The organism is Mesorhizobium sp. M2E.F.Ca.ET.209.01.1.1 (assembly GCF_004010375.2).
Taxonomy (GTDB): Bacteria; Pseudomonadota; Alphaproteobacteria; order Rhizobiales; family Rhizobiaceae; genus Mesorhizobium.
The window spans coordinates 286,901-332,028 of record NZ_SADP02000006.1 but is presented as its reverse complement, the minus strand read 5'-3'; the positions used below and the strand labels follow the sequence as shown (position 1 = coordinate 332,028).

43 protein-coding genes and 1 pseudogene (1 of these 44 cut by a window edge) are annotated in these 45,128 nt (G+C 60.8%); 24 read left to right on the top strand and 20 right to left on the bottom strand.

The annotated features are described in order from the left end of the window. Both ligD and EN852_RS14765 read left to right on the top strand, forming a co-directional pair. The coding region (gene ligD / locus EN852_RS14770; RefSeq protein ID WP_189545948.1) for a non-homologous end-joining DNA ligase at positions 1–1,037 on the top strand (1,037 nt) is incomplete at its 5' end. 90 nt (positions 1,038–1,127) lie between these two features. Continuing rightward, positions 1,128–2,834, top strand: coding sequence for a PHP domain-containing protein (locus EN852_RS14765; protein ID WP_127875666.1), 1,707 nt, complete (start codon positions 1,128–1,130; stop codon positions 2,832–2,834). 139 nt (positions 2,835–2,973) lie between these two features. On the opposite strand, the gene EN852_RS14760 is transcribed toward EN852_RS14765, so the two are convergent. After that, positions 2,974–3,165, bottom strand: coding sequence for a CsbD family protein (locus EN852_RS14760; protein ID WP_127848073.1), 192 nt, complete (start codon positions 3,163–3,165; stop codon positions 2,974–2,976). 421 nt (positions 3,166–3,586) lie between these two features. Between EN852_RS14760 and EN852_RS14755 the strand changes: the two genes are divergently transcribed. Further along, positions 3,587–4,051 carry a hypothetical protein gene (locus EN852_RS14755; protein ID WP_127868252.1) on the top strand — a complete coding sequence of 155 codons (465 nt, stop codon included), beginning with the start codon at positions 3,587–3,589 and terminating at the stop codon, positions 4,049–4,051. Between the two features lie 181 nt (positions 4,052–4,232). Continuing rightward, a complete protein-coding gene (locus EN852_RS14750; protein ID WP_127875667.1) occupies positions 4,233–4,538 on the top strand; it encodes a hypothetical protein in 306 nt (101 codons plus the stop codon). A 258-nt stretch (positions 4,539–4,796) separates the two neighbouring features. Here the strand turns inward: EN852_RS14750 and EN852_RS14745 are convergent, their stop codons facing one another. The 6 genes and pseudogenes from EN852_RS14745 to EN852_RS14715 form a co-directional block, all read right to left on the bottom strand. Further along, a complete protein-coding gene (locus tag EN852_RS14745; RefSeq protein ID WP_127875668.1) occupies positions 4,797–6,008 on the bottom strand; it encodes a hypothetical protein in 1,212 nt (403 codons plus the stop codon). Positions 6,009–6,061: 53 nt separating this feature from the next. Then, positions 6,062–8,113: an ATP-binding protein gene (locus tag EN852_RS14740; protein ID WP_127875669.1), complete on the bottom strand. Its 2,052-nt coding sequence runs from the start codon at positions 8,111–8,113 to the stop codon at positions 6,062–6,064. Then, positions 8,110–9,552, bottom strand: coding sequence for an SIR2 family protein (locus EN852_RS14735; RefSeq protein WP_246694290.1), 1,443 nt, complete (start codon positions 9,550–9,552; stop codon positions 8,110–8,112). Before EN852_RS14735 ends, EN852_RS14740 begins: the two co-directional genes overlap by 4 nt. Before the next feature lie 266 nt (positions 9,553–9,818). Next, a pseudogene (locus EN852_RS14725) lies at positions 9,819–10,031 on the bottom strand (hypothetical protein); the annotation flags it as partial. A 152-nt stretch (positions 10,032–10,183) separates the two neighbouring features. Next, entirely contained in the window at positions 10,184–11,341 is a 1,158-nt protein-coding gene (locus EN852_RS14720; protein ID WP_127875670.1) for an ImmA/IrrE family metallo-endopeptidase, read from the bottom strand. Then, entirely contained in the window at positions 11,338–11,634 is a 297-nt protein-coding gene (locus EN852_RS14715) for a hypothetical protein (protein WP_127875671.1), read from the bottom strand. The genes EN852_RS14720 and EN852_RS14715 overlap by 4 nt, the downstream gene beginning before the upstream one ends. Positions 11,635–11,808: 174 nt before the next feature. On the opposite strand from EN852_RS14715, the gene EN852_RS14710 reads away from it, so the two are divergent. Genes EN852_RS14710 through EN852_RS14700 form a run of 3 tightly spaced genes read left to right on the top strand, consistent with a single transcriptional unit; the run spans position 11,809 to position 13,629 of the window. Next, a complete protein-coding gene (locus EN852_RS14710; RefSeq protein ID WP_023723761.1) occupies positions 11,809–12,060 on the top strand; it encodes a multiubiquitin domain-containing protein in 252 nt (83 codons plus the stop codon). Beyond that, positions 12,020–13,225: a ThiF family adenylyltransferase gene (locus tag EN852_RS14705; RefSeq protein ID WP_127875672.1), complete on the top strand. Its 1,206-nt coding sequence runs from the start codon at positions 12,020–12,022 to the stop codon at positions 13,223–13,225. The genes EN852_RS14710 and EN852_RS14705 overlap by 41 nt, the downstream gene beginning before the upstream one ends. Further along, complete coding sequence (locus EN852_RS14700; protein ID WP_127875673.1) at positions 13,222–13,629, top strand: DUF6527 family protein; 408 nt, start codon at positions 13,222–13,224, stop codon at positions 13,627–13,629. The genes EN852_RS14705 and EN852_RS14700 overlap by 4 nt, the downstream gene beginning before the upstream one ends. A gap of 380 nt (positions 13,630–14,009) precedes the next feature. Here EN852_RS14700 and hxsA read toward each other — a convergent pair whose 3' ends face one another. Genes hxsA through EN852_RS14680 form a run of 4 tightly spaced genes read right to left on the bottom strand, consistent with a single transcriptional unit; the run spans position 14,010 to position 17,348 of the window. Next, complete coding sequence (gene hxsA, locus EN852_RS14695) at positions 14,010–14,564, bottom strand: His-Xaa-Ser repeat protein HxsA (RefSeq protein ID WP_127875674.1); 555 nt, start codon at positions 14,562–14,564, stop codon at positions 14,010–14,012. After that, positions 14,561–15,670, bottom strand: a complete 1,110-nt coding sequence (hxsC, locus tag EN852_RS14690) for a His-Xaa-Ser system radical SAM maturase HxsC (RefSeq protein ID WP_127875675.1) — start codon at positions 15,668–15,670, stop codon at positions 14,561–14,563. Before hxsC ends, hxsA begins: the two co-directional genes overlap by 4 nt. Beyond that, a complete protein-coding gene (gene hxsB, locus EN852_RS14685; protein WP_127875676.1) occupies positions 15,667–17,076 on the bottom strand; it encodes a His-Xaa-Ser system radical SAM maturase HxsB in 1,410 nt (469 codons plus the stop codon). The genes hxsC and hxsB overlap by 4 nt, the downstream gene beginning before the upstream one ends. Continuing rightward, positions 17,073–17,348 (bottom strand): hypothetical protein, encoded by a 276-nt coding sequence (locus EN852_RS14680; RefSeq protein WP_127875677.1) that lies wholly within the window; start codon positions 17,346–17,348, stop codon positions 17,073–17,075. Before EN852_RS14680 ends, hxsB begins: the two co-directional genes overlap by 4 nt. 200 nt (positions 17,349–17,548) lie before the next feature. Here EN852_RS14680 and EN852_RS14675 point away from each other — a divergent pair, with 200 nt between their 5' ends. Both EN852_RS14675 and EN852_RS14670 read left to right on the top strand, forming a co-directional pair. Continuing rightward, on the top strand, positions 17,549–20,200 hold the full coding sequence (locus tag EN852_RS14675; RefSeq protein ID WP_127875678.1) for a PD-(D/E)XK nuclease family protein: 2,652 nt from the start codon (positions 17,549–17,551) through the stop codon (positions 20,198–20,200). Next, positions 20,197–23,481, top strand: a complete 3,285-nt coding sequence (locus EN852_RS14670) for a UvrD-helicase domain-containing protein (protein ID WP_127875679.1) — start codon at positions 20,197–20,199, stop codon at positions 23,479–23,481. The genes EN852_RS14675 and EN852_RS14670 overlap by 4 nt, the downstream gene beginning before the upstream one ends. A 10-nt stretch (positions 23,482–23,491) precedes the next feature. On the opposite strand, the gene EN852_RS14665 is transcribed toward EN852_RS14670, so the two are convergent. From EN852_RS14665 to EN852_RS14650, 4 genes are all read right to left on the bottom strand, one after another. Continuing rightward, entirely contained in the window at positions 23,492–24,190 is a 699-nt protein-coding gene (locus EN852_RS14665) for an SMC-Scp complex subunit ScpB (RefSeq protein ID WP_127875680.1), read from the bottom strand. A 2-nt stretch (positions 24,191–24,192) separates the two neighbouring features. Then, positions 24,193–25,146 (bottom strand): DUF1403 family protein, encoded by a 954-nt coding sequence (locus tag EN852_RS14660; protein ID WP_127875681.1) that lies wholly within the window; start codon positions 25,144–25,146, stop codon positions 24,193–24,195. Between the two features lie 246 nt (positions 25,147–25,392). After that, a complete protein-coding gene (locus EN852_RS14655; RefSeq protein WP_127875682.1) occupies positions 25,393–25,920 on the bottom strand; it encodes a GNAT family N-acetyltransferase in 528 nt (175 codons plus the stop codon). Then, the gene (locus tag EN852_RS14650) at positions 25,917–26,195 is read right to left on the bottom strand and encodes a DUF1778 domain-containing protein (protein WP_127875846.1); all 279 of its coding nucleotides are present in this window, start codon (positions 26,193–26,195) and stop codon (positions 25,917–25,919) included. Before EN852_RS14650 ends, EN852_RS14655 begins: the two co-directional genes overlap by 4 nt. Before the next feature lie 98 nt (positions 26,196–26,293). Here EN852_RS14650 and EN852_RS14645 point away from each other — a divergent pair, with 98 nt between their 5' ends. Beyond that, on the top strand, positions 26,294–27,406 hold the full coding sequence (locus tag EN852_RS14645) for a site-specific integrase (protein WP_127875683.1): 1,113 nt from the start codon (positions 26,294–26,296) through the stop codon (positions 27,404–27,406). An 18-nt stretch (positions 27,407–27,424) separates the two neighbouring features. Here the strand turns inward: EN852_RS14645 and EN852_RS14640 are convergent, their stop codons facing one another. The 4 genes from EN852_RS14640 to repA form a co-directional block, all read right to left on the bottom strand. Next, positions 27,425–27,832 carry a helix-turn-helix domain-containing protein gene (locus tag EN852_RS14640; RefSeq protein WP_246694289.1) on the bottom strand — a complete coding sequence of 136 codons (408 nt, stop codon included), beginning with the start codon at positions 27,830–27,832 and terminating at the stop codon, positions 27,425–27,427. A 153-nt stretch (positions 27,833–27,985) separates the two neighbouring features. Beyond that, a complete protein-coding gene (gene repC, locus EN852_RS14635; RefSeq protein ID WP_127875684.1) occupies positions 27,986–29,326 on the bottom strand; it encodes a plasmid replication protein RepC in 1,341 nt (446 codons plus the stop codon). A 160-nt stretch (positions 29,327–29,486) separates the two neighbouring features. After that, positions 29,487–30,482 carry a plasmid partitioning protein RepB gene (repB, locus tag EN852_RS14630; protein WP_127875685.1) on the bottom strand — a complete coding sequence of 332 codons (996 nt, stop codon included), beginning with the start codon at positions 30,480–30,482 and terminating at the stop codon, positions 29,487–29,489. A gap of 71 nt (positions 30,483–30,553) precedes the next feature. After that, a complete protein-coding gene (gene repA, locus EN852_RS14625; protein WP_127868239.1) occupies positions 30,554–31,741 on the bottom strand; it encodes a plasmid partitioning protein RepA in 1,188 nt (395 codons plus the stop codon). Between the two features lie 390 nt (positions 31,742–32,131). On the opposite strand from repA, the gene traI reads away from it, so the two are divergent. The 14 genes from traI to EN852_RS14555 all read left to right on the top strand — a co-directional run bounded on the left by traI (position 32,132) and on the right by EN852_RS14555 (position 44,316). After that, a complete protein-coding gene (traI, locus tag EN852_RS14620) occupies positions 32,132–32,755 on the top strand; it encodes an acyl-homoserine-lactone synthase TraI (protein ID WP_127875686.1) in 624 nt (207 codons plus the stop codon). A gap of 10 nt (positions 32,756–32,765) precedes the next feature. Then, positions 32,766–33,737 carry a P-type conjugative transfer ATPase TrbB gene (gene trbB, locus EN852_RS14615; protein ID WP_127875687.1) on the top strand — a complete coding sequence of 324 codons (972 nt, stop codon included), beginning with the start codon at positions 32,766–32,768 and terminating at the stop codon, positions 33,735–33,737. Continuing rightward, entirely contained in the window at positions 33,727–34,128 is a 402-nt protein-coding gene (locus EN852_RS14610; RefSeq protein ID WP_127875688.1) for a TrbC/VirB2 family protein, read from the top strand. Before trbB ends, EN852_RS14610 begins: the two co-directional genes overlap by 11 nt. Further along, on the top strand, positions 34,125–34,424 hold the full coding sequence (locus EN852_RS14605; protein WP_127868236.1) for a conjugal transfer protein TrbD: 300 nt from the start codon (positions 34,125–34,127) through the stop codon (positions 34,422–34,424). The genes EN852_RS14610 and EN852_RS14605 overlap by 4 nt, the downstream gene beginning before the upstream one ends. Before the next feature lie 9 nt (positions 34,425–34,433). Then, on the top strand, positions 34,434–36,902 hold the full coding sequence (locus EN852_RS14600) for a conjugal transfer protein TrbE (RefSeq protein ID WP_127875689.1): 2,469 nt from the start codon (positions 34,434–34,436) through the stop codon (positions 36,900–36,902). Further along, positions 36,874–37,683 carry a P-type conjugative transfer protein TrbJ gene (gene trbJ / locus EN852_RS14595; protein ID WP_127875690.1) on the top strand — a complete coding sequence of 270 codons (810 nt, stop codon included), beginning with the start codon at positions 36,874–36,876 and terminating at the stop codon, positions 37,681–37,683. The genes EN852_RS14600 and trbJ overlap by 29 nt, the downstream gene beginning before the upstream one ends. Beyond that, positions 37,680–37,895, top strand: a complete 216-nt coding sequence (gene trbK / locus EN852_RS14590; protein ID WP_127875691.1) for an entry exclusion protein TrbK — start codon at positions 37,680–37,682, stop codon at positions 37,893–37,895. The genes trbJ and trbK overlap by 4 nt, the downstream gene beginning before the upstream one ends. Beyond that, positions 37,889–39,085, top strand: coding sequence for a P-type conjugative transfer protein TrbL (gene trbL, locus EN852_RS14585; protein ID WP_127875692.1), 1,197 nt, complete (start codon positions 37,889–37,891; stop codon positions 39,083–39,085). Before trbK ends, trbL begins: the two co-directional genes overlap by 7 nt. Positions 39,086–39,102: 17 nt before the next feature. After that, positions 39,103–39,765, top strand: coding sequence for a conjugal transfer protein TrbF (locus EN852_RS14580; protein ID WP_127875693.1), 663 nt, complete (start codon positions 39,103–39,105; stop codon positions 39,763–39,765). A gap of 16 nt (positions 39,766–39,781) precedes the next feature. Further along, positions 39,782–40,627, top strand: a complete 846-nt coding sequence (gene trbG / locus EN852_RS14575) for a P-type conjugative transfer protein TrbG (RefSeq protein ID WP_246694288.1) — start codon at positions 39,782–39,784, stop codon at positions 40,625–40,627. Next, positions 40,627–41,079 (top strand): conjugal transfer protein TrbH, encoded by a 453-nt coding sequence (gene trbH / locus EN852_RS14570; RefSeq protein ID WP_127875694.1) that lies wholly within the window; start codon positions 40,627–40,629, stop codon positions 41,077–41,079. Before trbG ends, trbH begins: the two co-directional genes overlap by 1 nt. Positions 41,080–41,089: 10 nt before the next feature. Continuing rightward, positions 41,090–42,406 (top strand): IncP-type conjugal transfer protein TrbI, encoded by a 1,317-nt coding sequence (trbI, locus tag EN852_RS14565; RefSeq protein ID WP_127875695.1) that lies wholly within the window; start codon positions 41,090–41,092, stop codon positions 42,404–42,406. A gap of 134 nt (positions 42,407–42,540) precedes the next feature. Next, positions 42,541–43,137: a cold-shock protein gene (locus EN852_RS43180; protein WP_127875696.1), complete on the top strand. Its 597-nt coding sequence runs from the start codon at positions 42,541–42,543 to the stop codon at positions 43,135–43,137. A gap of 270 nt (positions 43,138–43,407) precedes the next feature. Continuing rightward, positions 43,408–44,316 (top strand): nucleotidyltransferase and HEPN domain-containing protein, encoded by a 909-nt coding sequence (locus EN852_RS14555; protein ID WP_127875849.1) that lies wholly within the window; start codon positions 43,408–43,410, stop codon positions 44,314–44,316. A 16-nt stretch (positions 44,317–44,332) separates the two neighbouring features. On the opposite strand, the gene EN852_RS14550 is transcribed toward EN852_RS14555, so the two are convergent. Further along, a protein-coding gene (locus tag EN852_RS14550) for a M81 family metallopeptidase (protein ID WP_189545946.1) crosses the window boundary here: on the bottom strand, positions 44,333–45,128 show its 3' portion. Its footprint extends 779 nt past the window's final position; only the last 796 of its 1,575 coding nucleotides appear in the window; the start codon falls outside the window, past its right edge; the stop codon is at positions 44,333–44,335.

The following is a 45,128-nucleotide window of genomic DNA, read 5'->3' as shown; positions in this document are numbered from 1 at the left end:
TTCGCGGCGCGCACTGGCTGCGTCCGAAGCTTGTTGCCGAGATCGCCTACACCGAGATGACGAATGAAGGTACGCTGCGCCATCCAAGCTATCTCGGCCTGCGCGAGGACAAGAAGCCGGAAGCCGTCGCGCTTGAGACAGAACATCACACAGCGACGCTGCCGGCTCCGGCAACGAGCACGATTGCCATCAGCAATCGCGGCCGCGTCATCTACCCTGAGTCCAACATCACCAAGGGCCAGCTCGCCGACCACTACGCAGCCGTCGCGGAAATCATGCTTCCTTGGGTCGGCAGCCGGCCGATAAGCCTTGTTCGGTGCCCCCAGGGCCGAGCCAAGAAGTGCTTTTTCCAGAAACATGATGCCGGGAGCTTTGGCGACAAAGTTCACCACGTCGGTATCGCGGAAAAGGATGGCCACGAGGAGCCGTACCTTTATGTCGACGATGCCGATGGGCTGATGACCTGCGTGCAGATGGGAACGATCGAGCTGCACGGGTGGGGCGCTCGGATCGAGGACGTCGAAAAGGCTGACCGCCTCGTCTTCGACCTCGACCCCGATGAGGGACTCGATTTCGAGGCCGTGCGCGCTGCCGCGTTCCAGTTCCGGGATATTCTGAAATCGCTTGGGCTAACCACCTTCCCGATGCTAACGGGCGGCAAGGGCGTGCATGTGATCGCCCCGCTCACGCCGCAGGCCGAATGGCCCGAGGTGAAGGCCTTCGCCTCCGGGCTGGCGCAGGCGGTCGCCCAGACCGATCCCTCTCACTTTACGGCCGTGTTGTCGAAGGCGAAACGGAAGGGGCGGATCTTCGTCGACTATCTGCGCAACCAGCGCGGCGCCACGGCGATCATGCCCTACAGCGCGAGGTCCCGACCGGGCGCTCCGGTCGCCGCGCCCATCACCTGGGCGGAAATGAAGACGATTGATGCGCCCTCGCATTTCCACGTCGGCGATGCTCGTGAATTGAAGAAACGCGCAGCCAGCAAATCCCTGGCGGGGTGGGGTCGAGCCGACCAATTATTGCCAAATCTGTAGCCCATTCCTCGACGGCAGAAAGACTGAATCAAGGCTTCGCCTCGTTCGCCTGATTGGAACCCGGGGATATCGGTCCCGTTTGCCTGGAGCATGGCAAAAACCGATCCGCGGACAGTCGCCAGCCTCCTAAGGGAATACGCACATCGGAGGTCGCTGCGCGGCGACAATCCCTATCGCACCAAGGCTTACTTGCGCGCGGCCGATAGTTTGGCAGCGTTGTCACAGCCGCTTGATCGGATCATCGCCACGGGCGCACTCACCAAAATCCCAGGGATCGGCGACGCGATCGCGGACATTGTGCGCAAGCTCTATGAAACAGGCACGCATCCAAGCCTTGAGAAGCTGCGCGAGGAAGTGCCGGCCGGTGTAATGGAGCTTTTTACTGTACCAGGGCTTCGGCCCGATAAGATCATTAAGCTTCACCAGGCGCTCGGCGTGAACTCGTTGGCTGACCTCGAAGCCGCGGCAAAGGCAGATCGCATCCGGCCACTCAAAGGCCTCGGTGCTTCGCTTCAGACAAAGATCCTGCAGAACCTGGCGATCGCGCGAAGCGGCGAGACACAGCTTCACCTGCACAAGGCCGCGGCGCTCCTTGAGCATGCGGTCATATCTTTGAAGCAAGAGCATCCTGAGTTTTCGCGTGTGGAAATCGCCGGTGACTTCCGGCGTGGTTGCGAACTTGTTGCCGACCTAGCGCTGGTGGCACTGGCGACGGAGCAGACCGAAACCGAGCAGTCCACCCTCAGGCTTGTCGTTACAGACAAGAAGCACTTTGGCGCCAGCCTCCTCGAAGCCACCGGTTCGGTGGCCCATCTTGAGCGGTTGAGGAGGTACGCGGCCGAGAGGGGGTTCGCCCTCAAACCCGAAGGGCTCTACCGCGGGAGAAAGCTCGTCGCGTCAGCGACAGAGGCGGAAATCTACGAAGCGTTGGACCTGCAGTTCATCGAACCTGAACTGCGCGAAGGCAGGGACGAGATTGAGCGGGCAGCGAGGCGGCAACTCCCTACCCTCGTCCGGGACGAAGATCTGCATGGCATTCTCCATTCGCACACCACCGCATCCGATGGCGCCGAGACGCTTGAGGCAATGGCGGAAGCGACCCGTGAGCGCGGGTTCGAATATTATGGCGTCGCAGACCATTCGCAGTCCGCCCACTACGCAGGTGGGCTCACGTTGCAGGAGATTGCTGAACAGCACCGCGAAGCCGATCGGCTGAACAAGAGGTATGGTGGAAAATTCCGCATCCTCAAGGGCATTGAGGCGGACATCCTGGCGGACGGCACGCTTGATTATCCGGACCACATCTTGAAGCAGTTCGATTTCGTTGTCGCGAGCGTGCACAGCCGCTTCAGGTTGCCGGAGAGAGAGCAGACGGAACGTATCATTGCGGCAATAGCGAACCCCCTCACGGCAATCATCGGGCACATGACCGGCCGCCAATTGCTGCGTCGTCCCGGCTATGATCTGGACGTCGACAAAGTCCTGCGAGCATGCGCGAAATATGGCGTCGCGGTCGAAATCAACGCGCATCCGTGGCGACTCGATCTCGATTGGCGGTGGCATCAGAAGGCACTCGACTACGGATGCATCTTCAGCATCAATCCGGACGCGCATTCGATCCGCGAACTGGACCACATGCATTGGGGTGTCGAGATGGCGCGCAAGGGAGGCGTCCCAAGAGACCGAGTCCTCAACGCGATGTGTCTGGCGGCCCTGCTTGCGCACCTTTCAAAGCGCAAGTTTACGTCAAGGACCGGCGGCAAGCGCCGCTCGCCTGCGCGGAAAGCTGCCGCATGAGGCTTGAGTTTCTGTCGGCAGAACAGCCGCCTGCCTGTTGGAGCCTCCCGACTGGGGAATACGCCGTCCCGAGGCGGATTTCTCCCTTCTAAGGAAAAGCCGCGTCGCCGCAGGCTAACTGATAGCTGGATATCGACAATCAGGCTTTGTCGACGAAGTTCTTCACCGCGTCTTTGACCTGACCCTTCGCAACCTGGGCCTTGCCCTTGGTTTCCTGGACCTTGCCCTTGGCCTGTTCCTCGTGGTTGTCCACGGCCTTGCCCACGGCCTGGCGCGCCTTTCCAGCGACCTCGTTACCCTTGCCCTTAACCTTGTCTGACGTGCTTCCCATGACGAGCTCCTTCTTGGATCAGGCACTCACTCCGCAAGAGAATCTGCTAATCGGCAATTGGTTCCAGTTTAGAAGACCGCGCTATGGGTGACAGCGGTTGTGTAAGCCGGAACGGACGAGTGCCGTTTGCTTTGAGTAGTCGCAGCCGAACAGCTTCGCCGCGTGCCCGGGGATCTGGACATCACCCCTTACAAAGATCTGAAGCATTACCCTTGCTCCAACGACTAGTCCAAGCACCGCACTAGCACGCTGCTGGGTGGCCTGAGCCGCCGGGACATTGGGGGCAATGTAGGGGCGGCGGCAAATTTTTCCGGCCACGGAACTTCCCGCCCCATTGCAGGTTCGCATGCATAGGGACGACTGAGGCCCATTCCGACCTGTGCAACATGCAGGCAGAGCGCCTCGCCAACAGGAGACGGCCATGAAACATCAGACCATCGAAGAACTGCATGAGGTCGCGGAAGTCGCGGCATCACTTCCGGCTATGACACGCAATCAGCGCCTGGAACATTGGGCAAGGCTGCTCGAGCAAAATCCCGAACAGTGCCTCGCCGCTTTCCCCGGCACGGAATACATGACCTTGGATGTGCGCGACAAAGCCCAGTCGCTGGGCTCCGCGCTCAGCATCGCTTTCGCCGATCCGATGTTGCGCGCGGAGGGGCTGAAAACCGACACATATGGCGAAGCCAAGCGCTTCTTCGAGCTAACAGATTGGCAGTTGCACGCTGTTGTTTGCCATTGCCATGTCGGCGGGACGATGAAAGCCGGATGGGCTGCTGTTCAAGTTCGGTCCGCCATCGACAAAGAAGGCAACCTTTTCACCAGGTTGCGCGAAGCGATCTCTCAGTGGGTGCTATTCCGCATCTTGACTCATGCGAGGGAGTGAAACGCGCCTAGGGAGTTGAAATAGGTAGCGGCTCGGTCCAACGGCTGAACCGTATTTTGGACCCCGACATCGCTAAGTGTGACAACAACGGGCGAGCGTCGCCCGTTTCCTTTATCGAGCCGATCCGCAGATCACACTCGTCGTAAGCAAATCCAACTGAGAGCCGCAGCACGGCGGCCATATGTATCTCGTCCAAATCCTCTTGCCCCGTTCAGACAACCAAGGCAAACCCTTCCCCGGGAGAGAATTCGACCGTCTGAAAGAAGAGCTAGCGGCTCGTTTCGAAGGCGTGACCGCCTATCTACAGGCACCTGCGCAAGGTCTTTGGAAGGACGGCGGAGAAACAGAAAGCGACGAAATTGTCGTCTTCGAGGTGATGACGCCAACAGTGGACATTTCAGATTGGCAGCGCCGGCGGGGCGACTTGGAGCGCCGCTTCCGGCAGGACAAAATTGTTGTCCGCTACTCGAAGATAATGCTCCTTTGAAAGTCACCGTGTCAGGCCAGTCCCCGAAAAATTCCAGACTGCCCTTTATACGACTTTCGAAGCACAAAAGGCGAACATAGATTAGAGCCTACGTGTTTCGACGTCAGCAACTTGGGCTCGGTTGGGTGATCGGCGGCCGCTGTAAGTGGTTGGAGGGCCGACGGTCCGGCTTCGGGTGGCGCTCAGCGTATTGCTGCCGTTCGGCTACCGAGCCATTTGCAGCCAGAACCCGACTTCGGCCCTTTGTCTCAAATTGCATCAAATATCTTGAAGTGCTGCTGCAAGGGCGACCCGACCTAACCTCATCGCCGAGCCGCGCACATTCTGGAGCAAGTTTGTCTTTTCAAGAAGGTGACGAATCTCGGCTTTGCTATCCTTGGCGGCAGCATGTTCTTCCAGCTTAGCTGCCACCATCCTGTCGTAGTACTCTGATGGAATACGGTCGCGCTCTCGGTAGAACATAACTTCAAAATCAGCGAGCTTGCCGCTATCAAGACGCTGATTAACAGCGTTAATAACTTCTTGGTAGAGCCTGCCCCGTTCCTGCATCTCTTCCAAGCGTGAAATATCGAAATAATCGAACTCAATATCTGTGTCGTCCTGACTTCGCTTTGGGTGCAAACTACGCCATTGCCCAATCACCCACATCACATCGTCATCGGTAAGGTACAGAAGGGGAGTTTCGATGCCGATCAACGCGGCCAGCTCGCGAGTTCTTTGGATCTCTTTGCAAGCCTTACTCAGTTCATTGCTGCTCAGCCCGAAGCGTTGCCGGATCGCTGTCTTGACTTCGTCAAACGCAGCATCGGTCCACCGATCCCTAGGGAGCAACGCTCTGGCAATCGCGTTGAGATCGCGTCGCGAACAGGCTGCGGTAAAGGTTCCTGTGGCGCGCTCATCGACGAAGTCCAGTGTACGGTACTTGAGATCAGAAAGAAGCGCATGGAGTTCGCGCAAGCTCTTCTGCACAAGGCTTAAGTTGACGATGGAGAATTTCTCAAGGCTGAGGTCATTGTCGCGATTGCGATGATACCGCAGCTCCTGTCCATCAGCATCTATCCGAGCTAGGCTCCGCACAAAAACCTCAAGCGCTGCCACGATATGGCGAAGTTTGATATCGCCCACGTTTGAGTCGCGGAGGTGCTGCCAATAGGCAGAAATGTTGTGATCGAGCCCATGGCCGTCGTCCCTGATCGCGCCAGCGGAAATAAGCTTTTCGTACGCAAACTTGATGTTGAGTTCCGTCGCGTGCCGCGCGTTATAAAGGATCGGCAGGATCAGCGTGTCGCGTTTTTCGTAGAGCTTCTTCTCCACGATCGCATCGGCTAGCTCGATGGCAGCCTCAATGTATCCGTCGAGATAATTCTCCTCGTGGCCTTGGCGGCCGAGTGTCGCATTCCACTCCCCGTCGTGAATAATTTCGAAAAAGGGGTCGCCTTTGAATTGGTGTTCGGTGTCGATGTCGCTCATGTCACAATCATTGTATTTGCTGATCCCTTGTAACAGTCAAATCGCCAGGGAGGTCAGGCGAGTTCATCTCGAACGTCATATGGATCGCCTCTACCCTCCGGCTCCTCGCCGTTAGCCTCAACAACTGTTCCTCCGGTTAGAGGAGGGTTCAGCCGAATCTCGGCTGGCCGTCCTTCCTCATGGAACCAGAGGTCGACAACTCTGGTGTCGTCACTCTTGGGTCTTGGAACTGCCTCGCGCACTTTGAAGGTCGTAGGAAGGTTGACGGAGGTTCCAAACACCAAGGCATGTTGCCTTGGCAGCGACGGTAGCCGCTTCAACACTGCGTCCGAAATGAACGGGGTCATCTGCCGGATCTGCGAAAGATCGTCCGGGTTCTGAATACGGTGAACCAGGAAGTTTGAGCACTGGCTAAGCACTGTCTTGGACAGCTCGCTGGGTCGCTGCGACGCTAGCATGACGAACATGCCGTATTTGCGACCCTCTTTGGCGATTCGCTCGAATATCTTGGTCGCATCGACAGCGTACCGCGATGGTGTCGCCGAGATGTAGCGGTGAGCCTCCTCAAGCAGAAGGTGGATCGGGAAGCGGTTTCGCGGATCGGCGCGGCGCAGCAGCCGGAACAGCATGCGGGCGACTACCGCACTAACGAGTTCGACGACTTCGTCCTCGACGTCATTCATGTCGATGATGATGATCTGTTTGGCCTTGGTCTGTCGCTCGCCGGACACTGCTAGTCCGACGAGCTTGGCAAGAAAGTCGCGCTCTCCAACGTTCTCGGCTAGGTCATCTGCCTCATGCCGAAGGAATTCGTACTCCCTGCGATCTTCCAGGGCTTGGAAGCGAGTTACCATTTGGGAGCAGTAGTCTCGGATTTGCCGGTTGCCGTGCGCTTCCGCATAAAGGATCGCGAGGTCGATGGCCTCCCCAAGTGCTGCGAATTCGAACGGCAGGTTGCGGTAGTTGGGCATTTTGAGATCGTCGAGCTCAAAGCCGTCGTCACCGGTTAGGTAGTCACTCAGGCCCTCTGAATCCGCAAGTTGGCCGTAGTTGATCCGGACGAAGGGGCGGACGGTATCCGCGTTGATCTCATCGGTATTGAAGCGCTGGAGGATGCCGATAATGCGGTCATGCTTAGATGGACTGGAGGAGTCATCCCGCAGTATCTGGCTGATGCATTTGGCCAGGATATGGTTGCGGATACGTGCGAGCTCCGCGGTCCTCTCGCCTGAAAAGAGTGTCGCGAGGCCCAAGGCCATCCGAAGGACGGGGACTTGGGTGCGCTCGCTCGCCTGAAGCAGAAGCTCCCATTCAGCCAACTCGAGGAACCAGTGCGGCAAACGAAAACCACTGGTGGTCCCATCCAGAACAACGCGGTCGACACCAATGGCGCCTTCGCTCGCCAAATCCTCCAGCGCTGCATTGTATTCACCATTAACGTCAAACACGATAAAGGTGGCGCCGCGGGCATGATGCTCGTCGACCTTCTCGAAAAGTGACTGCATTACGGCGGCGACGGTACAGGATTTGCCGCTGCCTGTGTTGCCGAGCACGGCAACGTGCCCACCGAAGAACTCGTCGAGGCGAACCTTGACGTCATAGCCTTCGAAAACCACCGATCTGCCGATTGGCAGCACCCTGTAGCGCGTCGCACCTTCGGGCTGGCATGGATCTCCGCCTAGACCAACCGATGGCTCGATGGCGGCCTCGGTTTCGAAGATCCGATCAAGTTCGCCGTCGAGGGCGTAGAGAGCGTCCGCGTAAAGCGACGGAAACAGTGAAACACCGAAGCGGAACCCGCCGCCCCGCGTTGGCAGCATACCGACCGGGACAACGTCGAGATACTTGGAAGAGCCAGCCCGATCGAAGTCGCCCCGGTCGGAGGGCGAGCTAGTGTCGCGCTCTCGAAGACCTACGACCTCGACAACGATGTACTCCGACTGCGCTGGGATCATGAGGAAAGAGCCGAGTCGAGCGACATAGTGCACGTCGTCGAATCCGACCACGGTAAAGTTGTCCGTTCCAGCGTGCATCTCGACTACAAAGCGATCGGAGGCTACCGATATGACCTTGCCGATCGCACGCTTGCGATCGTCGTGGCTCATTCCTCGCCATCCTTCTTCGCGGGCACAAGGTTGGAGAGCACCTTACGGACTGCATCGTCGACCCGGTCGCTTGGCCGCTGCGGCAGGAAGTGTTCCACGATCATGTTGAAATAATGTGCTCGGGTTCCTTCCTCCGGACCGTCGCCGCCAATGATCCAGATGCGCGGGTCGCGCAGCGACCGCAGTTTGGCGATCTCGCCCTGCATATTGGGATCGGCGAAGATCACCAGTCGGAAAGTCGGGATGGTAAGAGCCTGATAGATGATATTGTTGAGGTGCTCATCGCCAAAGGCGTATCCCGCGGTCATGAGGACGCTCTGCTCACGGACAATCCGCGACTGAAACTCGCGGAATAGGTCGGCATAGGGAGATCCCAAGGACGAATTCTGCTTCGCCGGCGTCGGATATATCATCATCCGCTTGGACTCTATCGGCGGCCACATCTCCCTGATCGGAAACAGCCCGTGATTATCCTCGGACCAGGTCACGGAACCGTGCAGTTTGCAAAGGTATACGAAGGCGTCCACGGCCGTCCATTTCCGGCTGGCCACGTCCAGTTGCTCCGCCAAGGCGTAGCGGAAACTTGCCGGGTTGAAACGCCGCTCGACTACACCTGAGAAGCCGTTGGCATAAGGAATGCCGAGGCGATCCATCGCCATCTCGTTGAAGTGATCATAATTGGTCGTGAATACCCAAGGCCGCGGGAGCGACCGGTCGCGTAGGACCAGCTTCTTGTAGAAGCGTTCGTAGAGGTCACGAACTTCTGTGTCGCCCTTGGCGAACGCGCCCTGAGTAATGCGTGACCAGAGAAAGTCTTGGACTTTCTGGATAACACCTTCGACCAGATCGCGGGCAGGCCAATGTGCGGCGATGCCGCTCTGGCGTAGCACGAAGCGCTGGGCGAACAGCACCTCCATCAGACGCTCGAGGTTCCGGTTGTAGCCCTGCTCTAGGTCAATCCCAAGGGTGTCGAGATATTCAAGCTCCGCTCTGGTTAGTCTCCACGGCGCTGGTTCGGACCCCTGTTCGATAGCCGTTTCGGGGTCCGGTTCCAGCGGTATCCCAGACGGATCGTCGCCATGGCCGTCGCTGTCCCAGATATCTTCAACTTCCTCCTCGACCAGTGTCGCTGAAGCGTTACGAATACTTCCACCAGCATCGGCCGTCGGGCTAGAGTAGAATCCCGCCGCTCGTGCCGCTAGGGTTTCGCTGCAGAACTCCTTGGCCAGGGGTGCCATCGTCGAAATGCCGACTTCGGCGCCCGCCTTCATTAGCGATGAGCAGCCGGCACCTAGAAGGAAAGCGATGTTTCTGGCGTTCATCGACTCGGAAATAGCCTGACGAGCGATGTCAGCGCCCTTTATCCAATCAAGTGCTTCCGGCTCCGCGTTGCCGTTCCGAAGGAACCTAAAAGTCCTCCCTGTCTGATCGTCGGCCATGTACCCCTCCACGCTCCGGCGCGAGGTACGCAAGAGTCGGCGGTCAACAGTATAGCCAAGCCTATTCACCTTGCCCGTGATGAGATGATCCAATCCACAACTGGTTTGCGATCTCAAGTTATAGGAGGTGTCAATCTGGACGCACGCTCCATACCTCGGCCGCCTTAGGACGTTTCAAACCTTACCTCTACGTCCGCTTCTAGACGCGAAAGGGCGTTCGCATGCGACGTGCCTCGAGAACGCGCCAACAAACAATGTCGTTTGAATTACCCGAGCTCGTGGATGGCCACGTTAGGAACAACTGCCCTGGCGATGTCGCATAGGTGCCGGTGATGGGTGAGGTAGATCACCTGGCCAACACGGGCCATCTCGCCGAGCAATCGGAAAACCTCCTCAGACCGGAGATGGTCGAAGGTTTCCAGGATGTCATCGGCAATGAACGGAACTGCCAGCCTGAGCTTGGCGAACTCATAGTAGCCGGTCAACGTGAGGCGCAAAGCCACTGCTCGCGTGTCGAGAAATCGCTTTGGCCATAGGCTGCCTTTAGCAAGCGGATGCCTCCCCCAAGAGCTGAGGATGAGCCTGGCAATGAAGCGGAGTTAAGCAGGGAACCAGCCGAGATGGCGCCCGGTCACACCCGCCGCTGCCCTCTCAACGCTTCCCGCACTTCGCCCCGTCCGAGTAACTTGCTAAAGCGCCGGTAGTCGCCATAGCGATACTGCCAGCGCCCGGCAGCAATAGCGGGATGTACGCCTGCCCTGCTTGCTACCAGCTGCAGATCGTCCGCAGTGCTATGCTCCGAGATATGCTCATTCCAGTACTTTTCCGGAATCAAAGCGTTGCTTGCAAAGGCGTCAGCCTGAGCTTCGATCCCGTCGACAGGGCTGACTTCGAGGTCGTCCAGAATGACTTTTCGATCTTCGCTCAAATGGCAGCAGACATGGGCGAACTCGTGCAGCACGGTGAACCAGAAATTGTCAATCCTATCGTGGCGTAGGGTGACTGCAATGACAGGTGTCCCGTCGCGGCGACACATAGCAGCTCCGTCAATGTAGGTTCCAGGTAGATGTTCGAGAACGACGAATGCAACGCCCAGACTCGCTAGCTTGCTTCTCACTAAAGACGGCCAGTTGGGCTCAGCGCTCACCTTAGCCAACTGGCGGGCCGCCGCCGCGTCAAGTGTCTTGCGGGGCTTCACCGACACCTTGTCTGCCATGACCAGTACAGCGGCACACCATGCTTCGACAGCACCAAAATCGGTTTTGGCGTTAGTGCGCTCTGTACGTGTCTTCCGAAGCATAGCAACAGCCGGACCAAGACTGCCGGCGCGCGAAAGAAAGGCTGAGAGTTCCTCCTTCGCCTTCATCACCCCAAGTTTCCGGAGCTTTTCGACCGCCGCAACCGAGGTAGCGGAAGGTCGAGACTTCGGCTCATGTCGTGTTGGCCCGATCAGTGACTCCACTGGAATCGACAGATGCTGGCTCAATGCCCGTATCTGGTCGACAGTCAGTTGCCTCTGGCCGTTCAGGACCTCGGAGACACGCGATTTTGTCCCCAGATAGGCAACGAGGTCGCGTGGCTTTAGCCCGGTCTGCCCCATGCGGAAGCGAATGGCATCGGCCGGCGTGACCGCCGCGATAGCATGATGTGTCCGCTCCCAGTTTGCGACGAGCACCTGAAGCACGTCGAGCTCGTCGATGGAATCCTGGTCGTCGCGGACCATGAGCACACGCGCGCGCGCCATAGCCTTATCGTAGTCGCCCTTTGTTCTGATCGGTCGTATCGTCATGCCGCTCGTCTCCCTGTTGTGCCGGTCTTGCGTCCAGCTGTCGCCCCCGCAAAGGCAACCAGAACCATACCGGTGTCATACTTGATGATGAGCTCGACACAGTGAGCCTCCCCCATGGGAATACGCACCCCACCCATGCCGCAGCTGGCGAAAGGAAACCGGGCTACGAACTCTGCTTCGGTTCGCCACTCCGAGACTGCAAGCTCCGTAAGCAGGGCCGAGACGGCGCCAGCCATGCCGTCGACCCCGCATTGGGCGAGGCCCTCCAGCTTCGCGATACCCATCAGCCGCATCTGACGATCCACATAGTTCCCAAATATGGAACGATCACTTGCGCCGAGCGTGCAGCTGTGCTACCTACGAATAATCGTTCCCATTAGTGGAACGAGTAGCACTAACCGGAACGCGAGCCAAGCAGGTTCGCGCGCCAGACCACAAGCCTAACATTCTCTGCGAGGTAGCCAGTTATGGCCGGAAAGCCCGAGAAGACTGTCACCATCACCGTCAATCAAGACGATCATGAGGTGGCAAAAGAGAAGATCTCGTACGACGAGGTCGTCGCACTCTATCTTTCGGATGGAGGGGCTGGCTCCAATGAATACCTTATCAAGTACTCGCGGGGTCACTCCAACAATGTGAGCGGGACACTCGCGCCGGGCAACGAGGTGATGGTAAAAGATGGCATGCGGTTCAGAGTTTCGGGAACTGGCGAATCGTAACCGGTTTGTCCAAGACCTTGAAGAGCAAGGTTACCTGCTCGATTTCGTGGGCGGTTACTTTCTCATCTATGGCCTACCCTATTTGAATGAGCGGGGCGAGCTTGCGCACGGAGATTGGGCAAGTCCCGTCGATCTGTCGGCGGAAGGAGTTCTCGATTCACCAAAAAGTCATCAGGCTTGGTTCCGTGGGGGGCGCCCGCACGATCAGAACGGTCGCCAACTTCGCCTTGGTGGAGGGGCAGACAAGGTCAAAGTTGCCGAGGGCTTTGAGACGGACAGTTCGTTTTCGTACAAGCTCCTCGACTCGGCGGGTCAGATGCGTTCCTACATCTCGTTCGAAGAGAAGGTGCAAACATATATCGATACGATCACCGGCCCCGCATTGGCAGTTTTTCCGGACGCAACGCCACTGCAAGCCATCAAAGTCAAGGCGGCGGAGCAGGGCACACCTCTGCGTTTTCCCGATACGCTGTCTGCAAGGTATCACATGAACGACGTGTCGAGGCTGCTTGAAGGCAAAAGAGTTGCTATCGTCGGGCTTGGCGGTACGGGCTCGTACATTCTGGACTTCATCGCCCGCACGCATCTGGCCGAGATTGCCTTGTTCGACGATGATAAGGTGCACGTGCACACCATCTTCCGCTTTCCAGGGTTTATTCAGCGGGCCATCGGGTCGAGAAAGGTCGATGCCCTGGGGCAGCAATACGGACAATGGCACGCCAACATCACGGCGGTCCCCGAGCAGGTGACCAAGGCAAACGTAGAGCGGCTTCGAAGCTTTGATTTCGTGTTCCTGGCAATCGACCACGGTGCCTCCCGCATCTTCATCGCAGATTGGCTGAGCGCCAATGGGATTCCCTTCGTAGACTGCGGGATGGGGCTTAACCGAGCACCGGTAGGTTTGAACGGTGTCGTTAGAGTCACCGGTGTCGATCGAGCGGCTTATGAAGCAACCGCGCGAACTGTCTTCCTACCTGGTAGCGATCCAGAGGGAGGCGAATATCGCCGACAGGGGCAGATTGCAGAATTGAACGCTCTCGACGCTGCTTTGGCGGTGGTTCGGTTCAAGCAGCACTTTGCGATCTATGACCGTCTGGATGAGGCTCCCTCGATCATCTTCGAGACATCGTCCTTCGAGATCGACCGGCCGGTGAGTGCGAAATGAGCTATCGCTATCAACTCGTGGACCGCATCCCCACTGATATGCGGGAGGGTATCGTCTACCACACCCAGGAGTTTGAACTCGCAGGGCTGCTGTGCGCCTGCGGCTGCGGCCATCGCATCACCCTCCTGGTGCCCGATAGTCACGAAGTCCGGGACGAAGGTGGTTACGCGACAATTCGGCCGTCCATTGGCGTGTTCGATGCGCCGTGCAAGTCGCACTACGTTATCAGCGCTGGCCACGTTCAGTGGCTCCCCGCCTTTACCGGCGCCCAGGCGGCCAACATCATGCATTCGCAGATCGCTCGGCATGTTGCGCGTGACGCCAAGCCAGTCTCACGGTGGCTAAAGGCCAAAATGGCGTTGCACCGCTTATTCAGCAAGTTGCGGGTCTTCATTACAAGGTGATGCTGGCAACGATTTCGTAGGCTTGGGCTTTGAAGCCGAGCGGCACGGATCAAAGAGTGGGTTCGGCGGAAAGCCGGACGGCTTGACGTTGATCCACCGGCCAGGACCTTCGGCCTCCTGACGCGTTCAGCGTCCCGCTGTACATCTCAAATGGAGTAGGGGGCTGTGGATCCGCCCGCAGATCGAACGACCACTTTCATGCGAAGATCAATGCGGTGCGAACGGGCTTAAAGAGGCGCGAAGTGGACGGCTAGTATGAGAACCAAGCACGCGCGGTTTGGAAAAGAGGGCAACCAGAGCCGCCTTGATCGCGCTGTCGTGCCGCATTTAGAAACTCGTCGGAATGACGTTCGACGTTGGCCCCTGCACGGTATGAGCCTCTATCTGGCCTCTATCCTCAGCGCAGTCAGCGTCTCCGGCGTGATCGTCCCGGTTACCTTCAGCGAGTAGTCCGCCTGCATGCGCAGCAGCGCCGCCCTCAACTCAGGATTCATCTCGCCGTCTATCTCACCGCTGTAATAGCCGAATGCGAGCAGGGCGAACTGGACCTCCTGGACGATTTCCTTGAACTTGTAGGTATTGCCCGGCAGCGTCCTGAGCGGCGCAGGCGTAGGGGCGATTGCGGGCGCCTGGTAGGTCGGCGCGGGCATTGAAGGAGCGCTATACAACGGAGCCGGCTCGCTCGGCGCGGGCGGGATATAGGAATAGCCGCCCGTCGACGATCTATGGCTCGAGTGCGAGCTATGGCTGCTGTGACTGCTGTGGCTGCGATGTCCGGCCAGCGTGTACAGGTGGTCAAGCTTGAAGATGTCGAAGAGGGATTTCGGCCTTCCGGGATCTCCGTCCAACGTTGGCTTGGTCGGCAACGCCTGCGCATTGGCTGGCAGGAAACCCGCCGCAAGCAGCGACGGTATGGCGAAAAGCCGCTTCTTCATTGGATAGCCCCCAAATTGCCGTAACCGTGGTTAGCCGGATGCCACTCGAAAAATCCCCCGCACCGAGCCTTCAGCGAGCATCCGTCACATTCATCTCGATAGGCGCGCTTCCAGTCGGAGATCGTGGACGGCGCCAGATGGCGGTATGGCTCCGGCACCGTGCAGAGCGGGAAATTGTAAAGCCAGGCGTTTATTCCTCGGCCTCTCACGAGATCGACGGAACGGCCGACGACGTCGAAGCCTTCGGAACTGTCGTAGAAGAGGGTCTTCCAGTTCATGCGGCCGAATCCGATGTTCTCCATCTGCATGACCGCCCATGTCCGGATGAACGGCAGAGTGGAAGTGATAAATCTTGCCAAACGGGGAAGCCCGTCAGCGTTCGGGCGCAGCAGGACGGTGCGGAGCTCTATCTGCGCTCCGACCCGGCAGATCAGCGCCAAGTTCTCCAACAGCTGGGCATGCGCGCCCGCTTTGCCTACGATCTCGTCATGGACGGCAGGATCGCGGGAATAGAGGGGGATGCCCCAAACCACTCTGCCCCTATCGATACGGCCGATCGCTTCCAAGTCGCCTTCGCCGAAATGCTGGCCGTTCGTCAGGACATGGAAAGAAAGGTCCGGGCGCTCGGACAAGACCCGTTGCAAGAAATCGAAAAGCTGTGCCTTGAAAAGCGTCGGCTCACCGCCGGAAATACCGATCGTCGCGCCTTCCGGAGCCAGCAACGCCGCGGCCTCGAAATACGGAAACAGGTCGACATGATGCTTCTTGGGCGGCTGGGAGCACATCAGACAAACCTGGTCACACCGCTCGGTTACCAGGAAGGTGTTGTGCTGCGACGAACTGCGAATAAGGCGCTCCGCGGTTCCGCGCCGCGGGTTTACGAGCAGCACGTCGCCATCGACCTCGGAAGGGTCGATGCCAAGGATACGTATCCGACCGGCCTCGCCGACGTAGTCGGCGCCTTCAGGGCCGACGTGCTCCAGCGCCGCGTCGAAAGGATTTAGTTGTTCGGTTCTTTGCTCCCATGCATTGGCCTCAAACGAGCGAAGCCGGACCACGAAAGGCTGGTCGGCGTTTGCCTCCACCTTGATGCGCAGGGGTATCATTGGTGCGTCGCAGCCATGCTGTCGTCCCAGCCGCCGACGCCGAGCCAAGCGGCAACCGACGCTCGGGCAGGCTCATCCTTGCGGTAAAGGACCTCGAACACCTTGTCGAAGAGCGACAGATGCCGCCCACAAAACCATGTGTCAGGCCGCGGAACGTCGGCCCGTCCATAGCGGGAAATATCGTCGATCACGTCGGTGCCGCAGAAGGGCTGATAGGGGCAGTGAATGCAATCCGGGTCGAAATGGTTGAACGCTCGCGAATCTAGGACGTTGACCTTTTCCCGGTCGATACCCGTCCCGACATCGCCAATGCTGAGGTCGATCCGGCCGATCCTGGACAGCATCCGGGCTTCGTCTGACGGATAGAACCGGCCGTCGTGATCTATGACGACGTAGTCGGAGGCGAAGAAATTCGGATTGCGGATGTCGACGTGATTGTCGGCATCGGAGCGGAGAACGCGCTTTAGGCACTGGCTGAAGTAGTACTCCTCCATGCAGCGCCCAGTCCTGTAATTGCGGGCGATCAGCAGGTCGATGAATTCGCAATGAAGCCGGGTCCAGCGCGCGAGGACATTGCTGCCTTGCGAAATCTTTCGCGCAAACCCTTGATGGTTTATCGGGCGCAGGTAGACGGACCGGATTCCGTAGCGCTCGTAGTTATCCAGCAGTGCCTCGAAATCCGACGGATTGGCGACATCCACCGTCGGCAATGCCGAGATCTTGCCCGTTGGATAGCGCGAAACGGCTGCCTCGATATTTCGAAAGAAGGCATCTGTGGCTTCGCGATTGTGGGTGCGCTGGCGCTCATGCGATACCCGGTCTCCGTCAAGGGAGGTGCTGATGAAGGTGTCGTTGGCATCCAGGAAAGCCCATGCACGCTCGTCCAGTGCCTGCAGGTTGGTGCAGACGACGAATTGGGATTGGGAAAACTTTTCCCGGCAGAAGCCGCGGACTGCTTCCAACAAGTCGACCCGCAATAGGGGCTCGCCACCCTGGAACTCGATCTTGATGTCGGGACCTTCCAGACCGCCGAGAAACAAGAGGACTCCCGCAAGGGTTTCAGCCGACCAGTCGAACCCGCGGGCATTTTCAGGGGCGCGGGAAACCTGGCAATAGCCGCAGGCAAGGTTGCAGCGGAGCGTCGGCACGAGGATGACGTAGTTCATTTTCTTCGGCTTGGACTGCCGCCGGGCCCATCTATATGCGAAGGATGTCCAGGGTAGGTCGAATTCCCTGTCATAACCGTGATTCCCTTCTTTCAGGAACGCACAGTCGGCGGCGGATAGGCTATCGCCGGCGTAGCGGTCCAGGAAAGCCTGGTCCGACCTGAAGAATCCGCCAGCGTCATCGCAGAACAGCACCGAGCCGTCCGGCATCTCGCGAAACTTCAGCGGCCAGACGTTCATTGGCCTGTGACCGCAGCGACAAGCGCCTGGCGCATTGGCAATGTCTCCGCGTAGATTTTCTCGCGGTAGACGATGTGCAAGATGTCCTTGCGCAGTTGATCTCGGGCAATGCCGCTCGGTGCGGCTATTGAGATCGCGCCCTCCTCCCTCGCGAAGCGGCAAGAAGGATAAAGCAGTTGCAGGCGAAGCATCGCAGCGTCAGCGTATTTCTCGAACTGTGGCGGAATCTCCGCCACAACATCGACATCAGTAACGCGCTGTAATTTCGTCATGTCCCCGCCCCCTCGGGATAATGCGCGGCTAGACCCGAACAATCAATGCATATTTCAGCGAGCCCTACCGACACAAGACGATGTTACCTTTTCCACACTTTCGATCCCCATGGCCATGGCATTTTTCTTTCTCTGAGCTTCAATAGCCGGTGAATTTGGGCGATCACAATTCTGGTTGGAACAACACGACGAAAACCACGATGGCTAGTCGCTCCACTGATGTCGTCGATGGCATGCTTGCGCTTCGCAGCGCCCGCGTCGCTGCGGCGCGGGGCGGAGCAATTGGTCACGAGATCGTAACTCTGCCTCTGCTTGCGGCGCGTCTGGTCGGCGGCTTCGCCACACCGGCAGGTACCGACGTTCTCTACCCGGCAATTCAGGCCGCGCTCGCTTCCGAGAGCTTTGACGACATCGGAATGGTCGCCAGGCTGCCAGGGATGCCGCGCGCCGTTCTCCATGCATTGGATAGCGCCTGGCGGGCGGATCTCGACCTGTCCTCAATGGGGGGCGAGACGCCTCGGTTCGGTGACCTTCATCGCATCGAGACCTACGTTCGCGATCACATCCCACCTGCGCATATGCTGCCGCGCGATCTTCGTGATGCAGCCAAAGGGCGGATCGATCGTGCGCGTAGCCTGCTTGGTCCGGTCACGCTTTCGGGAGTGGTGGACGTCGATCCGCTCTGGCGGCCTCTTCTCAATGAGCTCGCTCGCGTCACCGACCTCACTTGGGAACTGCCTGCGCCTGTCGAGCACGCATGGTTTAGAGGGTCGATCCAAAGAAGGGCGGGGACAATTCCGGTCCGTACGTCCGCCGAGGCGAACGCGGACCCGAAGTCGGAGGTTATCGAGGCGCTGCGTTGGACCCGGCAGTTGCTGACGACCGGAAAGGTACAAGCGCAGGACATCGCGATCGCTGCGACTTCGACGCATGACTGGGACGATCATTTTCTGGCTTATGCGAGAAGCGCCGGGTTGCCGTTGCATTTCTCTCATGGGGTGCCCGCTCTGAGCACGCCGGAGGGCCAGGCCTGTGCTGCGCTGGCCGACATTCTCGCAAACGGGCTCAACCAGGAACGGGTCTGGCGCTTGATCCGGCGTCTGCCCGCGCACCCGTTCGCCAGCCGGCTGCCGCCGGACTGGTTCGCCGCAATCCCGCGAAACGCCGCCTTGCGCAGCCTCGACCAGTGGCGAGAAGTCCTGGCCGCGGCGAGGCCGCGGCGAGACGACGGCGAATTGGCCGAGCAAATCCTGCTTCCCGTTCTCGAACTCCTCACGCGCGGCGCCGACATAGCGGAAGAGGCCGGAGCGCGGTTGCTAGGCGGCGCCAGCCTGGCGATATGGGAGGAGGCTCTGCGAAGCGCGCCAGTACAAGCCATCGCGCTCTCCTTGCAAGCGCTGCGCGTCGCCGACCAGCGTGATCCGGCCAACAGCGTCGTCTGGTGCCCCGCATCGCAACTGGCCGCATGTCCGCGCCCGTATACGCGGCTGCTCGGCCTCACCAGCCGATCCTGGCCGCGTTCGGAAAACGACGACCCGCTGCTGCCGCACCATTTGCTCGACCGCCGCAGGCTTCATCCCGTGGGGGTCGCCGAGCGCGACCGGCGCCATTTCGAAATTATTCGGGCGCATACCAAGGAAGAACTCGTTCTGTCGCGCTCGCTGCGCAACGCCAAGGGCGGCGTTCTGTCACCCAGTTCCCTCTGGCCCTCCGACGAGATCGTTCACAAGCGCGATCGGATCCCGGAGCACGCTTTCAGCGAAGCGGACAGGCTGTTGGCAAGACCCCGCGATGCCGGCCAACTGGCCCGTGTTCGCCAAAGCCAGCTTTGCTGGCGCAACTGGCAACGGCCTTCGATATTGACGCCGCATGACGGCCTTTCGGGAGCCAATCATCCGGCGATTGAGAGAGCTTTGACGAGGGTTCAGTCGACGACATCGCTCCAAAGGCTGTTGCGAGATCCGCTCGGGTTCGTCTGGCGTTACGCTCTGGGCTGGCGCTCTGTTCGGTTCCAATCCGACCCGCTGCAGCTCGGTGCGGCCTCATTTGGCGAACTGGTTCATGAACTGATCAGCGGCGCGATCGCGGCGCTCGAGCCGACGCCGGGATTTGCGCGCGCCAGCGCCGGTGAGATTGAAGCCGCGATCGCCGATGCGTCGACGGCCATCCTGCACGCATGGCCACTCCAGCGGTCAGTTCCGCCTCCACTCCTGTGGCGCCATACGGTGAATGAAGCTGCACGCCGCACGGCCAAAGGTCTCGCGGCCGACGATCAAGTCAGGTCCGACACGCGTAGCTGGACGGAGGTTCCCTTCGGCCAGGAAGATGCCGCGGAGGAAGAAGCGCCGTGGGACACGACGGTCGCGGTGCCGATCGAGAAAACCGGTCTGGTGTTCGGCGGCCGCATCGATCGGCTCGATATTCGCGCCACGGGCGATGGCGCGCGCATCACCGACTACAAGAGCGCCAAGCCGCCTCCAAAGCATCAGCGCATCGCGTTGGGCCAGGGGCGAGAGCTGCAACGCGTGCTTTATGCGATCGCGGCCCGCGCGCTGCTGCCTGAAGTCAGGACCGTGGTGGCGCGCCTGGTCTATCTCGCCGACAACCCCATAACTTTCGAACTGAAGGGGGACGAGCTCGACAGCGCGGTGGGCGAGGCGGTGGGCTATCTATCGGCGGCCATGACGATCCTGCGCAGCGGCCGGATTGCGCCGCGTTGGGAGCAGGACATCGATTATGACGATATGCGTCTTGCCCTTCCCGCCGATCGTGAAAGCTATCTGCGCCGCAAGGCCGCCGAATTCCGAGCGGCCAACCAGGCGCTCAACAGGCTGTGGAACGCCTCGACATGACGCTCGTCGACCAGGAGGCCCGATGCCGGGCCATGACCGATTTCTCCTCGATCCTATTGGTGGAGGCAGCCGCGGGAACCGGCAAGACCTCCCTTATGGCCGGCCGCGTGGCGATGATGCTCGCATCCGGCCATCACCCGGGTGACATCGCGGCAATCACGTTCACCGAACTCGCGGCGAGCGAGCTCGCGCGCCGGATCAGGGAGACGATCGACACGCTGCTGGCGGGCGATGTTCCTGCTTTTCTGAAGTCCGTTCTTCCACATGGCCTTTCGGAGCAGCAGCGCGATGCGCTTGCCGCCGCCTCTCCTCGCCTGGATGAGGTGACGGCGACGACCATTCATGGATTTTGCCAGGCGATCATCCGCAGCCATGGCGTGCAAGCTGGACTCGACCCCGGCGCCCGCGTGGTCGATGCCACAGTCGCCGACAATCTGTTCATGGCCGAGCTGTCGGCTTGGTTTTCGCGTCGACTCGCAGCCGACGCGGCGGAAGGCGACCCGATCGTGGTTCTTGCCGAGGAAATCCCCCTTCAGGTCGTCGACCTCATTCGGGAACTCGCGAGCCTTCGGCGCAAGCACCCCGATGCCCAACCGATTTCTCCCTCGCCCGACGCACGACCCGACATCGATTTCGTCCAAGCGGTGGATGATTTCGACCGCTGGCATGCGAGCGTCGGGCCCGACAAATGGCTTTCCGACATAGCGCACGAATTGCGCCGGCTCGCGGAGCGCTATCTGAGTTGTCTTGCAAGCGAAGCGGATTTCCGAGCGCTGTGGCGGCTTTGCGATCCGGGAACCGGCCGTCTCTTCGAGCGCAAGGGCCTGCAGCTGAAAACCTACGATGAGGCTGCTCGGGGCTTCGGCGCTCACCGCAACGATGCCGGTCCCGGTGACGGCCGTACGCTCTATGAAAACGTCGTCCTCGCCTGGAACGAGCTCGTAGGCAATATCGCCAGCACGCTCGTCTGCTCGTTGTCGGCCTCGCTCGACCAACTGCTCGAAAGCTATCAGGCACGAAAGCGGGCTGCTGCTGTCCTGGATTTCGATGACCTCCTGATCCACGTTCGGTCGCTGATCCGCGACCACGAAGAGGTGCGTCAGGCCATCGGCCAGCGCTATCGCTATATCCTGGTTGATGAGTTCCAGGATACGGACGGCATCCAGAACGAGATTTTGTTCTCGATCGCCGCGACTGAAACTCGACTCGCGCGATGGGAGGAATCAGAGCTGCGGCCCGGCGCGCTCTTCCTCGTCGGCGATCCGAAACAGGCGATCTATCGTTTTCGCGGCGCCGACATCGAAGCCTACGAGCTGTGTCGCCGGCTGATCGACAGCCAGGGTCGTGGGGTGGTGCTCGAGATCACGGCCAATTTTCGATCGCTGAGCCCGATCATCGAGCATGTGAACGCCTGCTTCGAGCCGGTCTTTGCCAAGCCCGCGCAGCCAAGATATGTCCCGCTCGCCCCCACGCTGTTCGAGCAATCACACACGCTTCCCTGCGTGGCGCGCTTCTCCGTCGAAATTGCGCAAGAGGGGCGGATCTACGCGGAAACGTTTCGGGAAGCCGAAGCCGAGCGGGTTGCCGAAATCTGCGCCAGCTTGATCGGCAACGTGTCGATCAAGCGCGCCGACAAGAAATGCACGCCGCTCCGGGCCGGCGACATCGCGCTGCTTTCGCCGGGACACACGGAGCTGTGGCGCTACGAACGGGCGCTCGAGCAGCGCGGGCTGGCGGTATCCTCGCAAGCCGGCCAGACTCTGATGCGGCGGCAGGAAACGCAGGACATTCTGGCGTTGCTGCGGGTCCTGGCGGACTCCTCCGACACGCTGGCCTTTGGCGCGCTGATGCGAGGGCCGCTAGTCGGCCTGAGCGAACAGGAACTGCTGGACATCACCTCAGCCCTTGTCGAGCAAGACGACGGCCAACGCTTTTTCACTGTGCGGACGGATCCCGAGCTCGTGCAGCATGCTGTCGCCAGAGATATTCTCGTCGAGTTGCAGCGGCTTCGTCGGCGCGCCTCAATCGTGACCCCAAGCCTGATTTTGGCGGAAGCCATCGAACGCCTGAACGTTCGCGTCATCATGGCAGCGCGACATCGCAACAGAAATGCCCGCGCGCTCGTCAACCTCGACGCGTTGATTGAGAGAGCGCGCGGCTACTCGATCGCTGGCCTGCGCGCTTTCGTTCGCGATCTGCAGGACGATTGGGAGCGCAAGGCCCGGGCGCAGGAAGGACGCATCGATGCTGCCGAGGATGCCGTCGAGATCGTGACCATTCACAGCGCCAAGGGGTTGGAGTGGCCAATCGTCATTCCGGTCAATTCGACGACCGAGCTCTACCGGCCGGATCAGTTCGTGCATCGGCAGTCCGACAATAGCTTGCACTGGATGCTGGGGGGCGTCGCGCCGCCGGAGCTGGCTGCAGCGCGCGCCGCGGAAAGCCTCGAGGATGCCAATCAACGTGAGCGTATCTGGTACGTGGCGTGCACACGCGCACGGGATCTCCTGATCCTCCCCCACATCCCTCAGGCGTCCAAAGACTCCTGGTTCAGCTCGATAGATCTGCGTCAGCGCGACATTCCCGAGCTCGACCTCTCTTCCTTCGCACAGGGGGAGCCACCGGTACCGGCATCTGTGCCGAACGAGCAGTCTTCCGACATTTTTGCCGCCGAGCAGCTGTGCGTGGAGGAAAGCGCGCCGCCGATCGTATGGCGCCGGCCCAGCCAACACGATGCCGATCGGCTCGGCGACCCTCTCGAGGGCGTCGTAACTTCGGAGAGCCACATTGAGCATTTCGAGGTGGTCGGTGCCGGAGCCCGCCGCGGCGTCATCCTTCACAAGCTGATGGAAGAGCTTCTTACCGGCGAGCTCGCGGAAGAACTCGACCCAAGCGTTAACCGCGCTCGCGAACTGCTCAATCAATTGGTGACCGACGCAAATGACGATGAACCTCAGCCTGATCCTCATGAGATGGGAGCAGCGGCGCTCCGCGGGCTAGCTTTGCCGCACATTGCTGAACTGCGGCCTCACCTCGTGCCCGAGATGGCAATCTGGGGCCGCGATCAGGTGAGCCTTATTGGCGGACGGGCCGACGCCTTGGCGATCATCGAAGACCGTGTCAACGCTGTCATCGATTGGAAGTCCGACGTCCATCCCACACCTGCTGCGCGCGAAGCACATGTGCAGCAGCTGCGTGACTACCTGTCCGCGACCGGCGCCATGCGTGGCGCAATCGTCTATCTGACGAGCGGCGAGACCGCGTGGATTATCCCGCCTTGATGCAGATCTTTTATTCGTCGAGCGCGACGCTGCCGCCATCATCGCCGATATTTGCAAACCCTGGGATGATGTCACCAGCGAGCAGCCTTTCCTTCGACAGCAGCCCGGCGTCCTCGAGCGCCTCGAAATCCGGCAGCTGCCGCAGCGTGTCGAGCCCGAACTGCGACAGGAAATTTTTGGTCGTCACATAGGTGTAAGGCGCGCCCGGCTGCGGGCTGCGCGGCCCCGAGGCGATGAGCTCCTGCGCGCGCAGCACGCCGATCAGATCGCGCGACACCTCCTTGCCGAAAAAGCTCGACAGCTCGCCACGCGTGATCGGCTGGAAATAGGCGATGCACATCAGGACAAGCGCCTCCGACTGGGACAGCTCTTTTGTTCCCTGCCCCGCGGCCGTCCCGAAGGCGGCGTGGATGACGTCGCCAAAGACCTTCTTGGTCCGGTGCTGCCAACCGCCGGCGACCGACACCAGTTCGTAGGGGCGGCCGGCGAGCTCGGCGCGGATGTCGTCGACGACCAGGTCGAGATTGCAATTTTTTCCCACCACTCGCGCCAGCACGTCGCGCGGCACTGGTTCGCTGGCGGCAAAGATCACCGCTTCGACGCGACCCATCCATTCACGCCAGCGCAATTCGGGCGGCAGGTGATCGAGCTCGGTGTCGAGCAGCGCCGGCTGATCGTTCGGATTACGGCGGGCGGATGCTTGGCTCATCGCTACAGCCCAAACAGCCGGAAGCTGGTACGGCCCGACAGCTCGCGCACCGCCTCGAGCTGCTGCAAGCGTTCGAACAGACGTCGCGCCGCAAAGCGCGACAGGTTCTTCGTCACCAGCGATCCGGCGACAGCATCTTCATTGAGCAGCAAAAAAATCACGTCGCCGGCGCCTCTCGCGCGCAGCTTTGGCGCCACCGACAGGAGTTTTTCGGCGCGGCGCGACAGCTCGCTGGCCAGCCGGCAGGCCTCGACCGCTCCCTGAACCAGCGCAACGCAGACCGCCCGCTCAAAACCTTTCTCGCCGGGTCGGATCCGCCTGCCGCCGGCCTGTGCGCGGAAGGGCGGCCCAAAGGCTTGTGCCATCAGCAGCGGCAGCGGCCGCGGCCAGCGCAGGCTTTGCGCCAGCACCAGGTCGGCGAGCCACCACGCGAACAGCTCAGCGTCGGGTCGCGTTGCAACGACGTGGGCGGCGATCGCCGCGGCGACGAATGGCGCCGGCCGCTGCGACCCCGCCAGTTCCTCGATCTGCGTGCAGAGGTCCGCGAGAGCCTCATTGTCCCAGGCGAGCCCGAGCAGCTCGGCCACTTTTGCCAGCCGATCGGCGCTGACCGCCGGCGGCTGCAGCACCAACTGGCGCCAGGCGCCAAAAATGGCGCCGGCCGGACCGGGATCGGCGCCCGCCGGGCAAAGCTGCCAGGCGTCGCGCAAGCCGGCTGCGTCCTCGGCACGGCCGGCGAGCCGCATGCTGGCGGCGGCGCAGTTAAGCGCCAGCCGCTGGCGCCAGGCGCCGGCCCAGGCAGGCTGCGCGCGGCCAAGCGTGTCGAGCGAAGCCAGGGCGGCGCCGGCCTGGAAGGCGGCGTCACAGCCGCTCGGCGCGCCGGCGTTTGCGAGCGCCCAGGCCGGGACGGTCGGCGGCACGGACGGATTGGCGGTGGCGGGATCGAGGCGAATCATCTGTTCGGAGGGTAAAGCGGTCGTGCGCTTTGTGCCACGATTTTCGCGTCAAAACGCACAGCTTGTCGGAGCAACAAGACGAATGATAATGTTGCCTTATCGTTCGTTTTCGTCTTTATAGAAGAAATGGCCGTTTTCAGCGAGCAGAAGCTCAAAAATCGCCTCGGACGACCCTCCGGATCGTCCCACAGCACGGGGGTGGAAGATGATGTCTCTGCCGCCTGGGCGTCGGCCGACGGCGCGCCCTCAGATGTGCCCGCTGGTTTTCAAGGTTTCGGCAAAGGTCGCCAGAGGGACGACAAGCGTCATTGGACGGTCGGTCAGCGGCTCGGCGCCGTAGCTCGCATACCAATTCGCGGCGCGCTCGCTCTTGGCGTCGATGATCATCAGCAGACCCCCGACTTCCTCAGTAACGCGGATGCAGCGCAACGCGGCTGCGAGGAGAAGTTGACCACCAAGCCCCCTGCCCGCCATCGATCTGTCGACAGCGAGCCGCGCCAGCAGAAAGCCCGGCACTTCGTGTCGCGCCAGACCCTTCGTCATCGCGGCAGGAACTGCATGATGTTCAACCGAAGCCGGAGCAAGGCTGTAGAATCCCAGGATCTTTTCCGGTGCATCATCCGGAACCGCACAGAACGTCTTTACCGCGTTCTGTTCGTGCCCTTGGCGCGCGAACCGCTGCAGAAAGGCATTCATATCGGTATCGCCGCAGTCAAAGGCTTTCCGGTCGTGCGACCGGGCGATCGCCTCCTCATGCCAAGGTGGCAGGCTCACAGGCTCTTTGGAAGTGCTGCCGCAGCAGCACGCAACTTCGCGTTCGGCCTCGGAGGGTTGTCCAGAAGCTCAAGGATGCGGCCAAAATCCCGCTCCGACACCTTTATGGCGTCAGCCTCGGCGATCACGGTTTCGGCTTCGCGCAGCGCGGACTGGGTGACGAAGCTGGTGAGATCGGTATGGCGAAGCGCTGCAGCGCGCAACAGGCGCGCCTTCACCTCCGGCTTCACCCGGATGTTCATCCGATCAGTATCATCAAGGGCTGTCCGCGCCATGGCTGCGATTCCCGGATTGTTTGGACCGCATAGATACAATTTCCCGATCACCATTGCAACCATGTGCGCATTGAATGCGTACGCTATAGAGAGGCAGCATGAGCCCTGACGAGGACGACCTTCCCGACATCATCGATATGGTCATGGAGATGGGCCGTGCTGCGGATGAACCGCCGCTCGTTGCCCCCTCCCCTCCCCTTCCGGCAGCAGCCAGCCCGCACCTGCCGGCACATCTCGAGGCGCTCGCCGATCGCGCCCGCGATTATGTCGAGGCGGCGAGCTCGGCCAATACCCGCCGCGCCTACGCTTCGGACTGGAAGCAGTTTGCCAGTTGGTGCCGGCGCCAAGGTATCGAGATGTTTCCACCAGATCCGCAGGTGGTCGGCCTCTACATCACGGCTCAAGCTTCGGGAAAGGCGACCGCGGGCAAGAAGTCGAACTCCGTGTCGACGATCGAGCGTCGGCTTTCCTCGCTGACGTGGAACTATGCACAACGCGGCCAGCCGCTGGACAGGAAGGACCGCCATATCGCCACGGTCATGGCCGGCATTCGGAACAAGCACGCCGCCCCACCCCGGCAAAAGGAGGCAGTACTGCCCGAGGACCTGATCGCGATGCTGGAAACGCTTGACCGCGGAACGTTACGCGGCCTGCGCGACCGCGCAATGCTCCTCATCGGCTTTGCCGGCGGCCTGCGCCGCTCCGAGGTCGTCGGCCTGGATTGCGGCCGCGACCAAACCGAAGACGGCCGCGGCTGGACCGAGATCCTGGAGGAAGGCCTGCTGATGACCCTGCGTGGCAAGACGGGCTGGCGGGAGGTCGAGATCGGCCGTGGGTCGTCCGATCTAACCTGCCCCGTGGTGGCGCTGGAGACCTGGCTCAAGCTCGCGCGCATCGCACACGGACCGCTATTCCGCCGCGTGACCGGTCAAGGCAAGGCGGTCGGGTCCGAGCGGCTTAACGACCAGGAGGTCGCCCGGCTCGTCAAGCGGACCGCGCTGGCGGCCGGTGTGCGCGGCGACCTGCCCGAGGGCGAACGCGGCATGATGTTTGCCGGCCATTCGCTCCGGGCCGGCTTGGCCTCCTCGGCCGAGGTCGACGAACGCTATGTCCAGAAACAGCTCGGCCACGCGAGCGCGGAAATGACCCGCAAATACCAGCGGAGGCGCGATCGTTTCCGGGTCAATCTCACCAAGGCGTCGGGATTATAGAAAAGCCCCCTCCCCTGCTCAATGCGATGCACCGGCAGGTTCTTTGGCCGTCTCCCTCTCGGACAACAGGGCTCGCAACACGGCCTCAGGCTCTTTCTCCATGATGCGAAGCAAGGTGCGCGCGGCGCCGCTCGGCTGCCTTTTCCCCTGCTCCCATTTCTTGTAGCCGGACGGGCTGGTCCCCAGCACGGTTGCCATCTCGTCCTGGGTCAGGTCGAGCCTCATGCGGATCGCTTTTGCATCCACGCCGCCAACTTCCACACTGTGCACCTTGATGCCGCGAACGTCCTTGCCTTGCGCATGAGCCAAAGCTTCCGACATCGCCTGGACCAGATCGGCGCCTAATTTCGTCATTTCACTCATCCCCTCATTGAACAGCTCAGCTGCCTGCTTGATGAACAGTGGTGTCTCGGCAACTGTCTGCATGCAGTCCATATAACCCAATGGGTTACCAAATTGAGCGGGAGAGGGCGAAAGTCAATGACAGACGGGCAGCCAACGTATCGATCGCGCGCCGATCCGATCTCATTGCCAGCACAGCCACGCTGGCCGATACAGGGCGAAATGATCGGGACATGGCTACCAGCCCTTTTTCTTCATGCTGTCGCGCAGTGCATCGCTGATATCCAGCGAGCTGCCCACGGCATTCACCCCGCTCCCTTGGCCTATCGGAGGTTCCTCCGCCCCTTTCCCGGCAGCAGCCTTCTCAAGCGCCCCGACCCTGGCATTGAGCAACGCGGTGATCATGGGCCACACCGAGAATTTCTGCGCCCGCGCCTTCTCTGTGAGATCCCGCAGATAGCCGCCGCAACTACGAATATGTTCGGCCCGTTGCAGAATCGCAGCCAGGGTAATCGACGCATTTTGGGAGCCCATGACCTCTACCGCCTCCTGCCAGGCGCCTGGGCTGACCCCGATCGTTGGCCGCGCCCTGTCGGCGGCCGCTGCAAAGTCTCGCCAGGTCCGGATTTGCGTCCCCTTCGTGTAGTTGGCGATGTCAGGGCAGGCGCTCAGCACCATTCCCAAGGGCACATCCCGTTGTGGCAGGCTGCGCACGTTGTCGTTATGCTCGGCGTCGCGGCCGGCTTCAATCTTATTTCCTGAGCTATTTTCAGATTCACCGGTAGGATTATGATTTGGGTTTGAAGTTTGTATGTGGCGTCCAGAACGGGACTCATTGGCGTCCAGATTCTGCGATTCTACGAACAATTCCAATGTCTGATGCACGTCGGCCCAGAGGTCTTCGAGTTCCCCTGCTATGGTCTCCAGAACCTGCCGCGGCGCCGTGCGCGGGAGCCCCCCTATGATCGCTTCGTAGCGACGCTGAAAGCTGCTCCAGTTGCCGGGAACGCTCTCGTTGATGCCAACGTCAATCAGCTTGACCACGTCGCGCCGACAGATGGTCAGCCTCTCCTTGACCAGGCGGAACGCCTTGCGCTCGATCGCAACTGCCTCCGCGAGTTCCCTAAACTCTTCGGCGCGCGTCAAGATCGGCGACAGATCGAAGCCGTAAGCCTGCTCGATTGCACCGCTCTGCCCCTTCCTGGCGAAACGCTTGCCGTTCGGGCTGTCGCGGCGGATGATCAGGCCGCAATCCACCAGGACGGCGATATGACGCCGCAGCGTGGTTGCCGGCATGCCGTTGGCGCGACGGATGAGCTGCTCATTCGACGGAAAGACGACCAGGTTCTCGTCTCCAGCCAGTTCCTCGCCGCGATGGAACGTCAGCAAGGCGTTGAGGACGGCCAGAGCGCGATCCGTTGCCCCAAGCGCTTCCTTAGCCTCGCGTATGTCGCGGAAAACCTGCCACTTCGAGACCTTAGCGTCTTGATCTACAATCTTCGCCGAAACCTGGCTTGAAATCAGGCCAAGCGTCATCGGCCGCCGCCCAAAGGGCGTCGTTGCAATATGCGTCCCCATCTTCCTTCACCTATCGCTAGGCAAAAGAATTAGGCCCGCCGAAAACGGCGTTTGCCCCTCACGGGACTCTTGACTGTGATTCCGGGAAATGCGATTCTCTAGGTGTTCAATCTTGAGAAGGGCTTCCGGAACTCGTTTCGGGGGCCTTTTTCCTTTGCGGTTACGGTTCCTCTCTCGGTTGCGTCGAATCCCGCCGAAACGCCTCGTAGAGACGATCAAGGTTCTCCGACAAATAGTCGCCAAACGCACGCGCTTCGGAGCTCTTGGCCTTGATCGCCAAAGTGAAGCGTTTCGCGTCTGTGGTTATGTCAGCCGAAAGGGATCCCCCCTTCGGCGCCCAGCTTCGCTTTTGCGGGCCGGACTGGGTGCGCTTTCGAGAAGAGGCTGTTTTCAGCCGCCGCACGAGAAGATCGAAGCGAGCATCGCTCGGAAGGGCCGAAAAGCCATCCTCATTGACCACCTCTGAAGCAATATCGTGGTTCGATGGCTTGTCCATGAGCAGCTTGAGCTCATACCAGCGATCGCGACCAATACCCTTGGCCTCGCCAATCGCCGCGAGAATGTCTGCGGGGAGGGCTGCCACCGACAGCATCTTCGACAGGGTCGTGCGGTCGATCGAAAGCGCCTTGAGGATGGTTGCATTGTCCTCGTCGTAGCGGAGCCGAGCCAGATCCGCGGCAAAGAGCGCGCGTTCGACGAAAGGCACGTTAGCGCGAGCCGAGTTCTCTTGCCCGAGCGTGAGGACGTGTTCACGATCCTCCATCTGCTTGATGACGGCTCGCACCTTTCGACCAAGCGCCTTGGCGACCTGAACGCGCCGGTGTCCAAAAACAACCATGTAGCGCCCGGTTGCCTTTGGATGCGGTCTGACCAGGATAGGGGAATTCTGGCCGTTCTCTCGAATTGCCTCGAGGAGCTCGCTGAACTCCTGTTCATTGTCGGCACGCCTGTCGCGGACGAAGGAGACATCGACCACGTCAGGCTCGAGCTCGACAATGGTCTCTCCCGAGGCGAGCTTGTCCGCGCGCGACGCCATTTCGTCCAGCGTGCTTAGAATCGATCGAGACGCGCCCCTCGCCGCATATTCGACGACCGAACGCTCGACGGGTCTCTCGTCGCCTTCCAGAATGTTAGCGAAGGGGTTTTTACGAGCCATCGCGCGGTCTCAAAGATCTCTTATGCTGTTGAAAACACCGTAATTTTTGACCGTTTTGACGGCAGTCAACATCACAGCCGGCCCCAAGCCTTATGAACCAGACCTTGGATTTCGAAATTTACTGCATCCAGCGCTTCAATCGCACGGTCGTAGGTGTCGCGATTGAAGTTCGCACGCTCGACTTCGTACAGCGTTTGCTTGGTCAAGCCGGCGTCGGAAATTGCTGTCGACTTGACCATGGGACTCTTCAGGATCTCCTCGGCCAGGATGGATTGCATGAACCCCAGCATCTGCGTCTGGGGGACATCAGTCGGCTCAAAGCGAGTGATCAAGTAGCGGAGCCAGTCGATCTTTACTGGCGCACCTTTCTCACGGATGGAGGCGACGAAATTGCCCAGCATGAGCAGGAATTGGCTCATCGACATCAGGTCCAGCATCTGCGGATGCACCGTAACGAGGACCGATGTGGACGCGGTGAGCGCCGTCAAAGTCAGGAAGCCGAGCTGCGGCGGGCAGTCGATGACAACGACATCGAACCGGTCATCCACTTCTTCTAGTGACCGCCCAAGCCGGCTGTAGAACCTCTTGCCTTCGTTCGAACTCTGCATGGAGAGGGGCGTGTCGAACTCGTACTCCTGCAATTCAAGATTGGCTGGAATGATGTCGAGCAGGGGAAAGTTTGTGGGCAGAATCACGTCCGCTATGGATCGGCGCTTCTCATCATATCGGATTGCATCGTAGAGCGACGGATTGCCGTCGAGTTCTGGTTGGAACCCGTGCAATGCCGACAGGGACGCTTGCGGATCGAGGTCGATCGCCAAAACCCGGTGCCCGGTAAGTGCGAGATGCTGCGCGAGATGCGCAGCTGTCGTGGTCTTTCCAGAGCCGCCTTTGAAGTTCACAACTGCGATGACTTGAAGCTTCTCGCCAGGCTTCCGGGAAGGGACATACTTCTTGGCGTCAGAGCGACCGTTCTTGTCGAGATAGTGCCGCAGCTCGATCATCTGCTCGGCGGTATAGAAGCGCCGTCCGCCAGCCGCTATAAGTGGCTCAGGGCCTTTCCCTTCGAGGTGGAGACGCTTGAGATTGTTCGGGCTGATTCCGAGGTAATGTGCGACCTCCGACATGGGGAAGCGGCGCAGCGTCTTCTTCGCGTTTGGCGGAAACTTCTCCAGTCGCAGCTGGTCGAGTTTACGGGAAATCTCGGCGCCTTGCGCCAGGATCTTTTCGTCAAATTCGAAAGGTGGAAGCGCACTCATTCGGACCGGCTCCGGGAAGAAAATAGCGCCAGAATGCGGTGATCCGGCCAATTTGGCGCCAGTATGTCCGATTCCCCCCTCCTGGCAAGGAGAATAGAGTTAACAAGTAGTTAACGCCACTCCCAAGAACTCCCGATCCGGCAGACTCAGGATTCCGATTTCTCCTTTTGTTTCCGGTATTTAGCCAAGCCGTGGCATTCTCAAAGCCTTCGCAAGCACCCCCGTTAATTCTCGGGGGTAGACCACCTGGAAGTTGGAGGCCTCCGCCAATTCGAGACGCGCCAACCCCTCTGCAGACCCGACTCAGGGCCCGTAGAATTCTACAGCTCCAGCAGAGTGGCCATCTGTGATTGATGAGCCCCCATGGCAATCAGTGAGGGACTTCGGCGAATGCTGGCACGCGCAATACGCAATGGCTCGGGGAAGAGAGACCGGGAACTCATCGATGCCTATTGTCGACTGCGAGCGGCTATATTTGCGGACCGCCTGGGGTGGAACGTGCATGTCCGCAGCGGCCGGGAAACAGACGACTTCGACCTGCTTAATCCGACTTACATCGTGGTGACGTCGGACGACGGCGCCATCATAGGGGGTGCGCGCCTGCTGCCTGCCCTTGGGGCCACAATGCTGGAGGGGACGTTTCCGCAATTGCTCGCGCTCGGCCGCATCAATGCCCATGCCAGCATGATCGAGAGCTCGCGTTTCTGTGTCGACACTACATTCAGCGAGGGCAGGGGAGGGCCGCTGCATCAGGCAACGCTCACCATGTTCGCGGCCATCATCGAATGGTCGATGCTGAACGGATATACGGAGATCGCCACCGCAACAGATCTCAGGTTCGAACGGATCCTCAATCGGGCCGGTTGGCCGATGAAGCGGCTCGGAAAGCCCTGCCGTATCGGCAACACGGCCGCCATCGCCGGGATACTTCCGGCTGACAGGGCCAGTTTCGTGCGGGTTTGTCCGACAGGCTACAGGTCGGCGTTTCCGGCTGCGCGACGGCAGGCAGCTTGAGAGGCCATCGGTGACCTATCTTCGATCGCACTCGCGGCTTGTCCGCAAGCTTCAGGACGCCTTGGGCGACCATCTATGCCTGGCGCTCGATGACACCACGGTTGTCGAGATCATGCTGAATCCGGACGGGAGACTGTTCATCGAGCGGCTCGGCCACGGCGTCGCCCCCGCCGGGGAGATGACGCCGGCGGCCGCGGAGATCGTTATTGGAAGTGTAGCACACGCTCTCCAGTCCGAAGCCGACGAGGAGCAACCAATCATCTCCGGCGAGCTGCCCATCGGCGGGCATCGCTTCGAGGGGCTGTTGCCGCCAGTCGTGTCGGCGCCGGCCTTCACAATTCGCCGGCGTGCCTCTCGGCTCATCCCGCTCGACGACTATGTCACGAAGCGGGTCATGACCGAAAAGCAGGCGTCTGTGCTTCGCAACGCAATCGCGTCTCGCTTGAACATCGTCATCTCCGGCGGCACGGGCTCCGGAAAGACGACGCTCGCCAATGCGGTCATCGCCGAGATTGTCCAGCATTCGCCCGACGACCGGGTCGTCATCCTCGAGGATACAACGGAGATCCGGTGCGCGGCCGAGAACGCCGTCTGCCTGCATACAAGCGACACCGTCGATATGGCGCGCCTCCTGAAGAGCACGATGCGGCTTCGCCCTGACCGGATCATCGTAGGCGAGGTCCGCGATGGCGCAGCACTCACACTCCTGAAAGCCTGGAACACCGGCCATCCCGGCGGAGTCACGACCGTTCATTCCAATACGGCAATGTCAGCGCTCAGGCGCCTTGAGCAACTGACCTCGGAGGCGAGCCAGCAGTCGATGCGAGAGGTCATCGGTGAAGCAGTCGATCTCATCGTCTCGATCGAAAGGACCGGAAGAGGGCGGCGCGTCCTTGATATCATCCACGTCGAGGGATTCGACGGCTCGCATTATCAGACCGAACATTACGCCCAGCCTGACGAGGACAGCCATGCAGCGTGACCGCCGGACTCTTGTGGCCTGCGGACTGCTGGTCCTGACCTCGCTTGCGCTCGCGAGTCCGGCGCTGGCCTCATCGGGTGGCGGCGGGTTGCCGTGGGAAGCGCCGCTTCAGCAGATCCAGCAATCGATCACCGGGCCGGTGGCCGGCTTCATCGCGCTCGCCGCCGTCGCAATCGCCGGCGGCATGCTCATCTTCGGCGGCGAACTCAACGATTTCGCGAGACGGCTTTGCTACATTGCCCTTGTCGGCGGTGTCCTACTTGGCGCCACCCAGATCGTGGGCCTCTTCGGCGCGACTGGCGCGACGATCGGCGAGGAACGGCCAGGAGCTGAAACCGTCGACCGCGGCACAATCGTCGAGCCTTCAAGCGATCGGGGAGGGGACTCGTGAGTGATTCCGACTCCAGCCTGGTGCGCTCCCGTATTCATCGCGCGCTCTCTCGCCCGAACCTGCTGATGGGCGCCGATCGCGAGCTGGTGTTGCTTACAGGCCTCGCGGCCGTGATCCTGATCTTTGTGGTGCTCACCTGGTATGCAGCGCTCTTCGGCGTCGCCATCTGGCTCGTGGCGGTGGCAGCACTTCGCATGATGGCACAGTCCGATCCACTGATGCGCCGGGTCTATCTTCGCCACATCTCCTTCAGACCTTACTACCGCGCGACCTCGACGCCATGGCGGCGGTACTGAGGTCCGCTCATGGTCGCATTGAAGCAATTCAGGGTCTCGGGCCCCGCCTTTGCCGATCTCGTTCCCTATGCGGGCTTGGTCGACAATGGAGTGATGCTGCTCAAGGACGGCTCGCTCATGGCCGGCTGGTATTTCGCTGGGCCGGACAGCGAGAGCTCGACGGATGCCGAGCGCAACGAAGTCAGCCGGCAGATAAATGCGATCCTCTCGAAGCTGGGCTCGGGGTGGATGATCCAGGTCGAGGCCGTCCGCGTGCCGACGACCGACTATCCTTCTGAAGAAGCCTGCCACTTCCCTGATCCGGTGACGCGCGCCATCGATGCTGAGCGACGAGCTCATTTCGAGCGGGAGAGGGGGCATTTCGAGAGCCGGCATGCCTTGATCCTGACCTGGCGGCCGCCTGAACCGCGCCGCTCCGGCCTGACGCGCTATGTCTACTCCGACAGCGCGAGCCGCTCCGCGACCTACGCCGACACCATTCTCGACAAGTTCCGCACCTCCACCCGCGAGGTCGAACAGTATCTTGCGAATGTCGTCTCGATACGTCGGATGGTGACCCGGGAGACCGAGGAGCGCGGCGGCCATCGCATGGCGCGCTACGACGAGCTGTTCCAGTTCATCCGCTTCTGCATCACCGGGGAGAACCATCCGGTCCGATTGCCGGATATTCCGATGTATCTCGACTGGCTGGTAACGGCCGAGCTCCAGCACGGCCTGACGCCAAAGGTGGAGAACCGCTTTCTCGGTGTCGTCGCGATCGACGGCCTGCCAGCCGAAAGCTGGCCCGGTATCCTGAATGCGCTGGATCTGATGCCGATCACCTATCGCTGGTCGAGCCGTTTCGTCTTTCTCGACGAGCAGGAAGCGCGTGCCAAGCTGGAGCGCACACGAAAGAAGTGGCAACAGAAGGTTCGCCCATTCTTTGACCAGCTTTTCCAGACGCAGAGCCGATCGCTCGACCAGGACGCAATGTCGATGGTGGCCGAGACCGAGGACGCTATTGCCGAGGCCGCTTCGCAGCTCGTCGCCTATGGATACTACACTCCGGTCATCGTGCTCTTCGACGACGGAAATGAGCGGCTTCAGGAGAAATGCGAGGCGATCCGGCGCCTCATCCAGGCCGAAGGTTTTGGGGCGCGGATCGAGACCCTGAATGCGACCGATGCCTTCCTAGGCAGCCTGCCGGGGGTCTCCTACGCCAACATACGCGAGCCCCTGATCAACACCCGCAACCTTGCCGACCTGGTGCCGCTGAACTCTGTTTGGTCGGGAAGCCCGGTGGCGCCATGCCCGTTCTATCCGCCGGGTTCGCCGCCGCTCTGCCAAGTCGCCACCGGCTCGACGCCATTCCGGTTGAACCTGCATGTCGACGACGTCGGCCACACACTTGTCTTCGGTCCGACCGGCTCGGGCAAGTCGACGCTGCTTTCACTGATCGCGGCCCAATTCCGGCGCTACCCAGACGCGCAGGTCTTCGCCTTCGACAAAGGCCGCTCGATGCTGCCGCTGACCTTGGCCATCGGTGGGGATCACTACGAGATCGGTGGCGACGCGTCCGGAGAGGGGGAGGGGAGATCGCCCGGTCTCGCCTTCTGTCCGCTCGCGGAGCTGTCGACGGATGGCGATCGCGCTTGGACGTCGGAGTGGATCGAGACGCTGGTGGCGCTGCAAGGCGTGACCGTGACCCCGGATCATCGCAACGCGATCTCACGGCAGATCAACCTCATGGCGGAATCGCGCGGCCGCTCGCTGTCGGATTTCGTGAGCGGCGTGCAGATGCGCGGGATCAAGGACGCGTTGCATCACTACACCGTCGACGGGCCGATGGGGCAGCTTCTCGACGCGGAGAAGGACGGTCTCGTACTTGGCGCGTTCCAGTGCTTCGAGATCGAGGAGCTGATGAACATGGGCGAGCGCAATCTCGTCCCCGTACTGACATATCTTTTCCGCAGGGTCGAGAAGCGCCTGACCGGCAATCCAAGCCTCATCATCCTCGACGAAGCCTGGCTTATGCTGGGCCATCCGACCTTCCGCGACAAGATCCGCGAATGGCTGAAGGTTCTACGCAAGGCAAACTGCGCCGTCGTGCTCGCCACGCAATCGATATCCGACGCCGAACGCTCTGGCATCATCGATGTCCTGAAGGAGAGCTGCCCCACGAAAATCTGCCTGCCGAATGGCGCAGCGCGCGAGCCCGGCACGCGGGAGTTCTACGAGCGTATTGGCTTCAATGAGCGCCAGATCGAGATCGTCGCGACTGCGCTGCCCAAGCGCGAATACTACGTCGCGTCGCCGGACGGCCGTCGGCTGTTCGACATGGCCCTCGGTCCGGTCACACTCTCCTTCGTCGGGGCATCGGGCAAGGAAGACCTCAAGCGCATTCGCGCCCTGCATCTCGAACATGGGGCCGACTGGCCCCGTCACTGGCTCCAGCAGAGGGGGATAACCCATGCCGACTCGCTTTTCCCGGCGGCTTGAGGCGGCGCGTGTCGCCGTCATCGCCGTGTCAGTGCTGTCCTTCGCCGCTCCTCATTTGGCTCTCGCCGGCGGCGTAACCGGACAGGCAACCGAATGGACGCAGCTCGCCAACAACGCCGAACTGGTCAAGCTCCTCGAGAGCTCAGGCGTCCAGGTCGAAAACCAGGTCAAGCAGATCGCTCAACTCGCCGAGCAGATCCAAAACCAGCTGAACATCTATCAAAACATGCTCCAGAACACGGCGCAGTTGCCCAGTCACATTTGGGGTCAGGTCGAAAACGACCTCAACCGCCTGCAGGGCATCGTTGCGCAGGGGAACGGCGTCGCCTTCTCAATGGGCAATATCGACGACGTGCTGAAGCAGCGCTTCCAGAGCTTCGCCGACATGAAAACCAACCTGCCAAACGGAGAGGCCTTCTCATCCACCTATCAAAGCTGGTCCGACACCAATCGCGACACGATCGGCGGCACGCTGAAGGCAGCGAACCTGACGGCCGAGCAGTTTTCGAGCGAGGAATCGACCATGGCTTCCCTTCGCTCAATGTCCGAGAGCGCCGACGGCCAGATGAAGGCGTTGCAGGTCGGGCATCAGATCGCGGCGCAGGAAGTCGCGCAGCTCCAGAAACTGCGCGGTCTCGTCTCGCAACAGATGACCATGATGGGCACCTGGTACCAGTCCGAGCAGGCGCAAAAGGACCTCGCCCAGGCCCGCCGCGAAAAGTTCTTCAACGCACCGGCGAACGACATTCGCGGCGGCCAGACGATGGAGCCCCGCTGGTGAGCCTCAAAGTCGCCGTCTTGATTGCGACACTTATCGCTCTCGTCGGAGGAGGGATTACCGTCTGGGTCATTGTCCAGCCGGGCACCTCACCCGCCGGCCCTCTTGCCGCTCCCGCTTCCGACGCAGAGCGCGCCAAGCGCCGCGAGAAGTTCTTTGGCGGCGATAGGGATCGCGACATCCGCAGCGGACAGGAGATGAAGCCGAGATGGTGAGTCTCAAACGCGCTTGTGCGCTCGAAACGACCTTCGTTGTCGTTGCGATCCTGCTGATCGCGAGCTCGCCGGCGTTCGCCCAGCAGGGCCAGGTCCTGACCACGCTGGAGAACCAGGTCGTCACGGCCACTAAGGGCTGGGAATCGACGATCATGGATGCCGCGCGCTCCCTGTTCTGGATCCTCGCCGGCATCGAGATCGGGATAGCGGCGGTGTGGCTAGCGATCAATGCCGCCTCGCTCGACGCTTGGTTCGCTGAACTGGTGCGCCGTATCATGTTCATCGGCTTGTTCGCCTTCATCCTCGATCGAGGTCCGTCATTGGCCAAAGCGATCGTGGACAGCCTCTTTCAGATCGGCGCCGACGGCGGTTCGGCGTCGCCCGCCAATATCTTCGACGCCGGCATCCATGTCGCCTCGAAAATGTCCGAACAGGCGAAATTCGGGCTCTGGGAGGACAACGCGCTGGCAATCGCCGCGGTCTTCGCCATGGTGGTGATCGTCGTCGCTTTCAGCCTCGTTGCCGCGATCTTCGTTGCGGTCATGGTGGAGATGTATATCGGACTACTCGCCGGCATGATCATGCTCGGCCTCGGAGGATCCTTCTACACCAAGGATTTCGCCGTTCGGTACCTCGTCTATGCGTTCTCGGTCGGCATGAAGCTGATGGCGCTTGTCATGATCGCCAAGATCGGCTCCGATATTCTTCTCGGACTGGCCGAAGCGCCGACGGCCGAATCCGACCAGTTCATCACCACGCTCGCCATCGCCGGCACCTCCGTGGTGGTGTTCGTCATCGCTATGTATGTGCCGCCGATCATTCAGGGCGTTGTCCAGGGCGCATCGGTCTCGGGTGGCATGGAAGCGATCCGCCACGGCGGGCAGACAGCGACCTTCGCCGCCGGCGGTGCCTTTCTTGGCGCAAGCGCTGCGAGGACCGGCGCGCAGGCGGCAAGTGCGGCGAGGGCAGGGGGCTCGTCTATGGCGGGTGCCGCGCTCCGTGGCATGGCGTCAGGTATCGGAAATGCCGGATGGGCGGCAGGATCCGCAGCCAAGGAAAAGGCAATCGCTTCCCCCGGCGCCTATGCCGGCTCGCTGCTCGGCCTCGCCAACGCCAAGCTCGACCACTCGCGCAGCCCCGCCATATCGGCGAAGCTTCCGACGCCTCCGCCCCTCAACGAGAACAAGTAATCGAGAACTGGTGAAGCATGGCCGGACGCACCCCGCCCGAGAATCCCTATCTTGCTGCGCGCAACGAGTGGAACGAGCGTTACGGCTCCTACGTGAAGGCCGCCTCGGCCTGGCGCATCGTCGGCATCACAGGCATGGCAATGGCCGTCGTCGGTTTCACCTACTCGATCTACCAAAGCACGCAGGTCAAGCTGGTCCCTTATATTGTCGAGGTCGACAAGCTCGGCACCGCCGTCAACGCGGGCTTTCCGCAACAGATCGAATATGCGGACCCGCGGGTTGTGCGGGCCACGCTCGGCGGCTTCGTCTCAAACTTCCGGTCGGTGACGCCGGATGCGGTCGTGCAAAAGCAGTACATCGACCGCACCTATGCGCTGCTGCGCACCTCCGACCCGGCTACGGAGAAAGTCAACGCCTGGTTCCGCTCGAACTCCCCGTTCGAAAAGGCCAAGAACGCCACGATCGCGGTTGAGGTAAACAACGTCGTCGCGCTCTCGAACCAGAGCTATCAGATCGATTGGACCGAGTTCGAGCGCGACCGCCGCGGCCGAGAGACGGCCGTGCGTCGGTTTCGCGCCATCGCCACCGTCACGCTGACGCCACCTCAGGACGAAGGCGTGATCCGCCTCAATCCGATCGGACTTTATCTCAGCGATTTCGACTGGACCGCGCAGCTTTGAAAGGCCCCTCCTGGCTATGATCTCCCCGACCGTCAAATACAGAGCCGTGCCCATCTCGGTGTTCGTGTCCGTGTTCACCGCCGCATCCTCCATCCCGACCGCTTCTTTTGCCGATGGCGTCTCGGCCAATGAGGCGAAGGGCATCGGGATCTCGAGCCAGTGGCGTGGCAGCCGCGGGCTCGTGACCAAGGGCGCCGACGGAAAGGTCATCTTCCTCTACGGCGAGGTCCAGCCATCCGTGGTCTGCTCGCCGCTCCAGGTTTGCGACATCGAGCTTCAGCAGGGCGAGGTCGTGCGTGACGTCCTCGTCGGCGACACCGTTCGCTGGAAGGTTGAGCCGGCGACGTCGGGCGCTGCCGGCGGCCAGTCCATCCATCTGGTCGTCAAGCCTTCAGAGCCGGACCTGGTGACGTCGATGATCGTCACGACCTCGAGGCGGACCTATCACTTCCAGCTCAAATCGCACCAGACCCAGTACATGGCGCGCGTCGGCTTCGAATATCCGGAGGATGTTACGGAAAAACTCGCCGACATCAATGCGCGCATCGAGGCAAGCACGATGCCCGGTGCCGGTGTGCCGGCCGAACAGCTCAATTTCTCTTATTCTATCTCGGGCAACGCCGGCTGGCGGCCGACCCGCGTCTATTCGGACGGGCAAAAGACCTACATCCAGTTCCCGCGCTCACTCTCCGGACAGGACGCGCCAGTTCTCTTCGTGATCTCGGGCGGGCAGAACAGGATCGTCAACTACAGAATGAAGGGCGACTTGATGGTGGTCGACTATCATGTCGACCGCGCGGTTCTCGTCTCCGGCGTCGGCTGGCGTCAGGAAAAGGTGACGATCCGGCGGGGAGGGCGGTGATGGCAGCTTCCCCCTTCCGCGCCCTCGTCGCTGCCGCAGTCCTCGCCTCCTTACTTTCCGGATGTCAATCAGTCGGAACCGACGGTCTTGGCGCAAGCGATGCTCCGGCCGAGATTTCTGGACCGGCTGCAAGCGCGATCGCCGGCGACATGGTGAGTCGGCTGGCCGAACACGTGGGGCCGGGGAAGGCGACGGTCGTGCTCAAACAGGACAATTCGCCCTTCGGAGAGGCGCTTCAATCTGCCCTGCGCGGCTGGGGCTACGCTGTCGTCACGGATCAGAAGACCGAAAAGGAAACAAGGACTGTCCCGCTCACCTATCAGATCGTGCCCTATGACGGCCAGGTTCTCGCGCGCCTGTCGACGGATCAAGTTGAACTCGGTCGTGCGTACGTCACGTCTCCTGGCAGCGCGCAGCCCTCCAGCGCGCTCTCGGTCATGAAGCGAAGCTAGGAGGTACAGTATGGTCCAATCCCTCAAGCTGGGCGGCACCCCGGAGGCGGAGCAGGGCTCCGGTTTGAGGCGACTCAACCGGCTGCCGGTCATCGTCGTCATCCTGCTCGTAGTCGCCTTCCTCGCCGTCATTCTCTACGGGCTGACCTCGCGCGGGCTGTACTTTCGGAAGGATCCCGGCATCGGCGAAACATCCGGCAATCCGGCATCCACCTTCGCCGACCAGATCAAGCGCGGAGTCTCGGACGGGATCATCGGGGAGCCGCAGCAAATCACTTACCAACCCACGCCTGTCGAGAACAAGCCGACCCGGACGGAACCCGACATCATGCCGCCGCAGCCGTCGCATCAGGAGGAGCCTGGCAGGGCGCAAGAACTGGAACCCGAAGAAATCTGGCGAGCCCGCCTGGATCGAGAGCAGAAAGAGCAGTATCTACGCGAACGTCACCGCCAGCGGATGGGCCGATTGCAGGCCAATGACGCAGCCTATGACGCGCCGATCGCCATCGATCAGGGCAAGCTGGGACGGGAAAGCGAGCCCGGCTCGCGGGTCACTCAAGGCGCCGGTCCGGGCTCTTCCAATGCATCAGCGATCGGGTTGACGTCTGATCTCTATGCGGCGGCCTTGCGCGCCGGGCTTGGCGACGCCAACGTCGATCCCAATGGCCAGCGTAGCAAGGAGGATTTTTTCAACACGGATCTGAAGGAGCTCGGGTACCTTCCAAGCCGTGTGGTTCCGCAGCAATCTCCCTATGAGCTGAAGCGGGGGTCTGTTATCCCAGCGACGCTCATTACCGGCATCAACTCGGATCTGCCTGGCCGCATCACCGCACAGGTCTCCCAGAACGTCTACGATAGTGCCACGGGTCACCATCTCCTTATACCGCAGGGGACAAAGCTCCTCGGCCGCTATGACAGCAAGGTATCATTCGGGCAGAGCCGCGTTCTCGTGGTCTGGACCGACATCATCTTCCCGAATGGAGCGACGCTCCAGATCGGCGGAATGGCGGGAACCGACGCCCAAGGCTATGGCGGGTTTCGTGACAAGGTCGATCGCAAGTGGCTCCAGACCTTCGGATCGGCAATCCTGATCGCGGTGATCGGGACCGGCATCGACATGGCCGTTCCGGAGAGTTCGACGCTCGCGGCGCAGGACACGGCATCCGACGCGGCGCGGCGGAATTTTGCGGAAACGTTCGGCCGTGTCGCCGACCGGACGATCCAGCGGAACATGGACGTGCCGCCGACACTGGAAATCAGACCGGGCTACAAGTTCAACGTTCTCGTCGACCAGGACATCGTATTTCCGCGGTTGCACTCCAGATAGTTTCGAATTGGGACGGTTACGCATGATTGCCGATTTTGTAGAAATGCGGGAATTGCAGTTTGACTCAAGCGCTATGTCCTAGACAGTGATACTGACGGCCGGCTCGGCGTACGCAGCGGATCAATCGAAAGACCATGAGCAAATATAGAGACCATCGCGATCAAGGGCGGCGTCGAGATTATGGCGAAGACAGTCGATCTTCCGATCGAACGTCGGAACCCAGCTATTTTCAGCGTCGGCCCGTGGTAGCTGCTGATCCTACGACCGCTGAGGTAGTCTGGTTCAACGCCAACAAGGGCTTCGGCTTCGTGAAGCTCGCTGACGGTGCTGAGGCCTACCTGCACATACGAGTTCTGGAGGCCGCGGGGAGCGGAGGCGTCTCCGATGGGACTCGCCTGAAAGTTATGATCGAAGAAACTCCAAGAGGACGGCAGGTGGCGCAGGTGCTGGAGGTTGGCGAGGCCGTCTCCAAGCCTTCTGTCCATAGCGGGCGCGCCGGAGCGCCCTCCGGAAGCGGTTCGGGGACGACAAGCGAGGGAATGGTGAAGTGGTACAATCCAGATAAGGGTTTTGGCTTCATCGCGCCCTCTGATGGCGGTAGGGACATTTTTGTTCATGCGACCGCGCTGGCCCGCTCGGGGCTCGGCGGACTTGCGGAAGGGCAAAAGGTTCTCTTTGAAAGCGGGCAGGGCAAGAAGGGTCTTGAGGTTCAGACCATTCGCCTCCCCTAGATTATACTGTGGTTCTTGGTCCCCGAAGTTTTCCTTCGCTTACCGGCCGAGCGACCGAGGCAGCATAGTTTCCGAGTAGCCTTGCTGTCCGAACGTGGGAAATTCTTGCTATTGCAATGGGAAAAATTGCGAGACAAAACCAAGCAGGCATTGTCGCGACGCGAAGCTCGGCACCGCATCCGTTGGCGCCTTCCGTTGACTGCCTAGCGATGGCAGAATCCATGCAGCCGACCTTGTGACGTTTGATCCGGATTGCAACGCCTACCGATGATGAAGACCAGCATCGATCATCTGCCGGAGAAAAAGCAGCGCGAGCTTACCCGGATCATGGAACTCATCCATGAAGAATTCGACGACGCCATCGCGGACGGTACCACCGAATTCAAGAAGAAGGGCCGGATCCTCAAGATGGTCCTGTTCGGCTCCTACGCGCGCGGTGATTGGGTGGACGAGCCGCACACGATGAAGGGGTACCGGTCGGACTACGACCTGCTGATCATCGTCAACAATCGCAAGCTCGCTGATTTCGCCTATTGGTACAAAGCAAAGGACCGCCTTCTCCGCGATCGAGGTCTAGAGACGCCGACAAACTTCATCGTGCATTCGCGACGTGAGGTGAATACGGCGCTGCGCGAAGGGCAGTACTTCTTCACCGACATCCGTCGCGAGGGGATCGTACTTTACGAGCTGGATGACGAGCCGTTGGCAGAGCCCAAGGCGATCACCCCCCGGGATGCATATCAGACTGCGAAAGAGCACTTGAATCAGCGCCATCCGGGAGCAAACGGATTTCTCGACACCTTCCGCTATGTGCTGAGTCAAGGACGGCTGAAAGAAGCCGCCTTTCATCTACACCAAGCCATTGAACACAGTTACGCAACCTTGCTGCTCGTTCTGACCAACTATAGTCCGCCCTCGCACAAGCTGGCCTTTCTCAGGGCGCTTGCAGAGGAGCAAGACCGCAGGCTGGCCGAAGTCTGGCCGCGCGACCAGCAGCGTTACCGCGCATGGTTCAATACGTTGAACGAGGCCTATGTCAAAGCACGGTACTCGAAGCATTACGACATCAGCGAAGAGGCGCTTGCTTGGCTCGGTGAGCGCACCGCAGAATTGCAGAGGGTGGTCGAAGAAATCTGCAGTGCCCACCTGGCGCGGCTGAAGGAAGCCGCGCGCGGCTGACGCCCTGGGTCGATTGTCAATCAGCCGGCGTCTTCGCAGATTTGGCATACACTTCAGCCCTGACTTCAGGCATTTGGATTGCCTGCTCAGGCCAGAAACGCGCTCTCCTCCACTGCAGTAGACCTGGCGTGTAGTAGCCAATCCCCGGCGTCGCAACGCCGAGCGGCGTGCCGATCCCAGCGAAATTCAGCTTGTAGTGATATCCGGATTTGACGACGACAAAATCCTGGCTCGCGACATCGATACCTTGGCTCGCAAAAGCCGCAGGGTCGTGGGTGAAGCCCGGCTTGCTCGTCAGCATGACGCTCAACCGGTTGTCGACCACCAGCACCGCTGTGCGGCCGAGCGACGTTTTTTCGCCCGCACCGAACGGTCCACCGATTACAAAACGACCGTCACCGATTGACGTTACCACGCCGGACACCGTGAGAGGCGTGAAACCCGGTGTCAGGCGTCCGCCAATGGCAAGCGTAACCTGGGCGCCGATGCCAGCCTTCTCGGCGGCTTCAACGCTCTTCGGATCTGTTACTGGAATAGCACCGCGGATACGGTCGGCGCGCGCGAGCGCGCGTTCGATGATTGCGGTGCTGTCGCCGGGCGCTCCTGCCAGAACCCTGTCCCCCATGTCGGCGAGGATGTACGGGCGCCGATTGGGCTCGCGAGTAATGAGCTCGAAGGCCTGATCGATCGTCAGAAGCTCATCCTGGAAGCGCTCGCGCCATGCCCAGAATAGCTGCGCAAGCTCCGTTGCGGCTGTTTGCGTCAGCTGGCTCGGCCCATTCGACAGCACGACCACTGCCTGTCCCATGCCC

Coding starts and splice junctions, on each gene's coding strand:
- EN852_RS14765 (WP_127875666.1), top strand. CDS start 1,128: ATGGCAAAAACCGATCCGCGGACAGTCGCCAGCCTCCTAAGGGAATAC.
- EN852_RS14760 (WP_127848073.1), bottom strand. CDS start 3,165: ATGGGAAGCACGTCAGACAAGGTTAAGGGCAAGGGTAACGAGGTCGCT.
- EN852_RS14755 (WP_127868252.1), top strand. CDS start 3,587: ATGAAACATCAGACCATCGAAGAACTGCATGAGGTCGCGGAAGTCGCG.
- EN852_RS14750 (WP_127875667.1), top strand. CDS start 4,233: ATGTATCTCGTCCAAATCCTCTTGCCCCGTTCAGACAACCAAGGCAAA.
- EN852_RS14745 (WP_127875668.1), bottom strand. CDS start 6,008: ATGAGCGACATCGACACCGAACACCAATTCAAAGGCGACCCCTTTTTC.
- EN852_RS14740 (WP_127875669.1), bottom strand. CDS start 8,113: ATGAGCCACGACGATCGCAAGCGTGCGATCGGCAAGGTCATATCGGTA.
- EN852_RS14735 (WP_246694290.1), bottom strand. CDS start 9,552: ATGGCCGACGATCAGACAGGGAGGACTTTTAGGTTCCTTCGGAACGGC.
- EN852_RS14720 (WP_127875670.1), bottom strand. CDS start 11,341: ATGACGATACGACCGATCAGAACAAAGGGCGACTACGATAAGGCTATG.
- EN852_RS14715 (WP_127875671.1), bottom strand. CDS start 11,634: ATGCGGCTGATGGGTATCGCGAAGCTGGAGGGCCTCGCCCAATGCGGG.
- EN852_RS14710 (WP_023723761.1), top strand. CDS start 11,809: ATGGCCGGAAAGCCCGAGAAGACTGTCACCATCACCGTCAATCAAGAC.
- EN852_RS14705 (WP_127875672.1), top strand. CDS start 12,020: ATGGCATGCGGTTCAGAGTTTCGGGAACTGGCGAATCGTAACCGGTTT.
- EN852_RS14700 (WP_127875673.1), top strand. CDS start 13,222: ATGAGCTATCGCTATCAACTCGTGGACCGCATCCCCACTGATATGCGG.
- hxsA (WP_127875674.1), bottom strand. CDS start 14,564: ATGAAGAAGCGGCTTTTCGCCATACCGTCGCTGCTTGCGGCGGGTTTC.
- hxsC (WP_127875675.1), bottom strand. CDS start 15,670: ATGATACCCCTGCGCATCAAGGTGGAGGCAAACGCCGACCAGCCTTTC.
- hxsB (WP_127875676.1), bottom strand. CDS start 17,076: ATGAACGTCTGGCCGCTGAAGTTTCGCGAGATGCCGGACGGCTCGGTG.
- EN852_RS14680 (WP_127875677.1), bottom strand. CDS start 17,348: ATGACGAAATTACAGCGCGTTACTGATGTCGATGTTGTGGCGGAGATT.
- EN852_RS14675 (WP_127875678.1), top strand. CDS start 17,549: ATGGCTAGTCGCTCCACTGATGTCGTCGATGGCATGCTTGCGCTTCGC.
- EN852_RS14670 (WP_127875679.1), top strand. CDS start 20,197: ATGACGCTCGTCGACCAGGAGGCCCGATGCCGGGCCATGACCGATTTC.
- EN852_RS14665 (WP_127875680.1), bottom strand. CDS start 24,190: ATGAGCCAAGCATCCGCCCGCCGTAATCCGAACGATCAGCCGGCGCTG.
- EN852_RS14660 (WP_127875681.1), bottom strand. CDS start 25,146: ATGATTCGCCTCGATCCCGCCACCGCCAATCCGTCCGTGCCGCCGACC.
- EN852_RS14650 (WP_127875846.1), bottom strand. CDS start 26,195: ATGGCGCGGACAGCCCTTGATGATACTGATCGGATGAACATCCGGGTG.
- EN852_RS14645 (WP_127875683.1), top strand. CDS start 26,294: ATGAGCCCTGACGAGGACGACCTTCCCGACATCATCGATATGGTCATG.
- EN852_RS14640 (WP_246694289.1), bottom strand. CDS start 27,832: ATGCAGACAGTTGCCGAGACACCACTGTTCATCAAGCAGGCAGCTGAG.
- repC (WP_127875684.1), bottom strand. CDS start 29,326: ATGGGGACGCATATTGCAACGACGCCCTTTGGGCGGCGGCCGATGACG.
- repB (WP_127875685.1), bottom strand. CDS start 30,482: ATGGCTCGTAAAAACCCCTTCGCTAACATTCTGGAAGGCGACGAGAGA.
- repA (WP_127868239.1), bottom strand. CDS start 31,741: ATGAGTGCGCTTCCACCTTTCGAATTTGACGAAAAGATCCTGGCGCAA.
- traI (WP_127875686.1), top strand. CDS start 32,132: ATGCTGGCACGCGCAATACGCAATGGCTCGGGGAAGAGAGACCGGGAA.
- EN852_RS14610 (WP_127875688.1), top strand. CDS start 33,727: ATGCAGCGTGACCGCCGGACTCTTGTGGCCTGCGGACTGCTGGTCCTG.
- EN852_RS14600 (WP_127875689.1), top strand. CDS start 34,434: ATGGTCGCATTGAAGCAATTCAGGGTCTCGGGCCCCGCCTTTGCCGAT.
- trbJ (WP_127875690.1), top strand. CDS start 36,874: ATGCCGACTCGCTTTTCCCGGCGGCTTGAGGCGGCGCGTGTCGCCGTC.
- trbL (WP_127875692.1), top strand. CDS start 37,889: ATGGTGAGTCTCAAACGCGCTTGTGCGCTCGAAACGACCTTCGTTGTC.
- EN852_RS14580 (WP_127875693.1), top strand. CDS start 39,103: ATGGCCGGACGCACCCCGCCCGAGAATCCCTATCTTGCTGCGCGCAAC.
- trbG (WP_246694288.1), top strand. CDS start 39,782: ATGATCTCCCCGACCGTCAAATACAGAGCCGTGCCCATCTCGGTGTTC.
- trbH (WP_127875694.1), top strand. CDS start 40,627: ATGGCAGCTTCCCCCTTCCGCGCCCTCGTCGCTGCCGCAGTCCTCGCC.
- trbI (WP_127875695.1), top strand. CDS start 41,090: ATGGTCCAATCCCTCAAGCTGGGCGGCACCCCGGAGGCGGAGCAGGGC.
- EN852_RS43180 (WP_127875696.1), top strand. CDS start 42,541: ATGAGCAAATATAGAGACCATCGCGATCAAGGGCGGCGTCGAGATTAT.
- EN852_RS14555 (WP_127875849.1), top strand. CDS start 43,408: ATGAAGACCAGCATCGATCATCTGCCGGAGAAAAAGCAGCGCGAGCTT.